General features: G+C 69.3%; 50 protein-coding genes (1 of these 50 only partly in view). 21 read left to right on the top strand and 29 right to left on the bottom strand.

What is annotated here, in order from left to right:
- Together ACFTQE_RS03365 and ACFTQE_RS03360 are read right to left on the bottom strand one after the other, a co-directional pair.
- Positions 1-707, bottom strand: the 5' portion of a protein-coding gene (locus tag ACFTQE_RS03365) for a 3-hydroxyacyl-CoA dehydrogenase (RefSeq protein ID WP_376923722.1). Its footprint begins 160 nt before the window's first position; the window shows 707 of its 867 coding nt (coding positions 1-707); its start codon is at positions 705-707; its stop codon lies beyond the left edge, outside the window.
- Positions 704-1,258, bottom strand: coding sequence for a MarR family winged helix-turn-helix transcriptional regulator (locus ACFTQE_RS03360; RefSeq protein WP_376923721.1), 555 nt, complete (start codon positions 1,256-1,258; stop codon positions 704-706). The genes ACFTQE_RS03365 and ACFTQE_RS03360 overlap by 4 nt, the downstream gene beginning before the upstream one ends.
- Positions 1,259-1,371: 113 nt before the next feature.
- On the opposite strand from ACFTQE_RS03360, the gene ACFTQE_RS03355 reads away from it, so the two are divergent.
- On the top strand, positions 1,372-1,818 hold the full coding sequence (locus ACFTQE_RS03355) for a pyridoxamine 5'-phosphate oxidase family protein (RefSeq protein ID WP_376923720.1): 447 nt from the start codon (positions 1,372-1,374) through the stop codon (positions 1,816-1,818).
- Between the two features lie 24 nt (positions 1,819-1,842).
- On the opposite strand, the gene ACFTQE_RS03350 is transcribed toward ACFTQE_RS03355, so the two are convergent.
- On the bottom strand, positions 1,843-2,217 hold the full coding sequence (locus ACFTQE_RS03350; protein WP_376923719.1) for a VOC family protein: 375 nt from the start codon (positions 2,215-2,217) through the stop codon (positions 1,843-1,845).
- A 62-nt stretch (positions 2,218-2,279) separates the two neighbouring features.
- Here ACFTQE_RS03350 and ACFTQE_RS03345 point away from each other — a divergent pair, with 62 nt between their 5' ends.
- Complete coding sequence (locus ACFTQE_RS03345) at positions 2,280-3,092, top strand: MOSC domain-containing protein (protein ID WP_376923718.1); 813 nt, start codon at positions 2,280-2,282, stop codon at positions 3,090-3,092.
- Between the two features lie 26 nt (positions 3,093-3,118).
- Here ACFTQE_RS03345 and ACFTQE_RS03340 read toward each other — a convergent pair whose 3' ends face one another.
- From ACFTQE_RS03340 to ACFTQE_RS03330, 3 genes are all read right to left on the bottom strand, one after another.
- Positions 3,119-3,568 (bottom strand): hypothetical protein, encoded by a 450-nt coding sequence (locus tag ACFTQE_RS03340; protein ID WP_376923717.1) that lies wholly within the window; start codon positions 3,566-3,568, stop codon positions 3,119-3,121.
- A 124-nt stretch (positions 3,569-3,692) separates the two neighbouring features.
- Positions 3,693-4,205, bottom strand: a complete 513-nt coding sequence (locus tag ACFTQE_RS03335) for a methylated-DNA--[protein]-cysteine S-methyltransferase (protein ID WP_376923716.1) — start codon at positions 4,203-4,205, stop codon at positions 3,693-3,695.
- A gap of 221 nt (positions 4,206-4,426) precedes the next feature.
- Entirely contained in the window at positions 4,427-5,050 is a 624-nt protein-coding gene (locus ACFTQE_RS03330) for a hemerythrin domain-containing protein (protein ID WP_376923715.1), read from the bottom strand.
- A 214-nt stretch (positions 5,051-5,264) separates the two neighbouring features.
- Here ACFTQE_RS03330 and ACFTQE_RS03325 point away from each other — a divergent pair, with 214 nt between their 5' ends.
- Entirely contained in the window at positions 5,265-6,359 is a 1,095-nt protein-coding gene (locus tag ACFTQE_RS03325) for a hypothetical protein (RefSeq protein WP_376923714.1), read from the top strand.
- Between the two features lie 60 nt (positions 6,360-6,419).
- On the opposite strand, the gene ACFTQE_RS03320 is transcribed toward ACFTQE_RS03325, so the two are convergent.
- The 3 genes from ACFTQE_RS03320 to ACFTQE_RS03310 all read right to left on the bottom strand — a co-directional run bounded on the left by ACFTQE_RS03320 (position 6,420) and on the right by ACFTQE_RS03310 (position 8,541).
- Positions 6,420-7,286, bottom strand: a complete 867-nt coding sequence (locus tag ACFTQE_RS03320; RefSeq protein ID WP_376923713.1) for a hypothetical protein — start codon at positions 7,284-7,286, stop codon at positions 6,420-6,422.
- Positions 7,283-7,951: a CatB-related O-acetyltransferase gene (locus tag ACFTQE_RS03315; protein ID WP_376923712.1), complete on the bottom strand. Its 669-nt coding sequence runs from the start codon at positions 7,949-7,951 to the stop codon at positions 7,283-7,285. The genes ACFTQE_RS03320 and ACFTQE_RS03315 overlap by 4 nt, the downstream gene beginning before the upstream one ends.
- A 377-nt stretch (positions 7,952-8,328) precedes the next feature.
- Positions 8,329-8,541 carry a hypothetical protein gene (locus ACFTQE_RS03310; RefSeq protein ID WP_376923711.1) on the bottom strand — a complete coding sequence of 71 codons (213 nt, stop codon included), beginning with the start codon at positions 8,539-8,541 and terminating at the stop codon, positions 8,329-8,331.
- Positions 8,542-8,757: 216 nt separating this feature from the next.
- On the opposite strand from ACFTQE_RS03310, the gene ACFTQE_RS03305 reads away from it, so the two are divergent.
- The gene (locus ACFTQE_RS03305) at positions 8,758-9,045 is read left to right on the top strand and encodes a DUF1905 domain-containing protein (RefSeq protein ID WP_376923710.1); all 288 of its coding nucleotides are present in this window, start codon (positions 8,758-8,760) and stop codon (positions 9,043-9,045) included.
- A gap of 66 nt (positions 9,046-9,111) precedes the next feature.
- On the opposite strand, the gene ACFTQE_RS03300 is transcribed toward ACFTQE_RS03305, so the two are convergent.
- Positions 9,112-9,735, bottom strand: coding sequence for an NAD(P)-dependent oxidoreductase (locus tag ACFTQE_RS03300; RefSeq protein ID WP_376923709.1), 624 nt, complete (start codon positions 9,733-9,735; stop codon positions 9,112-9,114).
- Between the two features lie 95 nt (positions 9,736-9,830).
- Between ACFTQE_RS03300 and ACFTQE_RS03295 the strand changes: the two genes are divergently transcribed.
- The gene (locus ACFTQE_RS03295) at positions 9,831-10,412 is read left to right on the top strand and encodes a TetR/AcrR family transcriptional regulator (protein WP_376923708.1); all 582 of its coding nucleotides are present in this window, start codon (positions 9,831-9,833) and stop codon (positions 10,410-10,412) included.
- Between the two features lie 31 nt (positions 10,413-10,443).
- Here ACFTQE_RS03295 and ACFTQE_RS03290 read toward each other — a convergent pair whose 3' ends face one another.
- On the bottom strand, positions 10,444-11,055 hold the full coding sequence (locus tag ACFTQE_RS03290) for a DNA-binding response regulator (RefSeq protein ID WP_376923707.1): 612 nt from the start codon (positions 11,053-11,055) through the stop codon (positions 10,444-10,446).
- Positions 11,052-12,263, bottom strand: a complete 1,212-nt coding sequence (locus ACFTQE_RS03285) for a sensor histidine kinase (RefSeq protein ID WP_376923706.1) — start codon at positions 12,261-12,263, stop codon at positions 11,052-11,054. The genes ACFTQE_RS03290 and ACFTQE_RS03285 overlap by 4 nt, the downstream gene beginning before the upstream one ends.
- A gap of 162 nt (positions 12,264-12,425) precedes the next feature.
- Between ACFTQE_RS03285 and ACFTQE_RS03280 the strand changes: the two genes are divergently transcribed.
- The gene (locus ACFTQE_RS03280; protein ID WP_376923705.1) at positions 12,426-12,956 is read left to right on the top strand and encodes a hypothetical protein; all 531 of its coding nucleotides are present in this window, start codon (positions 12,426-12,428) and stop codon (positions 12,954-12,956) included.
- A gap of 132 nt (positions 12,957-13,088) precedes the next feature.
- Here ACFTQE_RS03280 and ACFTQE_RS03275 read toward each other — a convergent pair whose 3' ends face one another.
- Positions 13,089-14,492: a DUF222 domain-containing protein gene (locus ACFTQE_RS03275; RefSeq protein WP_376923704.1), complete on the bottom strand. Its 1,404-nt coding sequence runs from the start codon at positions 14,490-14,492 to the stop codon at positions 13,089-13,091.
- A gap of 162 nt (positions 14,493-14,654) precedes the next feature.
- On the opposite strand from ACFTQE_RS03275, the gene glsA reads away from it, so the two are divergent.
- Positions 14,655-15,875 carry a glutaminase A gene (gene glsA / locus ACFTQE_RS03270; RefSeq protein ID WP_376923703.1) on the top strand — a complete coding sequence of 407 codons (1,221 nt, stop codon included), beginning with the start codon at positions 14,655-14,657 and terminating at the stop codon, positions 15,873-15,875.
- A gap of 209 nt (positions 15,876-16,084) precedes the next feature.
- On the opposite strand, the gene ACFTQE_RS03265 is transcribed toward glsA, so the two are convergent.
- Positions 16,085-17,551, bottom strand: coding sequence for a cellulase family glycosylhydrolase (locus ACFTQE_RS03265; protein ID WP_376923702.1), 1,467 nt, complete (start codon positions 17,549-17,551; stop codon positions 16,085-16,087).
- Between the two features lie 140 nt (positions 17,552-17,691).
- Complete coding sequence (locus tag ACFTQE_RS03260; RefSeq protein WP_376923701.1) at positions 17,692-18,057, bottom strand: hypothetical protein; 366 nt, start codon at positions 18,055-18,057, stop codon at positions 17,692-17,694.
- 135 nt (positions 18,058-18,192) lie between these two features.
- Here ACFTQE_RS03260 and ACFTQE_RS03255 point away from each other — a divergent pair, with 135 nt between their 5' ends.
- Entirely contained in the window at positions 18,193-19,581 is a 1,389-nt protein-coding gene (locus ACFTQE_RS03255) for an FAD-binding oxidoreductase (RefSeq protein WP_376923700.1), read from the top strand.
- A 167-nt stretch (positions 19,582-19,748) separates the two neighbouring features.
- On the opposite strand, the gene ACFTQE_RS03250 is transcribed toward ACFTQE_RS03255, so the two are convergent.
- The 4 genes from ACFTQE_RS03250 to ACFTQE_RS03235 form a co-directional block, all read right to left on the bottom strand.
- Positions 19,749-20,765 carry a LacI family DNA-binding transcriptional regulator gene (locus ACFTQE_RS03250; protein WP_376923699.1) on the bottom strand — a complete coding sequence of 339 codons (1,017 nt, stop codon included), beginning with the start codon at positions 20,763-20,765 and terminating at the stop codon, positions 19,749-19,751.
- A gap of 19 nt (positions 20,766-20,784) precedes the next feature.
- Positions 20,785-21,612, bottom strand: coding sequence for a carbohydrate ABC transporter permease (locus ACFTQE_RS03245; RefSeq protein ID WP_376923732.1), 828 nt, complete (start codon positions 21,610-21,612; stop codon positions 20,785-20,787).
- Between the two features lie 99 nt (positions 21,613-21,711).
- A complete protein-coding gene (locus ACFTQE_RS03240; protein WP_376923698.1) occupies positions 21,712-22,695 on the bottom strand; it encodes a carbohydrate ABC transporter permease in 984 nt (327 codons plus the stop codon).
- A 73-nt stretch (positions 22,696-22,768) separates the two neighbouring features.
- The gene (locus ACFTQE_RS03235) at positions 22,769-24,076 is read right to left on the bottom strand and encodes an ABC transporter substrate-binding protein (RefSeq protein ID WP_376923697.1); all 1,308 of its coding nucleotides are present in this window, start codon (positions 24,074-24,076) and stop codon (positions 22,769-22,771) included.
- 197 nt (positions 24,077-24,273) lie between these two features.
- Between ACFTQE_RS03235 and ACFTQE_RS03230 the strand changes: the two genes are divergently transcribed.
- A complete protein-coding gene (locus tag ACFTQE_RS03230) occupies positions 24,274-26,397 on the top strand; it encodes a beta-galactosidase (RefSeq protein ID WP_376923696.1) in 2,124 nt (707 codons plus the stop codon).
- A 159-nt stretch (positions 26,398-26,556) separates the two neighbouring features.
- Positions 26,557-28,734: a glycosyl hydrolase 53 family protein gene (locus ACFTQE_RS03225; protein WP_376923695.1), complete on the top strand. Its 2,178-nt coding sequence runs from the start codon at positions 26,557-26,559 to the stop codon at positions 28,732-28,734.
- A gap of 74 nt (positions 28,735-28,808) precedes the next feature.
- Here ACFTQE_RS03225 and ACFTQE_RS03220 read toward each other — a convergent pair whose 3' ends face one another.
- A complete protein-coding gene (locus ACFTQE_RS03220) occupies positions 28,809-29,078 on the bottom strand; it encodes a hypothetical protein (protein ID WP_376923694.1) in 270 nt (89 codons plus the stop codon).
- A 167-nt stretch (positions 29,079-29,245) separates the two neighbouring features.
- Here ACFTQE_RS03220 and ACFTQE_RS03215 point away from each other — a divergent pair, with 167 nt between their 5' ends.
- On the top strand, positions 29,246-32,140 hold the full coding sequence (locus tag ACFTQE_RS03215) for an ATP-binding protein (protein ID WP_376923693.1): 2,895 nt from the start codon (positions 29,246-29,248) through the stop codon (positions 32,138-32,140).
- A 72-nt stretch (positions 32,141-32,212) separates the two neighbouring features.
- Here the strand turns inward: ACFTQE_RS03215 and ACFTQE_RS03210 are convergent, their stop codons facing one another.
- The gene (locus ACFTQE_RS03210; protein ID WP_376923692.1) at positions 32,213-32,485 is read right to left on the bottom strand and encodes a DUF4242 domain-containing protein; all 273 of its coding nucleotides are present in this window, start codon (positions 32,483-32,485) and stop codon (positions 32,213-32,215) included.
- Between the two features lie 110 nt (positions 32,486-32,595).
- On the bottom strand, positions 32,596-33,897 hold the full coding sequence (locus ACFTQE_RS03205; protein ID WP_376923691.1) for a hypothetical protein: 1,302 nt from the start codon (positions 33,895-33,897) through the stop codon (positions 32,596-32,598).
- A gap of 182 nt (positions 33,898-34,079) precedes the next feature.
- On the opposite strand from ACFTQE_RS03205, the gene ACFTQE_RS03200 reads away from it, so the two are divergent.
- From ACFTQE_RS03200 to ACFTQE_RS03180, 5 genes are all read left to right on the top strand, one after another.
- On the top strand, positions 34,080-34,400 hold the full coding sequence (locus tag ACFTQE_RS03200; RefSeq protein WP_375835548.1) for a nucleotide pyrophosphohydrolase: 321 nt from the start codon (positions 34,080-34,082) through the stop codon (positions 34,398-34,400).
- A 76-nt stretch (positions 34,401-34,476) separates the two neighbouring features.
- Positions 34,477-36,114: a DNA/RNA helicase domain-containing protein gene (locus ACFTQE_RS03195; protein ID WP_376923690.1), complete on the top strand. Its 1,638-nt coding sequence runs from the start codon at positions 34,477-34,479 to the stop codon at positions 36,112-36,114.
- Between the two features lie 20 nt (positions 36,115-36,134).
- Positions 36,135-36,536: a (deoxy)nucleoside triphosphate pyrophosphohydrolase gene (locus tag ACFTQE_RS03190; RefSeq protein ID WP_376923689.1), complete on the top strand. Its 402-nt coding sequence runs from the start codon at positions 36,135-36,137 to the stop codon at positions 36,534-36,536.
- A gap of 92 nt (positions 36,537-36,628) precedes the next feature.
- On the top strand, positions 36,629-37,501 hold the full coding sequence (locus ACFTQE_RS03185) for a YDG/SRA domain-containing protein (RefSeq protein WP_376923688.1): 873 nt from the start codon (positions 36,629-36,631) through the stop codon (positions 37,499-37,501).
- A 104-nt stretch (positions 37,502-37,605) separates the two neighbouring features.
- Positions 37,606-38,526, top strand: coding sequence for a G5 domain-containing protein (locus ACFTQE_RS03180; RefSeq protein WP_376923687.1), 921 nt, complete (start codon positions 37,606-37,608; stop codon positions 38,524-38,526).
- Between the two features lie 120 nt (positions 38,527-38,646).
- Here ACFTQE_RS03180 and ACFTQE_RS03175 read toward each other — a convergent pair whose 3' ends face one another.
- A complete protein-coding gene (locus ACFTQE_RS03175; RefSeq protein ID WP_376923686.1) occupies positions 38,647-40,233 on the bottom strand; it encodes a hypothetical protein in 1,587 nt (528 codons plus the stop codon).
- 85 nt (positions 40,234-40,318) lie between these two features.
- Between ACFTQE_RS03175 and ACFTQE_RS03170 the strand changes: the two genes are divergently transcribed.
- Positions 40,319-41,938: a hypothetical protein gene (locus ACFTQE_RS03170; protein ID WP_376923685.1), complete on the top strand. Its 1,620-nt coding sequence runs from the start codon at positions 40,319-40,321 to the stop codon at positions 41,936-41,938.
- A gap of 49 nt (positions 41,939-41,987) precedes the next feature.
- On the opposite strand, the gene ACFTQE_RS03165 is transcribed toward ACFTQE_RS03170, so the two are convergent.
- Both ACFTQE_RS03165 and ACFTQE_RS03160 read right to left on the bottom strand, forming a co-directional pair.
- Positions 41,988-43,340 (bottom strand): hypothetical protein, encoded by a 1,353-nt coding sequence (locus ACFTQE_RS03165; protein ID WP_376923684.1) that lies wholly within the window; start codon positions 43,338-43,340, stop codon positions 41,988-41,990.
- A 46-nt stretch (positions 43,341-43,386) separates the two neighbouring features.
- Complete coding sequence (locus ACFTQE_RS03160; RefSeq protein WP_376923683.1) at positions 43,387-44,817, bottom strand: MFS transporter; 1,431 nt, start codon at positions 44,815-44,817, stop codon at positions 43,387-43,389.
- Between the two features lie 169 nt (positions 44,818-44,986).
- On the opposite strand from ACFTQE_RS03160, the gene ACFTQE_RS03155 reads away from it, so the two are divergent.
- Both ACFTQE_RS03155 and ACFTQE_RS03150 read left to right on the top strand, forming a co-directional pair.
- Positions 44,987-45,547, top strand: coding sequence for an RNA polymerase sigma factor (locus ACFTQE_RS03155; RefSeq protein ID WP_376923682.1), 561 nt, complete (start codon positions 44,987-44,989; stop codon positions 45,545-45,547).
- Positions 45,537-46,772, top strand: a complete 1,236-nt coding sequence (locus ACFTQE_RS03150) for a hypothetical protein (protein WP_376923681.1) — start codon at positions 45,537-45,539, stop codon at positions 46,770-46,772. Before ACFTQE_RS03155 ends, ACFTQE_RS03150 begins: the two co-directional genes overlap by 11 nt.
- A 250-nt stretch (positions 46,773-47,022) precedes the next feature.
- Here the strand turns inward: ACFTQE_RS03150 and ACFTQE_RS03145 are convergent, their stop codons facing one another.
- Positions 47,023-47,502, bottom strand: a complete 480-nt coding sequence (locus ACFTQE_RS03145; protein WP_376923680.1) for a pyridoxamine 5'-phosphate oxidase family protein — start codon at positions 47,500-47,502, stop codon at positions 47,023-47,025.
- 199 nt (positions 47,503-47,701) lie between these two features.
- Between ACFTQE_RS03145 and ACFTQE_RS03140 the strand changes: the two genes are divergently transcribed.
- Positions 47,702-49,795, top strand: coding sequence for an endonuclease/exonuclease/phosphatase family protein (locus ACFTQE_RS03140; RefSeq protein WP_376923679.1), 2,094 nt, complete (start codon positions 47,702-47,704; stop codon positions 49,793-49,795).
- A 31-nt stretch (positions 49,796-49,826) separates the two neighbouring features.
- Positions 49,827-51,626 carry an alpha/beta hydrolase gene (locus ACFTQE_RS03135; protein WP_376923678.1) on the top strand — a complete coding sequence of 600 codons (1,800 nt, stop codon included), beginning with the start codon at positions 49,827-49,829 and terminating at the stop codon, positions 51,624-51,626.
- Positions 51,627-51,688: 62 nt separating this feature from the next.
- On the opposite strand, the gene hpaD is transcribed toward ACFTQE_RS03135, so the two are convergent.
- The 3 genes from hpaD to ACFTQE_RS03120 all read right to left on the bottom strand — a co-directional run.
- Positions 51,689-52,684, bottom strand: coding sequence for a 3,4-dihydroxyphenylacetate 2,3-dioxygenase (gene hpaD / locus ACFTQE_RS03130; RefSeq protein ID WP_376923677.1), 996 nt, complete (start codon positions 52,682-52,684; stop codon positions 51,689-51,691).
- Between the two features lie 84 nt (positions 52,685-52,768).
- Entirely contained in the window at positions 52,769-54,130 is a 1,362-nt protein-coding gene (locus tag ACFTQE_RS03125; protein WP_376923676.1) for a DUF3500 domain-containing protein, read from the bottom strand.
- Positions 54,127-55,731 (bottom strand): sugar ABC transporter ATP-binding protein (locus ACFTQE_RS03120; protein ID WP_376923675.1); only part of this gene is annotated, 1,605 nt, incomplete at its 5' end. The genes ACFTQE_RS03125 and ACFTQE_RS03120, both read right to left, overlap by 4 nt.

Here is a 55,731-nt window from a genome sequence, read left to right as displayed (position 1 = left end):
ATCTGGAACGGCCCCATGGGCGCGCCGGTGCCGATGCGCCAGGTCTTGTCGATCGCGTCGGGCTCGGCGATGCCGTCGACGAGCAGCTCGCCGGCCGCCTGCAGGAACGGCACGAGCAGGGAGTTCAGCAGGTAACCCGCCTTCTCCTTCTTGATCTCGATCGGGACCATGCCGATCTCGCCGGCGAACTCGACCACGGCCTGGAAGATCTCGGGGCTCGTGGCCTCGGTGCCCATGACCTCTGCGGTGTTGTGCGCCCAGACCCGGTTCGCGAAGTGCAGCGCGAGGAAGCGGTCGGCACGGCCGGTGAACGACGCGAGGTCGCTCGGCAGCAGCGTCGAGGAGTTGGTGGCGAAGATCGTGTGCTCGGGGGCGAGCGTCGCGAGCTTCTCATAGGTGGCGCGCTTGATCTCGAGGTTCTCGGGGATCGCCTCGATCACGAGGTCGGCCTTCGCCACGGCCTCGCCGAGGTCGGATGAACGGGTGATGCGGCCGAGCGCTGCTTGGGCCTTGCCGTCGGCGGCACCCTCGACACCCTCCGCCACGTAGGTGTCGGCGAGTCCGGCGAAGCGCTGCTTCGCGGCCTCGAGCGCGGCATCGTCGATGTCGTACGCGACGACGTCGAAGCCGCTGTAGGCGGTCTGGTACGCGATCTGCGAGCCGAGCACTCCGGTGCCGAGCACGGTGATGTTGCGCAGTGCGGTCATTGCTGTTCCTTCTTTCCTTCCGTCCCTTGTGGGGCACGGTTCCTCTTGGCCCTGTCGAGAGACGCGGGAGGCGCCTCGAACGGATGCCGCGGGCGGGTCTCCCCCGCGGTGCCGGTGTTGAATCGCTGCAGGTCGTGCGCGAAGCGGGCGACCTCGGCGTCGGTCCAGTCGTCGAGGTTCTCGTCCACCACGCCCTGCAGGATGCCGATTGCCTCGTCGTAGGCCGCCCAGCCCGAATCGGTGAGCTGGAGCGGTCGGCCACGGCCGGAGGCATCCGTCTTCTCGCAGACGACGCCGAGCTTCATGAGGCCCGCGAGCTGGCGCGAGACGGTGGAGCGATTCAGGCGGAACGCCTGCGCGATGTCGATGGAACGGCAACCGGGGTGGTCGACGATGTAGCCGAGGATCGACTGGTCGGTCATGCTCAGGCTGATGTTCGCGATGCGCGCGTCGGCGACGCCACGGCGGCTGATGACGATGAGCGCACGGAGGACGTCGGCGGTCGCGCTGGCGCGCTCCGTCGGCGTTCCGGTGTTCGATTCGCTGGCCATGGTTCCTCCTGTTGCTTATTGCAACAATAGGCTTGCCTGTTGCATTCCGCAACACAAATCTGGGCGAACCGTCTCGCCCGGTAGCGTCGGAGAACGCCGAACGAAGGAAGACGATGACCGACGCCGCACCGCTCGTGCTCGACCCCGCCGACGATCTGCACGCGCGCGCCCTCGCCCGCCTCGCCGGCGAGCGCATCGCGTGGTTCACGAGCACGAGCCGCAGCGGCTATCCGCACGCCGTGCCCGTCTGGTACCTCTGGCACGACGGCGCCGTCATCGTGCTGAGCGAACCGGGCGCGGTGAAGGTGCGCAACGCGAAGCGCGATCCGAAGGTGCTCGTGCACCTCGAGTCGGGCGCCGACGAAGAGCAGCTGACGGTGCTGCAGGGCACCGTCGAGGTGTTCGACGGCGCTTCGCCCGAGTGGATGCCCCGCATCGGCGACGACTACTTCGCGAAGTACGCCGACGACCTGCCGCCGCTCGAGCTCACCCCCGCCTCGATGGCCGCGCGCTACAGCACCCTGCTTCGCGTCACCCCGGTCAGGCTCATCGCCTGGTGAGCCCGCCGGGGTACGCGTCGTAGGTTACCGGTCGGACCAGACGCCGAGTTCGTTGCCGCTCGGATCGGTGAAGTGGAAGCGGCGACCGCCGGGGAACTCGTACGGACCGTTGATCACCGTGCCGCCCGCGGCGGTGACCGCGGCCAGCGTGGCATCGAGGTCGTCGCTGTAGAGCAGCACGAGCGGCCCGCCCTTCGGGATCTCGGCGGCCAGGGTGAGCCCGCCGGCCTCTTCGCCCTCGGCCTCGGCCGACGTGCGGATGCCGACGTACTCGTCTCCGTACGGCGTGAACTGCCAGCCGAATGCTTCACCGTAGAACGCCTGGGCGGCGGCCAGGTCGGTTGCGGAGATCTCGACGTAGTCGATGGTGAGCGGGATGCGATGTTCATGGGTTGCCATGTCCGAAGGCTCCCACCGGCCACCGACAGGACCACCCCGGCGAGGTTCGCTAGCATGCTCGAATGCACGTCACCCGCCTCCGGATCCATCCCGTCAAGTCGTTCGCCGGGTTCGACGTCGATTCGGCAGAGGTGCTGCCGTGGGGTCTCGCGGGCGATCGTCGCTGGGGCGTCGTCGACGCATCCGGCGCCCAGGTGACGGCTCGCGAGAAGAACGGCATGCTCGCGCTGACGGCCGAGCTGCTCGCCGACGGCGGGCTCCTGCTCGGCGATCGCGGCGGCGCCGGCGACCCGCTCCGGGTCGATCTCCCGACGGATGCCGCACCGATCCCCGTCGGCCACTCGCGCCAGGGCAGCGCGCTGCCCGCCGGCGACGAGGCCGACGCCTGGCTGAGCTCTCGGCTCGGCATGGACGCACGACTCGTCTGGCAGCCCGATCCGCGCGAACGCACGGTGAACCCGAAGAACGGCGGCCTCCCCGACGATCGGCTGACCCTGGCCGACTCCGCGCCCGTGCTGCTCGCGAGCGAGGCGTCGCTCGCCCAGCTCAACGCCTGGACCGATGACGAGACGCCGTACCTCGACATGCTGCGCTTCCGGCCGAACATCGTGATCGACGGCGACGAGCCGTTCGCCGAAGACGACTGGCCGTTCGTCGACCTCGGCGAGGTGCGCTTCCGCATCACGAAGGTCTGCGACCGCTGCGTGATGACGACGATCGACCCCGAGACCATCACTCGCGGCAAGGAGCCGATCCGCACGCTCGCGAAGCACCGTCGATGGGGCGGCCAGACGTGGTTCGGCGTGCTCATGGTGCCGCAGTCGGCGGGAACGATCGCGGTCGGCGACGCGGTGCGACCCGTCACCGACGCGTAGGACCGCACCCGGCCGATGGCTTCGGCTCAGGCCCCCTTGCGGCGGGCGATCTCGTCGGAGAGCTGCAGCACCTGGGCGGGGTCCGCGTCGCGGGCGAGGGCGACGTAGTGGTCCATGACGGCCGGCCGGTAGCGCACGGGCAACGTCTGTCCTGGGGCGAGTCGGGTGAGCTCGGTGATCGTGACGGTTTCGTCTGCGATACCGCGGAACGTGATGCCGTCGGCGGTCTCCACGTCGAACATCATGACCAAGCGGGGGTTGCTGTTGAGCTCTCGCCAGTCGACGAGAACACCGAGCGCGAGCGCCCCCGTGCGCAGTTCCGCATGGCGCTTCCGTGCATCACCGCTCATGAGCGGGTTCGGGGCGACGCCCGGGAAGTCGGGCCCGACGCCGAGCGATTCCCGGCTCAGGTCGGGCCTGAGCTGCTCCATCAGCTCTTCGAGGCTGATCTTCTTCTTCTTCTTCGAACCGAACATCCTGGCCCCTTCGTCGCACCGGTGCCGGAATCTCGGCCTGGGGGCTTCGCCCTCACCGCGAGTGTACGTCGCGGCCATTCCCTTCCTGCCCGGCGTCCCGGCGGTGTCGGGAGCGGTATCGGGCTTAGAAGAGCCGCCCTTGCGCGACGACCGGTGCCCCCTCGAGCTCCAGCAGGTGGCGTTTGCGCTCGAGTCCGCCGGCGTAGCCCGTGAGGGATCCGTCGGCGCCGACCACCCGGTGGCACGGCACGATGATGCTGAGCGGGTTGCGCCCGACGGCGTTGCCGACGCGACGCGCGAGATTGCGGTCGCCGAGCCGCGCGGCGAGTTCGCCGTAACTCGTCGTCGTGCCGATCGGGATGTCGCGGAGCATCGCCCAGACGGCCTGCTGGAACTCGTCGCCGACCGGCGCCATCGGCAGGTCGAACGCCGCTCGATCGCCGGCCAGGTACTCGGCGAGCTCGACCCCGAGTCGCATGATGAGGGCGTCGCCGCGGGCCTCCACCTCGACACCGATCGAACCGGATGCCGGTGGGTGCCAGTGTCCCGGAAAGTAGATGCCGACCAGCGCCTCACCGTCGGCGACGACGAGCAGCTCGCCGAGCGCTGTCGGCAGCGTGGCGTGGCGTCGGGTCATGACTCCATCATCGTTGCTCTTCGACCGCCCGCACCCGGTTCAAGTCGCGGAAATCGGACGTGATGATCCGCGACTCGAGTCCTGATGTTCCGCGACTCGAATCCTGTTGCTCCGCGAATCGAATCCTGTTGTTCCGCAAATCGATATGCCAGTTCCCCCTCATCGATGAGGGGGAACTGGCACACGGAATCAGGGACGACGAGTCGAGCGCGACCGCCCGGTCACCGCCGCCTGAGCAACGCCGCGCGATTCGCCTCGTACTTCGGTTTGCCGACCAGGCGCCAGATGAGGCGCACCGGCGCCGGCAGGTGCGTGCGCTGCCACTCGGCACCGCCATCGGGCTGCGCCGCGAGGATCGCGCCGAGCTGCACGAAGGTCTTGCCCTTCGGAGTCGCCTTGCGGCCGTGATCCGCGAGCGCGTCGACCTCCTGGGGTGTCAGCGTCACCTCCATGACGGGCACGATGTTGGTCTCCTCATCGGGCAGGTGCGCGGCGAGGGCGGCGGTGATGCCGTCGAGCGCGGCGAGCACGCCCGCGGCATCCGTCGACCTGCCGCTCGCTCGCCAGGCCGGCAGCGCGGCGTCGAGCGAATTCAGGTGCACGAGCATCAGCGCGTGCTGCTCCTTCATGCGCGCGACGTGCACAGCGCACGCGGGCGCGCGCTGCTCGAGTGCGCCCCACAGCATCGTGTCCTCACCCTCATGGTGGGCGTGCAGCCCGACCGAGAGCATCGAGAGGTGGTCGCCGACGACGTCGGCATGCGAGACATCCGCTTCGCCGACGCCCTCGACGAGCGCGCGACCCTCGCCGAACCCGGCACGGAAGAAGCGGTGGATCTCGGCCATGCCGCTCGCATCGCACGTCTTCGGGGCGCTGTCGCGGCCTGGTTCATTGCCATTCGAGGGAAGCGCGGTGGCGGGCATGTCGACTCCGATCGTCGGTGAGTGGCGCCGTCGCACGCGACCCTACGACGAGCCGGATGCCGCGGCAAGACCCCGCCCGAGGGGTGGCCGGCACGCGCTCGCGTCATGCGCCGCGGCACCGATCTACGATTGCTGGATGCCTGAACTCCCCCGCGTCGCCGGTGCTCACCTCGTCGGATCGATCAACCAGCCCACCGCCGAGGCCACCTTCCGCGTCGTCGCGACGGAGCTCGGCAGCGAGCTCGCGCGCATCCCAGACGGCGAGGTCGGCGAGCGGTTCCACTGGATCCTGTTCCAGGGTGCCGCGTTCGACGCCGTCGACGGGCTCAGCCGCCTTCCGATCGACCCGATCATGGTCGCGGGCTTCGACCTGCGCCCGCTCGTGCTCGACGGCTCGGTCGAGGCATCCGACCTCGTGTTCGGCTCGCTCGGCTACGCGGATGCCGCGGCCGCGAGCTACGCGGACTTCTCACGACTGCGCGACGCGGGCGTTATCGCCGCGGGCACTCGCTTCCAGGTGTGCCTGCCGTCGCCGCTCGCACCCATCACGACCTATGTGGCGCCGGCCGATCGCGCCGCCGTGTACCCGGCGTACGCTGCCGCACTCGCTGCCGAGGTCGACCGCATCGCCGCGGTGGTTCCGGCCGACGACCTCGCCGTGCAGGTCGACATGGCGACCGAGTTCGCCTACCTCGAAGGCGTGAGCCTCGGCGGCGGTCCGCTCGAGGCGTTCTTCGCCGAGGGCGGCGCGGATGCCCCGGGGCTCGTCGACGCGATCGCCGGCCTGGCCGCCGAACTCGCCGCGCGCGTGCCCGCGGGAGCGCAGCTCGGATTCCACCTCTGCTACGGCGACGTCGCCGAGAAGCACTTCGTCGAGCCGACCGACGCGGGCGAGCTCGTCGCCGTCGCGAACGCCCTCGGGGCCCGGCTCGACCGGCCGATCGACTGGGTGCACCTGCCCGTGCCGATCGAGCGCACTGATGCCGCGTACTTCGCGCCCCTCGCCGGGTGGGCGCTGCCCGCCGGGACGACGCCGTTCCTCGGCCTCGTGCACCACGAAGACGGCGTCGACGGTGCGCTCGCCCGCGTCGCTCCCGCCCGCGAGGCCCTCGCGGCCGCCGGCGTCGGCTCGTTCGGCATCGGCACCGAGTGCGGGTTCGGCCGCGGCCCAGCCGACCGCACGGCGAGCCTGCTCGCCCTGCACCGCGAGGTCATCGCGGCCGCCGGCTGACCGACGCAGAACTCCGGCCTGTGGAGTTGTTCGTTTTCTGGCGGTGTTCTGTACCGCCGTCTACGGCCTGATGCCGGCAACGACCCCGCTTTCGAAGGCGATCCATACGACGCCGTCACCATCGAGAGCCAGGCCGTGCGGTTCCTCTCCGATGCCTGAGAGATCGAACTCGGCGAGGTCGCCCTCCGCCGTGATTCTGCCCAGCCTGTTCGCTCCCCATTCTGTGAACCAGCACCCTGTGTCGTCGGCGATCACCGCGTGCGGCCGGCTGTCAGGCGCGAGGGCGAAGTCGCTGACGTGCAGATCGCCGTCAACCCGAAGAATGCTTCCTCGAGCGATGTCGGCGGACCAGACATGCTCCCCTGCTGCCGCGATGCCGACTGGGGCTGCGCCGTCGGGCAGCGTGATGAGTGCGGTATCGCCTGCGGCATCCCATCGCGCGAGCGCCCCGCGCTGGTTGAGCGAAACCCAGACGGAACCGTCCCGATGGGGGGTGGCCATTGCCGGGTATGCGCCATCCAGTGGGACGGCGGCCTCGCTTCGAATTCCGTCCCGACCGACCACGGCGAGCTTATTGTCCTGCATGAGCGTCACCCACGCATCGGGGCCGACAGCCGCGATGCCGTACGGCCCACCCGGAACGTCGATGAAGTTCAGCCGATCATCGCTCGTGATGATGGCGATCCGATCCGCGCCGGTCACCGCGCACCACGTCGCTTCGGAGGTCACGGTGAGCTGCCCTGGCCGCTCACCGATAGTGAACCGGCGCTCGCACCCGTCCGGGGACCGCCGCACGAGCTCCCCGGTGTTCACGAGAGTGACCCACAGGTCCCCGCCCGGCCCGAAGGCAACAGCGTATGGACCGGCCATGCCATAGTCGAGCACCGCAACGCTGTGTGCAGCGACGGGCTCAGTCGTATCAGTCACGTGTTCATCCGCCTTTCATCGTCAATGGCCGTGAGCTCAGCGGGAGTCCCGGCCATGATCGTCGCCGCGCGCTCTGTGATGAGTTCGATGGGCCAGTCCCACCATCGACTGGACATCAGCCGCTGAACATCCTCAGGGGCGAACCGAACCCGGATCCGCCGTGCGGGATTGCCCGCGACGACTGCGTATGGTTCGACATTCCGGGTCACAACGCTGTGCGCGCCGATGATCGCGCCGTCACCGATAGAGATGCCCGGCATGATCGTGGCTTCACGGCCGATCCATACGTCGTTGCCGACGACCGTGTCCCCAGGTTGTTCGATCGCCATGAAGGTTTCGAGAGTGTTGTCCGCCCAAGTCCCGCCGAACATCGTGAACGGATACGTCGACGGTCCGACCATCGGATGGTTTCCTCCCGGCATGAGGAACGTCACGCCTGGTCCGAGCGCGGTGAACCTGCCGATGAGCAGTCGTTGCGGACCATAGAGGTACTTCACGTTCACGTCTTCGAACCGGCCCCCCGCACCCTCATCGTCGTAGTAGGTATAGTCACCGACCTCGATGAGAGGCGAATTGACATCACTCTTGAGGAAACGCACGTTCGTCAAGTCCGGCCTGGTCGAGGGAGTCACAACATCAGGCTGCGGAATCTCGAGCATGCTCATCCTCCAACGGTCATCTGAACCCGGCGAGTCGGGCCGCTATCCACTGGAGACCATAGCGAATGAGCCTGATCTGAAAACCCCAGACGCTGTGCGGACGTCGCGTGCGAAAGACCCGGAAGAACAACAGATTTCTGAGACATGCCCGGAATCGACCAACGATTTCGCCACCACCCGCAGCTCTACAGCCGACTCGGCTTCTCCCACCACTACGGAACCCTCGGTCGCGAAGAGCGCCTCTTCGTCCTCGCCCGCAACTGGAAACGATCACCCGAGAGCAGAAGACGCCGCCGTCAAGCGCCCAAGTCCACAGCTCCGGCCCGCGCCGATGAGGCGGGGCCGGAGCACGAGCAGAGGAGGCGATCGACGCGCGGCGGCGATCAGTGCGCGACCGGGAGGCCGTCGATGCGCTGCCGCGAGCGGCCCTGGCGCCACTCGGCGAACCGGCCTGCGAGGCCGTGACCGCCGTCGGCGCGCTCGCCCGCCAGCGCCCGGCGGTCGGCGGCGTTCCGACGCCGCTCGTTGAGGCGACCCGCGTCGAGCTCGTCGTGCATCTGCAGCGTCTGTGCGACGTAGCCGTATGCGAGGTTCATGATTCCGATCCCTTCGAGACCTGCTGGGCCGGGTTCCGGCCACTGAGACCAGATTCCTCGCTGAGGTAGGGGGTGCGTATCGGGCGAGTGCCTCATCTTCGGCGGGATTCGGCACCTCAGATGGGCGCCGCCCACCTCAGATGAACCGCCCTACCTTAGACGCGGCCCAGTCGACGTCGCGGCCCCGGTCTCACCGGCCACGAGTACGATCGCGACATGCGCATCCGCTTCACCGCCGAGATCTACGAATGGACCGCGCGACGCAACTGGTTCTTCGTCGACGTGCCGCCCGAGCCGAGCGCCGACATCTCCGACCAACCGCGGATGCCGCGCGGCTTCGACTCCGTGCGCGTGGTCGCGACGGTCGGCGGCACGACGTGGGCCACCTCGATCTTCCCGGGCGGCGACACCTACGCGCTGCCGCTCAAGAAGGCCGTGTTGAAGGCCGAGGGCATCGGCGAAGGCGACGAGATCGAGATCGACCTCGACGTGCTCGACGGCTGACCGACGCCGAGCACCGGAACGACCGCGCAGCCGCACCGTCACGACCGCGCCGCACCGTCACCTCGCCTACGCCGCGACGGTGATCGTCGCCCCGACGGTCGCCTCGTCGTCGAGCACATCGAGCACCGCGGCCGCGAGGTCGGCCCTGCGGATCGAGATGCCGAACGGCACTCCCCCGCCGTTCGCGCGACGGTAGCGGCCGCGCGCCTCGCCGTCCTTGAGCTGCGGCGGTCGCACGATCGTCCAGTCGAGCGCGCTCGATCGCACGACGGGCTCGGTCGCGACGAAATCGGCGAAGGGCTCGCGCAGGATGCGCTGCACGATCGGCTTCGCGACGAACTTCAGGAACGGATCGTCGCCGTCGCTGAACGGCCCGCTCGCACTGACGACGATGAGACGTCGCACATCGGCGGCGCGCATGGCGGTCACGAGTGCCGGCATGCTCTCGCGCATCACGGTGTGGTCGGTGCTGGCCGAGGTCGGCCCGATCGCGAACACCGCGGCGTCGACGCCCTCGAGGGCAGCGGTGAGCGCGTCGACATCACGCCCCTCGGCGATGCGCTCGGTGGCTCCGCTCGGCGCTGATGCCGGGCGCCGCACGACCGCGACCACCTCGTGGCCCCGCGCTCGCGCCGCGTCGACGATGAGGCCGCCCGTGCGGCCCGAAGCTCCCAGTACTGCGATTCTCATGGCTGTCCTTCGGTCGAAGTCTGGTGAGTAAGCATTTACTCACCTGCCTCGATGATACGGTGAGCAAACACTCACCTGTCAAGTGGAAGGCCAGGATGCCTCAGCTCCCCACCACCCGCGACCGCATCCTCGACGCCGCCGCGATCGTGCTCGTCGATCGTGGCGTGGTCGGCGCGACGACCCGCGAGCTCGCCCGTGCCGCCGGGTGCTCCGAAGCGCTCATCTACAAGCACTTCGCCGACAAGCAGGAGCTCTTCCTCGCCGTGCTCACCGAGCGGATGCCGCGCATCGAACTGCCCGAGGCATCCGACCGGGCGTTGCCCGAGACGCTCGCGGGCATCGTGACCGCGCTGCTCTCGTTCTTCACGCGCACCTTTCCGATGTCGGCGTCGATCTTCGGCGCACCCGAACTGCTCGCCGAGCACCGCGAGGGCGTGCGTGCGCGCGGCTACGGCCCCGAGGGGGTCGTGCCGCTCGTTGCACGCCTGCTCCGCGAGGAGCAGGCGACCGGGCGCATCCGCGCGGATGCGGATCTCGAGTCGGCCGCACGGCTGATCGTGGGCGTCGCGTTCCACCGCGCATTCCTCGCCGCGTACGAGGGCGAGCGAGAGGTGACGGATGCCGCGGCCTTCGCCGAGCGCAGCGTCGAGATGCTCGTGCCGGGGCTCGCGCCCTGACCAGCAGCGCCGCACCGCGCGTGCGCAGCGCTCAGATCCAGCCCTGCTGCCACGCCTTCTCGGCGGCCTCGTGCCGCGACGAGGCGTCGAGCTTCGTCATCGCCGAGGACAGGTAGTTGCGCACGGTGCCCTGCGCGAGGTGCAGGCGTTCGGCGATCTGCTGCACGCTCGTCGTCGAGCGGCTGTAGCGCAGCGCGTCGAGCTCGCGATCGGTGAGCGGGCAGCGTTCCGCCGTGAGCGCGGTCGCCGCGATCTCGGGGTCGATGTAGCGGCGCCCCGCTGCGACGTCGCGGATGACGTGCGCGAGGTCTTCGGCGGGCGTCGACTTCGGCACGAAGCCCGAGACCTTCGATGCCAGCGCACGCCGCAGCACACCTGGGCGGGCGTGCCGGGTCACGATCACGACGCGGGTCGGCACCTCGGCGAGGATTCGCGCCGCGGCCTCGAGCCCGTCGGCGTGCGGCATCTCGAGGTCGAGCAGGCACACGTCGGGCGCGGTCGCGATCGCCAGTTCGACGGCGGTCACGCCGTTGTCGGCGCTCGCGACGACCTCGATGTCGGGCTCGAGGTTCAGGAGCGCGACGAGGGCGCCGCGGATGAGGTGCTCGTCGTCGGCGATGAGCAGGCGGATGCCGCCGCTCATGCCGTCACCCGCGCACCCACGGGCACCGTGGCCCGGAGCTCGAAGCGGGCGCGCGAGGCATCCGTCGACGTCTCGAGCGTGCCGCCCACGGCGGCGAGCCGCTCGCGCAGGCCGGCGAGCCCCGAGCCCGGCGCGCGCAGGGCGGCAGGGCCGGGCGCCGAGGCATCCGCCACCGGCACGCCGTCGTTCGCGATCGCGAGCTCCGTGCGCTCGGCCGTCGTCGTCAATTCGATCGTCACCGTCGTGGCCTCGCTGTGTCGCAGGATGTTGGTCGTCGCCTCGCGCACGACCGACGCGAGCGCGCTCTGCGCGAGGGCGTCGGCGGGCAGCGGCCCGAGTCGCAGGGTGCATTCGGCGCCCGACGCGGTGAGCACCTCGCGGGCGTTCTCGAGCTCGTCGTCGAAGGCGACGTGCCGGTAGCCGGCGACGAGCGAGCGCGTCTCTTCGAGGGCCTGCTTCGCGATGAGGCGGGTCTCGTGCACGAGTTCGCGAGCGGCGGCCGGGTCGATCTCGAGCATGCGCTCGGCGAGCTCGGACTTCAGGGAGATGACCTGCAGGTGGTGCCCCTGGATGTCGTGCAGGTCGGAGGCGAAGCGCAGCCGTTCCTGCGTCACGGCGAGCTCGGCGGCCGTGCGGCGATGCCGATCGAGCTGCACCACGACCTCCCACCACCACATGCTCGTGAGGAGCATGACCGGCAGCATCGCGGCGAAGATGACGATCATCCACGTGTCGGAGTTGCGCCCGAACGAGAACGGCACGCCCGTCACGACCGTGGCGAGCATCGGGTGTGCGATGACCGTGACGAGGCCGGCGAGCAGCACGAGGCGGCGCTGCGGCTTCGGCAGCAGGCAGGCGACGAGGGAGGCAGCCGCCCACAGCGGCACCGCGGCCGCGAGCTCGTTGCCCGATGAGAAGAGGCCGACCACCCAGACGGCCAGCGCGGGCGCCACGAGTGACGCCGTCCACCAGGGGTTCGGCAGGCCGCCGCCGCGGCCGACGCGGAGGAACCAGCAGTACCGCAGCTGCATCGCCGACGCGATGAGCAGCAGCACCACGAGCACGGCCGTGACGACATCGTCGGTGCGCACGTACGTCTCGAGCATCGACAGCACGACCACGAGGTCGAGGAATCCGAAGAAGAAGACGATCGACCCGAGCGTGTACAGCCAGGTGGTCTGCACACTGCGTGCGGGTTCGGCGGGCATGGATCCGAGCCTAGGGCAGTGACATTTGTCACGGTCCGAGGTGCGAATTCCCACGCGATCGCCTGACACCGCGGCACTGCCGCGACCGAGCCCCGCCGCGAAGGATTGAACCACGCCATCCGGCACCGACCGAACTTCGCTCTCCCTACGAAAGGACTCGTCGTGATCGACGCCCTGCAGGACTTCACCACCTCCCTCCCCTCCTTCCTCCAGTGGTTCGGGGTGATGCTCGTGGCGGCGATCCCGTTCATCGACTCGTACTTCGGAGCGGTGATCGGCGTGCTGATCGGGCTGCCGACCGCCCTCGCGATCGGGGTGGCCGTCGTCGGCAACGTCATCTCGATGCTGATCTTCGTGATGACGGCGCACGGCGTGCGCGGCAAGGTCGTCGCCGGCAAGGCCGCGGCGGCACGCGGCGCCGCCGTCGCCGGGTCGGACTCCGGATCGGACGCCGGCGAGGCACCCGTCGAGTCGCCGCGGCGCGAGAAGATCCGTCGGGCGTTCGACAAGTACGGCGTCGCGGGCGTGAGCCTCGTCGGCCCGGCCATCCTGCCGAGCCAGTTCACCTCCGCCGCGATGGTGTCGTTCGGCGCGAACCGCAATGCCGTGATCTTCTGGCAGATCATCTCGATCGTGCTGTGGGGCACGGTGTTCGGCGTGCTCGCCACGCTCGGGGTCTCGCTGTCGCGCTGACCGCTTCGGCCCGGGGCGGCACGCCTCGCCCCGCTTCGCCTCGCCCCGCTTCGCCTCGCCCCGCTTCGCCTCGCCCCGCTTCGCCTCGCCCCGCCCGCCTCGCCTCGACTCGGTCAGGCGAGGCGGGCAGACTCATGCCACGGCAGCAGGTCTTCGCTCGACTCGGTCGGCCATGCTCGTCGGCGACTTCGTGGCCCGCCGCCACCTGCCGCCAGGGTCGAGCCACGCGGGCGGCCGGACCCGAGGAGCTCCGCTCACCATGCGGATGCCCCACCCCGAGGTCTCGATCGTGCGGTGATGGAACCAGCAGAGCAGCACTCCGTTGTCGGTGTGAGTCGGGCCGCCATCGACGTCGGGAACGACGTGGTGGATCTCGCACCACGCGGCCGGCACGCTGCACCCAGGGATGAGACACCCGCCATCGCGGAGCGTGATCGCCCGGCGTTGGTGCGGTGTGAAGCAGCGCTCGGGCGAGCCCAGCCCGATGATGCGGCCGCGGCCGTCGAAGGTGACCTGCTGAGTGCCGCCGGTGCACATCAGCTGCCGTGCCGCACGAATCGACACCGGAATCTCGACACCGTCGGCGTGCGCAACACCGCGCCCGGTCTCGAGGTCGGCGGCGCGGACGCTCACGAGCACCGTGGGTGCCGCCCCGCCGATCGTCGGGTGCTCGCCCGATCGGGCGGCTGTCGCGATGATCGCCGCCACGACATCATGGCGCTGCTGATCGGCCGTGCGCTGTTCGCCGTTGCGGTCGATGTCGGCTCGTTCTTCGGCAGTCATGAAGCCTCCCCCGGACCGCGGCGCAAGGTGCGCGTCGAAGAGCCGGCGCAACCCCGCAGCGACCTCGGGCAGGAGCTCGCCGCCGACCGGGATGAGCCCGTCACGAGCCCGGCCGAGCCGGAATCCTCGCCGCCGCATCGCTCGTTCGTCGTCGGGCTCGGGCCCGTCTTGGTCGAGGAACGCGGCCCAGGCCTGCGCCTGCACCCGCAGCTCGTCGGCGGAGCAGCGCACCGGCGCGGCCTCGCCTGCTGCGAGCGCCGCCGCCACGAGTTCGTGCTCGGCGGAGCGGAGGGCGACGGGGTCGGCGGCCCGCCGGGTGCCGTCGAGCTCGCGCACGATCGTGCACGCTGCATCGGCCCCGAGTTCTCCGTCGGCGAGCGCCCCTGCTACCTCGGGAAACCGTGCCTCCAACGGATGGCCGGACAGTCCGCGGCGGGAGCGCGTGGCCGAGCCGAGCGCGATGCGCCGCCGGGCCTCGGCGCCCGACACCTGCGTGACGCGCTCGAGGAGCTCGGCGACGGAGCGGCATCCGCGTCGGGTCGACAGCCGCTCACCGCCCAGCTCGACCCGGGAACGCTCGCCGACCTCGCCGGCGCAGGCGACACGTCGCGCGTCGATCACCCGGCCGACCGCCTCGATCGCGGTGGTCGCAGCGAGCAACTCGTGATCGGACCACATGGCGGGATCGTCGAACCCGACGACGTCGAGCAGCGATGATCGCACCTGCTCGAGCGCCTCGACGATTCCGTCCATGACCCCATCCTGCCGCGACCCACTGACATTCGAACTGGCATCAAAACCGCAGATCAGCAGGTGAATAACTCGACATTTGCCCACCTGTGGAGGAGGAGTCGATTCGCAGTTTCCACCGATCGCGGTCTCGCTCACGCGGCGACCCGGTCGTATGCTGACCCCATGCCAGCCGATCTGCGAGATCCGGTCCGACACGCGCTCGACTCCGTGCTCGAGGCGGTGCGAGAACGCACCGACGGCGAGGTCGCGAGCTACATCCCAGAACTCGCGACCGTCGAGCCGGAGCAACTCGGCGCGGCGCTCGCCAGCACCCACGGGGTCGTGCACGAGGCCGGCGACGCCGATGCCGAGTTCACGATCCAGTCGGTGTCGAAGCCCTTCGTGTTCGCCCTCGCGGTCGACGCGCTCGGCCTCCACCAGGTCACGAAGCACGTCGGCCTCGAGCCGAGCGGCGAGCCGTTCAACGCGATCAGCCTCGAGGCCGCCACCGGCCGTCCGCTGAACCCACTCATCAACGCGGGCGCGATCGTGACGACCTCGCTCATGCGCGGCGACACCGCTGCCGAGAAGTTCGATGTCGTGCGAGCCGGCATCGAGCGGTTCGCCGGCCGCGAGCTGCAGGTCGACGAGGAGGTCTTCTCCTCCGAGACATCCACCGGCGATCGCAACCTCGCACTCGCCCACCTGACCCGCTCGGCCGGCACGCTCGGTTCGACGGCGGATGTCGCGACGACCGCGTACTTCAGACAGTGCTCGCTCACCGTGAACGCCCGCGACCTCGCGATCATGGCGGCGACGCTCGCCACCGGCGGCGTGAACCCGGTCACCGACGAACGCGTCGTCAGCGAGAACGCGGCCCGCTGGACCACGGCCGTCATGACGAGCTGCGGCATGTACGACGCCTCGGGCGACTGGCTCGTACGGGTCGGACTGCCCGCGAAGAGCGGGGTCGGCGGCGGCATCGTGGCGGTGCAGCCGGGGCAGTTCGGCATCGGCACGTTCAGTCCGCGCCTCGACGCCCGCGGCAACAGCGTGCGCGGCGTCGCGACCCTCGAACTGCTGTCGGAGCGGCACGGCCTGCACATGCTGCAGCACCACGGGGTGCCGCTCTCGCCGATCGCCTCGCTCGAGCGCGAGGGCGTCGACACGGTCGCGGTGCTGCGCGGCGAGATCATGTTCTCGGGCGCCGAGGAGGTGCTCACGCGCCTGGCCCCCTTCGTGAGCGACGACGCGTGCCTCGTGCTCGACTTCACGGGCGTGACCCGGGTCGGCGACGGCTCGAAGCGCGTGTTCGCGGCGGCGCCCGAGCTCGTCGGCCGCGCGCCCGATGGCAGCGCCCGAGTCGCGGTGCGCGACCCCGAAGGCGTGCTCTCGCTCGACTGAGGCGTCGATCGAGCGGCCGTCGCGACCGTCGCGACCGTCGCGGTCGCCGCGGTCGCCGCGGTCACCGCGGTCGCCACGGTCGCCACGGTCGCCGCGGTCGCCGCGGTCGCCACGGTCGCCGCTCGTCGCTCGTCGCGAAATGCTGCGGCGCCGGCGATCCGAAGATCGAGCCGGCGCCGCGGTCATTGGGTCAACGCGTCAGCAGGCGCTCATTTCTTCTCGAGCGTCAAGGTGACCGCCGACCCCGGCTTCGCCGTGATGCGCAGGGTCTGCTTCTTCGCGTTGTAGTGCGCCTTGCCGCCCGTGATCGACACCTCGGGCGCCCGCTCGTAGGCCGTCTTCGGCACCCAGATCTCGGTCTGGCCGGCACCGGCCGTGTAGCTCACCGTGTAGTCGCCGCTCGCCGCGTCGAGGTGCTCGGCACCGGGCACGCCGGAGATCGCTCGTGCATACGGGCCGAACGCGGGTTCGTTGCCGGGAGCGGCCCCGCCCGCGGCATCCATCGCGCAATAACCGCCGCCGTCGCTGCGGCAGTAGTACCAGATCGACCAGCCGCTCGCGAAGCGCTCCATTGCCGCGACCTGCGCGGCGACGAGCGCGGCGTTGCCCGGCGTGCGGGAGTTCGGAACACCCCACTCGCCGACGATCAGCGGCATGCCGTTCGCTGAGGGGTAGGCCGAGATCGCGGCCTCGTAGTTCACGACGAAGTCGTCGCCGGTCCAGTCGCCGCCCTCTTCGACGCCCGTGTTGTAGAAGTGCGGCGCGTAGCCGAGCTTCGGGTCGTCGAAGGTGCGCAGCTGCGTGGGCACGCCGTAGCCGACGAGCACGGTCGGCTCGAGGAAGATCCACGACTCGTCGTCGACCGAGCGCACCGCGTCGATCAACCGGTCGTACATGTCGCTGATCTTGGTCGACTCGATGCGCGCCGACGCGGTGACCCAGTCCTCGCCCTCTTCGAACTCGCCGAACGGCTCGTTGAACAGGTCGTAGCCGAGCAGGCTGTCGTGACCGCCGAAGCGGTCGGCGACCTCGACCCAGAGTTGCTGCTGCGCGGCGCGCAGGTCGGCATCGTCGTAGAGGTGCGTGAAGGAGCGCTGCACCGCGGGCTGGAAGTAGTTGTTGAACCAGTTCGCCGGGTCGTCGACGAAGGGCAGCCCGTCGGTGCGGGTCGCCCACTCGGGCGCCCCCGACGCCCCGAACACCGGACCGTAGACGTCTTGGTGCATGTCGAGCATGACGTGCACGCCCTCGCGGTCGGCCGCGTCGAGCACCGACTCGACGTAGTCGAAGTACGCCTCGTCGTAGTCGCCCTGCTCGGGCTCGAAGTACTGCCACTGCACGACGAGCCGCAGGAAGTTGAAGCCCTGGTCGGCCATCGACTCGATGTCGCCCGGCGTCAGCCGGTCGTGCACGTACTTGGCCGCGTTGTAGCCGCGAAGCTGCAGCGCCCGGCCCTGCTCGTCGGTGATGAAGACGCGCCCGTCGGGGGTGGTGACCGTCGACTTCTTCCCATGACCGGATGCCCCGTGGCCCGGCTTGCCCGCACTGCGGGAGGTGCTCGTGTCGCTGCCCGCCGGCGCGGTCGCTGCCGCTGCCGCGGCCGTCGGAACGAGGGCGAGCGCGGCTGCAGTGGCGAGGGCGAGCCCTGCTGCGGCGCGGTGCAAGAGGGTGGGCATTGGCGCTCCTTTGCGCATCGAACGACCGTGGTGCGATCGAGCGTAGGGCCAAGTGGGTCAAATGACCTAGTAATCCGGAGAACTCGCCCCGTTTTCGATCGGCGCCGGCCGCGGCGCCGCTCCGCGCGCCCCTCCGCGCCCTACCGCTCGCCGAGAAGCAGCCCGCGCTGCATCGTCTCGGCGCGCATCGCGTTGATGAACTCGCCGTACGCGTTCTTGCTCTTCGCGTAGCCGATGGCGCCGCCCTTGACCGCGCCGAGCGCGCCGTCCTGATCGAAGCGCAGCCACGTGTTGCCGTGCTGGTCGACGCCGATGTCGAACGTGAACGAGATGTGGAAGTTCTTGCCCGCCATCGCCCCGAGCAGCAGCGTCTTGGTGAGGTTGCCGCGCTCGAGCTTGATGCTCGACTGCGACGGCTGCGTCGCCTCGTAGCCGAGGCCCTGCGCGATCGAGATCACGACGGGCACGGTCTGCTGGTCGGTACCGGCGAGGATGAGTTCGGGCATGGGCTTCGGGCTCCTTCTGTCGTGCGGACAGATGACGATACCGCGACGATCGAGCGGATGTCGCGGCAGCTCGTGACGCCGCGCCCGGCTCGATTCCCGCTGGCGGGCACGAGACCCGAGGAGTAGCTTGACGGGATGGCCGTGGCGGTCGATGCAGCCGCGTTCAGCGAGTTGGAATCGGGGTTCGCTGGCGAGATCGTGCGGCCCGACGACGGCAGCTACGACGAGTACCGCAGGGTCTGGAACGGCTCGATCGACCGTCGTCCCGCCGTGATCGCCCGATGCGTCGGCGCCGACGACGTCGGTGCGGCGCTCACGTTCGCCCGCCGAACCGGCCTGCCCGTCGCGGTCCGTGGCGGCGGGCACAGCTTTCCCGGCCTCTCGGTCTGCGATGACGGCATCGTCATCGACCTCGCGCCGATGAGGTCGGTCACCGTCGACCCCGAGGCGCGCACGGCGCATGTGCAGGGCGGCGCACTGCTCGGCGACGTCGACCGTGCGACGCAGCCGTCGGGGCTTGCGGTGCCGAGCGGCATCGTCACGCACACCGGCGTCGCCGGCCTGACGCTCGGCGGCGGCATCGGGTGGGTCATGCGCAAGTACGGCCTGAGCATCGACCAGCTGTCGTCGGTCGAGCTCACCACCGCCGCGGGCGAGCGCGTGATCGCGAGCGAGGCCGAGAACGCCGACCTGTTCTGGGGCGTGCGCGGCGGCGGCGGCAACTTCGGCATCGTCACCGCGTTCGACTTCAACCTGTGCGAGGTCGGACCGACCGTCATCGCCGGCCCCATCTTCTGGCCGATCGAGCAGTCGCCGCAGGTGCTGCGCTTCTACCGCGACTGGATCGCCGACGCGCCCGACGAGCTGATGACGATCGTGATGCATCGCAAGGCACCGCCGCTCCCCTTCGTTCCACCGGAGCTGCACGGCAAGCTCATCGTCGGCGTGGTCTGCTGCTACACGGGGCCGATCGACGAGGGCGAGCGGGTCGTGCGCCCGATGAAGCAGTTCGGTTCGCCGGTGCTCGACCAGTGCGAGCCGAAGCCCTTCATCGAGCACCAGGCGATGTTCGACCCGTCCTTCCCGCCCGGTCGCTGGTACTACTTCCGCTCGTGCGACGTCGCCGAACTGAGCGACGAGGTGATCGACATCACGGTCGAGCACACGCGGCGCATCCAGTCGCCGCTGACGAGCTTCCCGATCTGGCAGGTCGGCGGTGCCGTCGCGCGGGTCGGCGAGAACGAGATGGCGTTCAGCGGACGCGGCGTCGGGCACACCTTCAACATCAACGCCGCCACGGCGTCGGCCGAGGGCTTCGATGCCGAACGCGAGTGGGTCCGCGACTTCTGGTCGGCGCTCGAGCCCTTCCACACGAGCGTCTACATGAACTTCCTCATGGAGGAGGGCGAGGAGCGCATCCGCCAGGCGTACGGCGCGGAGAAGTACGACCGGTTGAAGGCGCTCAAGCGCAAATACGACCCCGGCAACCTCTTCCGGCTGAACCAGAACATCCCGCCGGGCTGAGGGTCCGCGAACCGACACGCGCATGATGACGGTGACGAACAACCTGTCGCTCGAGCGCTACGCGCCGCGTGACACTGGGAGCACCGCGGCCCGTGCAGAGGCTGACGCCGCCGAGGCGTGCTGAGCGGAGACCGGCGCCAGCGCGGCTTCAGCCCTCCGACCCGCGATCAGGCCGACTCGCGCCGCACGAGCTCGGTCGGCAGCGTCATGCGCCCGGCCGGTCGGCCGTCGATCACGTCGAGCAGCATGCGCACCATCTCGTGCGCGATGCGCTCGAAGGGCTGGCGCATCGTCGTGAGTGCCGGCTCGACGCGCGTCGCGATCGGCGCGTCGTCGAACCCGGCGACGGCGACGTCGTCGGGCACACGGCGCCCGCGCGACTGCAGCACCTCGACGGCGCCCGCGGCCATCACGTCGTTGGCGACGAAGACGGCGTCGAGGTCGGGCACGCTGTCGAGCAGCTCGGCCATGGCCTGCGCCCCGCTCGCGCGGGAGTAGTCGCCGACGGCGACGAGACGCTCGTCGAAGGCGTCGCCGAGTTCGAGGCGATAGCCCTCGAGTCGGCCGATGCCGCCCGAGGTGTCGACCGGCCCGCTGATGGTGGCGATGCGTCGCCGGCCCGAGTCGCGGAGGTAGGCCACCATGTCGCGGGCGCCCTCGAGGTCGTCGGCGGCGACGTAGCCGATGCGGCGCTCGTAGCCGAGCGGCACCCCGCACGCGACGACGGGCACCTCGGCATCGACGAGCGACTTCAGGAACCCCTCCCGGCCGAGGTGCGACGAGACGAGCAGGGCGCCGTCGACGTGACCGGCCGTGATGAACTCGGTCGCCCGCCGCTGCTCGTCGTCGGAGCCCGCCATGAGCAGCACGAGCGGCAGGTCGCGTTCGGCGAGCGCATCGGCCGCTCCGCGCATGAGCACCGCGAAGTTCGGGTCCTCGAAGAGCCGGTCGTGCGACTCGGTGAGCAGGAACGCGATCGAGTTCGCCCGGGCGGTCGCGAGGTTCCGCGCGTGCGGGTTGATGCGGTACCCGGTCTTCTTGATGGCGCGTTCGACGGCCTCGCGGGCCGTGGGGCTCACCCAGTGACCGCCGTTCAGCACTCGGGAGACCGTGCCGCGGGATACCCCGGACTCGCGGGCGACGTCCTCGATGGTGGGACGCCTGCGGGGCGCGTTCTCAGTCACGTGGCCAGTGTATGAGGGGTCATGCCTTCACGGCACCGGCGGCGAGGTCGACGCGCCAGTACCGCTGCAGCACGAGGAAGAGCGCGATGAGCGGAACGATCGACAGCAGTGCTCCCGTGATCACGAGCGTGTACATCGCCGGCAGCGACGCCCCCTGGTTCAGGAGCCCCGAGAGCCCGACCGTGATCGGGAACAGCTCGTCGTTGCCGAGCATGATGTACGGCAGCATGAAGTTGTTCCACACGGCGACGAACTGGAACAGGAAGATCGTCACGAGCCCCGGCCCCATCATCGGCAGGGCGATGCGGTGGAAGATGGAGAGCTCGCGCGCCCCCTCGGTGCGGGCCGACTCGATGATGTCGGTCGGCACGGCGGCCGCCGCGTAGATGCGGGCGAGGTAGATGCCGTACGGGCTGATGAGCTGCGGCAGCAGCACCGACCAGTAGGTGTTCGTGAGCCCGACCTGCGCGAGCAGCAGGTACTGCGGAATCGCGACGATGACGCCCGGCACGAGCACGCCCATGAGCAGCACCCGGAACACGACGTTCTTGCCGGGGAACACGTACTTCGCGAGCGCGTAGCCCGACAGCGCCGAGACGTAGGTCGAGACGATCGCGCCGAAGCCGGCGTAGAGGGCCGTGTTCGACATCCACCGCCAGTAGAGGCCGTCGCGGTAGTTCGTCAGCTCGACGATGTTGTCCCACAGGTGCGTGCTCGGCGCGAAGGTGAACGTCGAGAACAGCTCCGAGGCATCCTTCGTCGAGGCGATGACGACCCATGCGACGGGCAGCAGGCAGTAGAGGGCGCCGAGCAGCAGCACGGCGGTGGTGCCGACGGCCAGGGGCATCCGCTGGTCGCCCTTCGCACCCCTTCGGCTGCGGCGACCGGATGCCTCGTCGAGGTCGGGCACGATCATGGCGCGGGTCTGGTTGGTGATGGTCACGGCTCAGTCCTCCTGGCCGAAGGCGCGTCGCTGCACGACGCGGAGGAACAGGAAGGAGATGGCGAACGTCGCCACGGCGATGATCACCGAGGTGGCGGCGGCCGAGTAGATGTCGTCGCGCGTGAACGCGTCGCGGTAGACGTACATGAGCGGCGACCAGGTGGTCGAGAGGCTGTTGGTGAGCGGCCGCAGGGTCGTCGGCTCGGCGAACACCTGCAGCGTCGCGATCATCGAGAACAGCGCGGTCATGATGAGCGCGGGCATGATGATCGGCACCTTGATGCGCAGTGCGATCTGGCGCTCGCTCGCGCCGTCGATGCGCGCGGCCTCGTAGATCTCGGTCGGCACCGCCTTCAGCGAGGTGTAGATGACGATCATGTTGAAGCCGACGCCGCCCCACAGGCCGATGTTCGCGATGGCGAACACGACGAGGCCGGGTGAGAGGAGCGACGGCACGTCGTCCCAGCCGAGCTGTTCGAAGATCCAGTAGAAGGGGCTGACGGCGGGCAGGTAGAGGAAGCCCCAGAGCAGCGACGAGATGACCGCCGGCACCGCGTACGGCAGGAAGATCGAGACCCGCGAGAAGCCCTTCGCACCCGTGCGCCGCGCGTCGAGCAGCAGCGCGAAGAGCAGCGCGAGGCCGAGCATCATCGGCACGAGGATGAGTCCGTAGACGAGCACCCGGCCGACGCTCGCGAGGAACTCGGGGTCGGTGAACGTCGCGATGTAGTTCTCGAGGCCTGCGAAGGCGCGGGTGCGCGAGCCCGAGCCGAGGCCGAGTCCCGACACGAGCTCCTTCTGGAAGGAGAGCGCGAAGGTGTAGAGGATCGGCGCGGCCATGAACAGCGTGAAGAGCACGATGCCGGGCGCGAGCATCATCCACGGGGTGACGTGACGGCGGGCGGAACTGCGCCGTTTCGCCGGACGCTGCGGCGCGGGCCGTACCGGCCGGGTTTCGCCGCTCGGGGCGTCGACCGTTGCGGTCATGTGTCGGTCCTTCCAGGGGCGGGTGGAACTGGGGCGAGGGGGCGCCGCGGCGCAGCGCCCCCTCGAACTCGAGCTAGTCGGCGACGGTGAAGCCGCTGGACTCCAGGTCGTCGACCGTGATCTGCTGCATCGCCGCGACCGCGTCGAGGAACGCTTGACGGGTCTTCGACTCGGCGGCCTTCGCGAACTCGTCGTTGTAGGCGCTGAACGCGACGTTCACGTTCGGGCCGTACTGGAAGGGCGCGACCGACTGCGCGGCGTCGGCTGCGACGTCGTAGAAGTCGGGCTGGTTGCTGAAGAACTCGGGCGCCTCCGAGAGGGTGGATGCCGCGGCATCCGTCGAGGCCGGGTAGATGCCGGTCTCGGTGACGAGGGCCTGCACGGCGTCGGGGTCGGTGTTCAGCCAGGTGGCGAACTTCACCGCGGCGTCGACGTGCTTCGACTGCGAGGTGACCGCCGTCGACGAGCCGCCCCAGTTGCCGTTGGAGGCGTCGGAACCCCAGTTCGGCAGGGTCGCGGCCTTCCACAGCCCCGCAGTGTCGGCGGCGTTGCCGCTCAGCACGCCCGGGCCCCAGACGGCGCCGAGCCAGCCGGCCTGCGTGCCGTCGTTCAGGGCCGCGTTCCACTCGGGGGTGTACATCGGCTTGTTGTCGATGACGCCCTCCTCGACGAGTCCGCCCCAGTAGTCGGCGACCTTCTGCGTGGGCTCCTCGTCGATGCCGACGCCCCAGGCGTCGCCGTCGATCGACCACCACTCGGCCTCGGCCTGCTGCGCGAGCCCGGCGAACCATCCGGCATCGTTCGACGAGAAGGTGCCGAGATACTTGGCGGGGTCGGCCGCGTGCAGTGCGCGGGCCGTCTCGGCATACTCGTCCCACGTCGTGGGCACGGTGAGGCCGAGCTGGGTGAAGATGTCGTCGCGGTAGTAGAACATCATGGGTCCCGTGTCCTGCGGGATCGCGTAGAGCGCGTCGCCGCCGAGGGTGACCGAGTCCCACACGCCCGACGGGAACTCGCCCGAGAGGTCGGCGGCGCTCGTGCCGGCGAGGTCGGCGAGTGCGTCGCTCGAGACGAGCGTCGGGATCTTCTGGTACTCGGCCTGGATCAGGTCGGGTGCGCCGCTGCCGGCCTTGATCGCCGTGAGCAGCTTGGTGATCGCGGGGTCGCCGCCGTCCTGCTTGTTGACGGTGACCTGGATGTCGGGGTTCTCGTCGTTCCAGAGGTCGACGACCTTGTCGAGGTTCGGCGCCCAGGCCCAGTAGGTGAGTTCCACCGGGTCGTCGGCACTGCCCTCTGAGCCTGCATCTGCCGAGCAACCGGTCATGATCAGCGCTGCTGCGGCAACGGCTGCAACGGCGCCGGTGCGGAATGCTGCACGCATTCGTCCTCCTTGTCGAAAGCTGTGATTGCGGATGCCCCGTGGCCGCACGCGATCGAGAGAGGACCACGTTGTGCCTGTGAGCGATCCCAGTAACGCACAGCCGCGCTTTCGTGTCAACTCCGGGATCAACAGATGGCGTAACGATCTCATCCTGTGTTAGAACTGTGACCGCACACAGTTTCAAGGGAGAACACTCCATGCCTTCGCAGCCTGCGCCGACCTCACGCCCAGCCCCCGTCATGGGCGCCGAGGCGACCACCGCCACGGCAAGCGCACCCGCTTCCGCCTCCGCTTCTGCTTCGTCGACGTCGACGTCGGCGCGCAGCGGCTGGATGCCCGGCACCTCGGCGATCCGCTTCGGCGGCGACTACAACCCCGAGCAGTGGACCCGCGAGACCTGGCTCGAGGACATCGAGCTCATGCGCGAGGCCGGCGTCAACCTCGTGAGCGTCGGCATCTTCTCGTGGGCGCTGCTCGAGCCGCGCGAGGGCGAGTACGACTTCGCCTTCCTCGACGAGGTGCTCGACCTGCTCGCCGGCGCCGGCATCGACGTCGACCTCGGCACGCCCACGACCGTGCCGCCGGCCTGGTTCTGGAAGGCGTACCCGCAGGCGCGGCCCGTGACCCGCGACGGCGTCGCCCTCGGCTTCGGCTCGCGCGGCATCGTCTCGCCGTCGAGCCCCGAGTACCGCCGAGCGGCGTCAGCCATCGCCGAGCGGCTCGCCGAGCGCTACGCGCAGCACCCCGCAGTCGTCATGTGGCACGTGCACAACGAGTACGGCGCCCCCGTCTCCGAGAGCTTCGACGAGGCATCCGTCGTCAATTTCCGGCACTGGCTCGCGAATCGCTACGGCTCGCTCGACGGGCTGAACCGCGCGTGGGGCACGACGTTCTGGGGGCAGGTGTACGGCGAGTGGGATGAGGTCGACGCGCCCCGCCAGTCGGCGAGCGTCTCGAATCCCGCCCACCAGCTCGACTTCAAGCGGTTCAGCTCCGACGCGCTGCTCGAGTGCTTCGTGCTCGAGCGCGACGCGATCCGGCGGCATGCCGCGCAGCCGATCACGACGAACTTCATGGCCACGAGCTGCCCCTCGGTCGACTACTGGAAGTGGGCGCCCGAGGTCGACATCGTCTCGAACGACCACTACCTCACGGCCTCGCGCATCGACGCCCACGTCATGCTCGCGATGGACGCCGACTTCACCCGCTCGCTCGCGGCCGGCCGCCCGTGGGTGCTCATGGAGCACTCGACCTCGGCCGTCAACTGGCAGCCGCGCAACGTCGCGAAGCGCCCCGGCGAGCTCGCGCGCAACAGCATGGCCCACCTCGCCCGCGGCGCCGACGCGATCATGTTCTTCCAGTTCCGGGCGAGCCGCTTCGGCGCCGAGAAGTTCCACTCGGCGATGCTCCCCCACGCCGGCCGCTCGTCGCGCGTGTGGAAGGAGGTCGTGGGGCTCGGCGAGCTCGTCGGCGACCTGTCGGAGCTGCGCGGCAGCCGCGTCGAGGCATCCGTCGCCGTGATCTGGAGCACCGAGTCGTTCTGGGCGCAGGAGCTCGAGTGGCGGCCCTCGGTCGACCTCTCGCATCGCGAGCGCCTCGAGGCGTTCTACTCCGAGCTGTGGAAGCTCGGCGTGACCGTCGACTTCGTGCACCCGGGCGCCGACCTGTCGGGCTACTCGGCCGTGTTCGCGCCGTCGCTGTACCTGCTCGACGAGGCCTCGACCGCGAACCTGCAGGGCTACGTGTCGGGCGGCGGCGTGCTCGCCGTGTCGTACTTCTCGGGCATCGTCGACGAGTTCGACGCCGTGCCGTCGGGCCCGTTCCCCGGCCGCCTGCGCGAGGTGCTCGGCCTGGCGATCGAGGAGTTCCAGCCGCTCCGCGAGGGCGGCGTCGTCGCCCTCACCGACGGGTCGAGCGGCGCCGTGTGGACCGACGAGATCCACCTCGAGGGCGCGGCCGCCGTCGAGCGTTTCGTCGACGGACCTGCTGCGGGCCTGCCCGCCGTCACCCGCAACGCGCTCGGCGACGGCGCCGCCTGGTACCTCTCCACGAGGCTCGACGGCGGCGAGCTCGCCGCGTTCATCGGCGGCGTGCTCGCCGACGCCGGCCTCGAGGTCGCCCCGCCGCCGCTCGGGCTCGAACGCGTCATCCGCGTCGCTGGCGATGGCACCCGCTACCTCGTCGCGATCAACCACGCCGAGACCGACGCCGCGATCGCGGCCGCGGGCACTGACGTCGCGACCGGTGCGGCGACGGATGCCGCGACGCTCGTGCCGGCCGGCGGCACGCGCGTCATCCGGCTCGCGCCCAGCGGGGACTAGCCGCACCGACGGGCGGCTGCCGCATCGGAGCCGCCGCCCACCCGACCAGCACCACCAGAACGAACACCGCAACGTCGCGGATCCGTTCGCCCGACTCGGGCGGCGACCCGCGAGGCTGCCAGATCGAGAGGGAAACGGATCGTGCAGAGACATCCAAGAATGGCCGGGGCCGCCGCCCTGGCGGCGACGCTCGCCACCCTGATCGCGATACCCGCGGGCGCCTCGGCGGCCGCGGCATCCGAACCGGCTGACGCCCCGGGCGCCGGCCCCGTCGAGGCGGGCATCTCCGTCGAGAAGGTCGACGGGCTCTCCCCCGACTTCGTGAACGGCGTCGACGTGTCGACGGTGCTCTCGCTCGAGGAGAGCGGCGTCGTCTTCCGCGACGAGTCGGGGGCGCCCGCCGACCTGTTCGACGTGCTCGCCGCCGACGGCGTGAACACCGTGCGCGTGCGGGTCTGGAACGACCCGTTCGACGCCGCCGGACGCGGCTACGGCGGGGGTGATGTCGACGTCGCGCGCGCCGTCGAGATCGGGCAGCGGGCGACCGCGGCGGGCCTCGAGGTGCTCGTCGACTTCCACTACTCCGACTTCTGGGCCGACCCCGGCCGCCAGCTCGCGCCGAAGGCCTGGGCCGGACTCTCCGACGCCGAGACCGTGACCGCGCTGCACGACTTCACCGTGTCGTCGCTGCAGGCGTTCGAGGCGGCGGGCGTCGACGTCTCGATGGTGCAGATCGGCAACGAGACGAACAACGCCATCGCGGGCCACACCCGTCCGGGCCGCGAGATCGACGCCCAGTTCGCGGCGCTCGTCGCCGCGGGCAGCGCCGCCACCCGCGAGACCCTGCCCGACGCACTCGTCGCGGTGCACTTCACGAACCCCGAGACGCCCGGCCGCTACGCGACCTACGCCGCCGGCCTCGCGCAGTTCGGCGTCGACTACGACGTCTTCGCGAGCTCGTACTACCCGTTCTGGCACGGCACGACCGAGAACCTCACCTCGGTGCTGAGCGACATCGCGACGACCTATGGCAAGCAGGTCATGGTCGCCGAGACGTCATGGGCGCGCACCCTCGACGATGGCGACGGGTACGGCAACGTCATCGGCGCGGCCGGCACCACCGGTCAGTACCCCGTGAGCGTGCAGGGCCAGGCGACGCAACTGCGCGACGTGATCGCCGCGGTCACCGCCGTCGGCGACGCCGGCCTCGGCGTGTTCTACTGGGAGCCGGCCTGGCTGCCCGTCGGCCCCGCCGCCGAGGTCGAGGCGAACCGCGTGCTCTGGGAGCGCGACGGCTCGGGCTGGGCGACGAGCGCCGCGAGCGACTACGACCCCGTGCACGTCGGCGAGTTCTACGGCGGCTCGGCGTGGGACAACCAGTCGCTCTTCGCGTGGGACGGCACGCCGCTCGAGTCGCTCCGCACCTTCGAGTACGTCGTCACCGGCGCGGTCGCCCCGCGCGCGATCACGACGATCGAGCCGGTCGCCCTGATGGTGACGGATGGCTCGCCGGTGACCCTGCCCGAGACGATCGCCGTGAACTTCAACGACGGCAGCACGGAGCATCCGTCGGTCGAGTGGAGCCGAGCGGTCGACTGGATCCGCGGACCGGGCTCCTACTCGATTCCCGGCACGACCGAGTCGGGCCTGCGCGTGGTGGCCGCCGTCGACGTGGTCGCGCCGAACTTCGTGCAGAACCCCGGCTTCGAGGCGAGCGACATGAGCGCGTGGCGGCTCACCGAGCCGGCCGCGCGCGCCGAGACCGCCGACGCCTCCGCCGGCGACTTCGGCGTGACGTTCTGGAACGGCTGGGCCTACGAGACGTCGGCGAAGCAGACCCTCACGGGCGTGCCCGCCGGCACCTACGTGCTCGAGGCGACGACGCAGGGCACGAACAGCCCGTCGACCGACACCCGAGTGCTCTCCGCGACGACCTCGGCCGGCTCGTGGAGCGCACCGATGGAGTTCACGGCGTGGAACGAGTTCCACACCGCGACCGTGCCCCAGGTGGTCGTCGGCGCCGACGGCATCGTCGAGATCGCGGCCGAGTTCTCACTCTCGGCGGGCGCCTGGGGCGTGCTCGACGAGGTGCGGCTGGTCGCCCCCGAGTCGTCGGCCGCCCCGGTCGGCACCGTGACGCTCGAGGCGGCGCTCGCGAGTGCCGCGGCCGTCGAACGATCGAAGTACACGGATGCCTCGCTCGCGAACCTCGACGACGCCGTCGCGACCGGCGAGGTCGTGCTCGCGGGTTCCCGCGCGACGGCGCGCGACGTGAAGGACGTGACGAAGCTCGTCGAGAAGGCGGTGAAGCAGCTCAAGCGGGTCAAGCAGAAGTAGGCCGCGCGACGAGGTGGGCGGGTGCCGAGGCATCCGCCCACCTTCGTCGTCTCGGCCGTTGTCTCGGTCGCCGCTCACTTGCCGCTCAGCGGCGACAGGTCGTCGTTGACGACGGCTCCCTCGACATCTTCAGTTGCGGGGGCATCCCCGGCCCCGTCGCAGAGCCCCTCGGGGGCCCGCTCGCGAATGTACGCGGCCATGTGACAGACCTCGGTCGACCCCATCTTGACGCGGGTCGAACCGTCGCCCGCTCCCCCGCCGGTGCCGCCGTCGGTCTGGCCGCAACCGGCCAGCACGCCCAAGGTCAGCACGGCCGGGATGATGAGGAACGCACGTGCGTTCATGATCCCTTTCCTTCCGTGATGCGGGCTCCTGGAGGAGCACCGCTGGGACTCACGGTAGGAAGGGCGCGGCCGCGCCACATGACGCGAGCCGACCATCTTCGAGCACACGCTCGCGTAGTCAATTCGCGTCATCGCCGCACGCGCGACCGCGGACTATCGTGAGGGGCATGCGGGATTGGTCCGCCCCGGCGCTGCCGGCGGTTTGGACGACCTCCGGCCAGCCCCCGTTCATCGCGCGGCACGACGAAGTCGCGGCGCTCGATGCCGCATGGGCCGACGCGCTCGCGGGTGCCGGGCGGGCGGTGTTCATCAGCGGCGACGCGGGGTCGGGCAAGTCCCGGCTCGTGAGCGAGGTCTGCACCCGGCTCAGCGCGAGCGGTGCGGCCGTGCTCACCGGCTCCTGCATCCAGGAGATCGGCGCCCCGTTCGAGCCCTTCGACGAACCGCTGCGAGCAGTGCTCCCGGCCTACCGAGCGGATGCCGCCGCGGCATCCGCCCTCGAATCGGTCGAGCTGCTCGAACGGGTGCTCGAGCAGGCCGATCAGGATGCCGCCGACCGCTCGACCGGGCAGGAGCGCGTGTACACCGCGGTCGTCGAGGTGCTGCGTGCGGCGGCGACGACCCGGCCGGTGGTGCTCGCGCTCGACGACCTGCACTGGGCGGGGCCGGCGGCCATGCGACTGCTCAGCCGCGTCGTCGAGGGCACGACCGACCGCCGGGTGCTGCTCCTCGGCGCGTTCCGCAACTCGCCGCCCGACCGTTCGGAGCCGCTCGCCGACTCGCTCACCCCGCTCGCCCGGCTGCACGGCGTGCAGCGCATCGCGCTCGTGCCCTTCACCGTCGATGAGATCACCGACTACGTCGTGGCCCGCGCCGGCCTCTCCCGCGAGCGCGCGCTCGACTCGGCCGACGTGCTGCACGAGCTCACGGGCGGCAACCCGTTCCTGCTGCGGGCGATGTGGCGCCCGGTCGTCGAGGCCGAGCAGCACGGCAGCGAGCGCGTCATCGAGCTGCCCGACACGGTCAGCGACATGGCCCGCACGCGCATCGCCGTGCTCGACGAGACCCAGCGGTCGGTGCTCGTGCTCGCCGCCGTGCTCGGCCAGGAGGTCGATCTCACCGAGGTGCTCGGCATCAGCGAGGCATCCGTCGAGGTGACCTTGGGGGCGATGGATGCCGCGGTGCGCGGCGGCCTCATCGAGCCGCCGCGGCGCGCGGGCGACCACTACCGGTTCGCGCACGCGATCGCGCGGCAGGCGATCATCGACGTGATTCCTCCAAGTGACGTGCTCCGCACCCACGCGCGCATCGCGCAGACGCTCGAGGCCGACTTCCCGGCCGCGCCGCGGCTCGTGCAGCGACTCGCGCACCATTACACCGCGGCGCGCGCGCTCGGCTTCGGCGATCGCGCGGTCATGTACCTCGCACGTGCGGCCGAGCTCGCGAAGGGTCGCATCGCGCCCGACGACGCGGGCGCGCTCTTCATCCGGGCGGCCGAGATCACGCCCGACGCCGACGACCGTGCCGAGCTGCTGCTGCGCGCGGCGGAGTGCTGGGATCTCGCCGCCGACACCGCTCGCGCCCGTGCACTCTTCGGGCAGGCGAGCGAGGTGGGAAATGCGCGGCAGCGCCTGCGCGCGGCGATCGGCTACGAGGATGCCTCGTGGCGCCCCGGCCTGCCCGGACTCCATGCCCGCGAGATGCTCGCCGAGGCCCTCGACGCCGTGCCCGCCGATGACGACGATCCGCTCTACATCGAGGCGCTCGGCGCGTTCGCCAGGGCGACGGCGTTCACGGGCGCCATCGACGCGGCCGAGCCGATCGCGGCCCGGGCGGTCGCCCTCGCCCGCGCGCACGGCGACCAGCACCTGCTCGCGGCGACGCTGCGCACCTCGGTGACGCTGACGCTCCGACCACGGGGTGTCGCCGAGCGTCTCGAGCGCGCCGCCGAACTCATCACCTTGACCCACCTCGCCGACAACGACTGGCACGGTGCGGCGACCATGCACCACGCAGCCTTCTCGTACCTCGTCGGCGATCGGGCCGGCCTCGACGACTCGGAACGCCAACTCGATGTGATGAGCCGAAGCTGGGAACGCCACTGGCGGTACTGGATCGAGTGCGTGCGGTTCACGCGCGCCCTCGTGGCGGGCCGTCTCGATGCCGCTGAGACGGCCGCCCGGCGAGCCCGGCACCGCGAGAGCGTGTTCCGCGGCGATGCCACGTCGGCGGCGAGCGCGCTCCAGGACTTCATGCTTCGCCGCGAGGCCGGACGGCTCGACGCCGTGCGACCGCTCATCAGCGGCGACGAGTCGCCGACCGAGCGATGGGCGCCTGGGCTGCTCGCCCTCTACACCGAGCTCGAGCTCGAGCGGCCCGCGCGCCGCACGCTCGCGTGGATGCTCGAGCACACCGAGGCCGAGCCGAGCAACTCGAGCGACTGGCCCGCACGTCTCGTATTCATGACCGAGGCGGCGCTCTGGCTCGGCGACACCGACACCGCGTCGGTGCTGCACCCGTGGCTCGAGGAGTACGCGGGGCTGAACCTCATGTCGGGCCTGTTCATCGCCCCGTTCGGCGCCGCCGACTGCTACCTCGGCGAGGTCGAGTCGCTCTGCGGGTTCGGTTCGCCCGGCGAACGCTTCGACGCCGCACTCGCCCTCGCCGACCGCAGCGACGCCTCACTGCATGCCGCCCGGGCCCTTGCTGCCCACGCGGCGCACCTGCGCCGGGCAGACCCCCGATCGCCCGCGGCGAGCGCACTCGCCACCCGGGCCCGCGCGATCGCCGAGCCCGCCGGTCTCGTGAAGGTGCTGCGGGCGCTCGACGCGGGCGCCGGGGCATCCGCTCGGGAGGTGAACGGGCTGACCGCGCGCGAATGCGAGGTCATCGGGCTCATCGCCGAGGGGCGCAGCAATCGCGACATCGCCTCGGCGCTCGTGATCAGCGAGCACACGGCGGCGAACCACGTGCGCAACATCCTGACGAAGATCGGGGCGGTCAACCGCACGCAGGCCGCGATGTTCGCGCGCGAGCACGGGCTCGCGGGCGACGGCGCCTAGGCGTGCGGCTGCCGACTGCCGTCGTGTGCCGTCTGCCGTCGTGTGCCGTCTGCCGTCGTGTGCTGGCTGCCGTCAGCTGACGGCAGCGAGCAACCCGGTCGGCATCATGCGGCCGTCGACCTCGGTGATGACGTCGGCGGGCATGCCGGCGCGTACGGCCGCCGCGCGAATCGCCTCCATCGACGCCGCCTCGTAGAGGCAATAGCTCTTGCGACGGTCGACGGACAGGAACGAGTAGAGCCAGCGCACGTCCTCTTCATCGTTGATGAGGTTGATGTCGGCGGCGTTCTCGAGCGGCACCGGAACGTCTTCGGCGTAGTTGCGCTCGATGATGAAGTACGGCATCGGTGATCCCCCTTTGCGCGTGTGGGGCACAGGCTACTCCTGATGCGGCGCGGCGGCCTCCGTGTGTTGGATCGGGATGCCGCGGCGTTGGATCGGATGCCGCTGGGCGTTCAGTTGCCGCCGCCCCCGCCGCCGTCGCCGCCACCGAAGCCGCCGTCGAACCCGCCGCCCACGTCGAAGCCGCCGGGCGCGTCGCCGTACCCGCCTCCGCCGCTGCCGTCGCCGAACACGCCGCCGTCGCCGCCGCCCGCGAGGTACCCGCCGCCCCAGCCCTTGGTGTCGGCGATCATCGGCACGCCGAATCGGGAATCGTCAGTGCGCTGCAGCAGGCCGCCGCCCACGCCGATGGGCTGCACGAGTTCGGCCGCGATGATCGCGAGGCACGACGCGAGGCGGTCGACCGAGAGCGGCGCCGTCGAGCGGTACCAGGTCGGCGCGGTGCCCGACGTCGCCGCGACCTCCGCGAAGCTGCGCAGCACGGATGCCTCGCCGAACAGCACCGCCCACGGCAACAGCTTCTCGCCCGCGGCGACGGACGGGACATCCGCCCCCTCGATCGCCGCACGCAACTCGTTCGCCCGCGCGCGCAACTGCATGCCGGCCGCGTTCAGCGGAATCGCGCGCGGCAGGAACACGCGCACCGCGACCGCCGCCGCCCCGATCACGATCGCGCTCCAGGCGACCGACCTCGAGGGGTCGTCGGGCAGGGTGAGACTCGCGAACCCGAGCACCACCCCGGTGAGGCCCGCGTAGGTCGCCACCCGGAACCGCATGCCGGGGCGCTTCTCGCGGTACCAGACGGCCGCGTCGCGGAACCCGTCGCGCGTGACCGCGAGCAGCGGCGCGTTGTTCTTCACGACCCGGTCGACGTCGACAATCGCCCCGCGCTTGAGCGTGCGCGATCCGCCGGCGAGCCCGGGCGCGAGCATCGCGAGCACCGTGCCGTCAGCTCCGTCGGTCTCGACGTCGGCACGGGGCGCCAACGGATACTCGCCGTCGAACACGAGGTGGATGTCCTTCGCCCTCCCCCGCTCCCCCTCGGGCAGATCGAGGGCTTCACGGATGTCGCGGCGATCCTCGATCGCGATGACCCCGTTGACGGCGAGCAGCACGACCGTCGCGGGCAGCCACCGCGTCGCCGCCTCCCCCGACACGAACCCGACCGGCAGGATGCCCGCTTCCTCGGCATCGACGATGGCCAGCGCATCGCCCGGCGGGGGCGGCCGCAGCCACGCGACGACGAGGGTGCCGACGCAGATCGCGGCGGTCAGCGATGCGACGAGCGCGATGATCGGCAGAATGGCCGTGCTGAGGCTGCTGCCCGGCGTTGCCGCGAGCAGCTCTGTGTCGGAGCCGGCCCCGGCCAGGTCGACGATGACCTGGTGCAGTGCCGGGACGAAGAATCGCCCCATGGGGGTGAGGATACTCCTGGTGACTCGCGCACGGATCAGTTTCTTCGCAGCGGTCCGTTCATCATATGGGATGGTCCCGGGCGTAGCGGCTGGCAACGAGACTGCAACGCTGCAGCTGTAGATGTGGAAACAAGCCGAGTGCCGGTCGATGCCCGCAATTGCTCCGCTGTTACGGTGACAACGTGACTGACGAGGCCGTGATCAACGCACTGAGGTCCTTCGTCGCGGAACGCGACTGGGGCCAGTTCCACTCTCAGGAGAACCTTGCGAAGAGCATCGCGATTGAGGCTGGGGAACTACTCGAGTGCTTCCAATGGGGAGCTGAGCCGGAACCCACACGCGTCCACGCCGAACTCGCCGATGTGCTTACGTACTGTCTTCTGCTCACGGACGCACTCGGGGTAGACCCTAACGAAATCGTCCTCGCAAAGCTGGCGTCGACCAAGCTCAAGTATCCCGTCGAGAAGGCGCGTGGTCGGGCTGTGAAGTATGACGAACTCTAGGGTCAAACGCATTCCATTCGTTTCCGAATCCGTCAGGTCGCTCTCTCACCTCGATGCCCGCTATTCGAACTGGCCTGTGGTCTACACCCTCAATGGCTCCCGTGATGTGTACGTCGGCGAGTCAGTCAATCTTGCTGCCCGGATGCGGCAGCATCTTGCCGCTCCAGAGAAGCAGCATCTCGACGACGTCCGGGTCATCCTCGACGAGACCTTCAACAAATCTGTCTGCCTCGACCTTGAGTCTCAGTTGATTCGATTGCTCGCCGGCGACGGCAAGTACCGGGTGCTGAATCGAAACGACGGCATTACGGATTCCGACTACTTCGACCGAGCCAATTACCGCGACAAATTCGACGAGATCTTCGAAGAGCTCCGTGCGGCGAACGTCTTCGAAAGACCAGTGGCGGAGATCATGAACAGCGATCTGTTCAAGCTCTCGCCGTTCAAGGCCCTCACCCCAGATCAGGCGATTGCAATGGAGGACATCCTCGAAGGGCTCTTCCTCGATCTTGAGACGGATCAACCGAGCACGATCCTTGTCCAGGGCGACCCAGGCACTGGGAAGACGATCGTCGCGATCTACCTGACCAAGCTTCTTCGAGACATCGCGACTATCCCCGCCCCCGAGGACCTCAGTGGCGACTCCATGTTCGCGGAGTTCTTTGCCGAGGGCCACCGTGAGCTTCTCGAGGACTTACGAATCGCGCTCGTCGTTCCGCAACAGTCGCTGCGCGCTTCAATCAGGCAGGTGTTCGCCCGAACACCAGGTCTGAGCGCCGACATGGTGCTGTCGCCGTTCCAAGTCGGCGAAAGCACTGACCCCTTCGATATCCTCATCGTCGACGAAACACACCGCCTGAACCAGCGCGCCAATCAGGCATCAGGCGTGCTTAACGCCAAATTCACTGAGATCAATCTTCAGCTCTTCGGATCGGACGATACGTCCTGGACTCAGCTCGACTGGATCATCGCCCAGAGCCGACACCAACTCTTCTTGCTTGATAGCGCCCAGCGCGTTCGGCCAGCCGATCTTCCGACCGAGACGTTGAACGGCCTCGTGAGGTCAACGAAGGCAAAGGGCAGGGTCTATCCGCTCTGGTCTCAAATGCGCGTTCGAGGGGGCGCCGACTATGTCGATTACGTCCGCCGTATCCTTTCACCCGAGCCGGCAGTGGACATTTCATACCAGGAGTTCCCTGGTTACGAATTCCGCCTCTACGACAACCTGCTCGACATGTGCCAGCAGCTTCGAGAGAAGGACGCCGCAGATGGCCTCGCCCGGCTCGTAGCAGGATTCGCGTGGCCGTGGCGGAGCAAGAAGAACTCGAAGGAGTACGACATCGAGTTGGACGGGTGCCATCTGCAATGGAACCGCACCGCGGTCGATTGGATCAACTCAAGAGGCGCTATCGACGAGGTCGGCTCGATTCATACCGTGCAGGGATACGACCTCAACTACGCCGGCGTAATCATCGGGCCTGATCTCCGCTACGACCCACTCCAGCGAAAGCTCATCTTTGATCGTGCCAACTACCACGACACGAAAGGGAAGGAGAACAACCCTCGGCTCGGCATCAAATACGACGACGACGATCTGCTCCGACTCGTCAGCAACATCTATGGTGTCCTGCTCACGCGCGGCGCCCGTGGCACCTTTGTGTACGTGTGCGATCCGGATCTCCGAAATCACCTCCGTCAGTTCATCCCGGTCTGACCACGCGATAGGTTCGTGCCATGACGGTCGAGCTTGAGGTTGTCGCCGGTGCGATCTTCGACAAAGGGCAGCTGTTCGCGTGCCGTCGAGCGCCGGGCAAAGCAGCGGCCGGCAGATGGGAGTTCCCCGGCGGAAAAATCGAGGTCGGCGAAGACCCAAGAGCCGCTCTCGCGCGAGAACTGTATGAGGAGCTTGAGGTCGATGTGGCAGTCGGTGATCTGGTGGACCGATCTCAAACGAGAGTTGGTGACATCATCATCGATTTAGCCACGTACGAAGTGACCCTCCTCGACAGTCGACCAGTTCAAAGTACCGACCACGATCGGCTTGGTTGGTTCGACCTGAATGAGCTCGTAAGTCTCGACTGGGCGGCGCCAGACCTTCCAGCAGTTGCCGCACTTGTCGCCCGCTCGAGTCACTAGACGCGGGGCCTCGTACCGAAGGCACTCTGGTCTCGCCAACGCCTCGGGCGTGTTGAGCGCGTCGTTACAACAGCAGCGAATACGGTTCACGCATGGCTCGATTCTTCGGCACTCCCGACGGCGTTCATGCCGGGCAGTTCTTCATCGATCGTCGCGAGTTGCACGATGCGTTCGTCCATCGCCCACTTCAGGCGGGCATCAGTGGCACTGCCGCGGAAGGCGCAGACTCGATCGTCGTCTCCGGCGGCTATGTCGACGATCAAGATCATGGCGCATACCTCATTTACACGGGTCATGGAGGAAACGACCCGAACACGCGACGCCAGATCGCGGATCAAACACCTGATGCTTCTGGGAACGCCGGCCTCATCACAAGTCGGGTTCGAGGGCTTCCCGTCCGGGTGATCCGCGGCCGTCACACGGGCTCACCATTCGCGCCGCCGAACGGGTACATCTATTCAGGCCTCTACAGCGTCACATCCTGGTGGACGAAGAAGGGTATAGACGGCTTTCAGGTTGTCCAGTTCCGCTTGGATGCGATCGAAGAACAGACGGCGGTCGAACCTGCGCCGCGTGTTGAGCTCGATCCTTCATTTCGAAACGTGACCGTCTCACGACGCATTCGCGACACCGCAATGTCCCGTGCGATCAAAGAGCTCTATGGATACTCCTGCCAGGTTTGTGGCACCCAGGTCGGCGCTTTCGAAGGACGCGTGTACGCAGAGGGTGCGCATGTTCGCCCACTTGGCCGACCCCACCTCGGTCGCGACGATCGCAACAACCTGTTGTGCCTTTGCCCGAACCACCACACACAGCTCGACATCGGTGGCATGTACATCTCAAATGACATGGTGGCAATTGACGCAAACACGAATGACCCGATCGAGCAATTGCGATGGCGTCGTGACCACCGTGTCGATTCAGCAAACGTGGAATATCACCGGTCTCTCTGGCGGGTGAGGTAACGCCCGACATCGGGAAGGAGCTCAACATGCCCCCAGTACTGGGGCGCGCTCTTTGACGTTTGACGGGCTAGCGTCGCGGGAGACCCGTCCGAAGGAGTACGTCCATGCCCGCAGCTGCGAAAGGCTGGTTCGACGATGGGTCGGGCCAGCAGCGCTACTGGGATGGCCAGCAGTGGACTGACTTCTATCTTGATTCGACCACCGGGGCAGTGATCGATCGCGGACCAGCACCGGCGGGGCCCGTTGCCGCGGTGACCGTGACACAGAGAGGCAATCTAAAGGCCGCGATCATCACCTTTTCCGTCATTGTTGTAGTTATCCTTGCCTTCTGGGGCCCGGCCGCGCTGCTGCTCATCGCTGGCCTCGCGGCGGGCGCGATCGGCCTTTTCGCTGTCGTGAAGGGGTCAATCGGTCGGCTCCGCATTCGCACACGCCCGGTCGCTGTGTCGCTTCTCATCGGAGGCATACTCGCGTCAAGCATTGGCGGGGCCGCTCTGGCAGCGAGCCAGCCGCCGGCATCGCACGTCGCGACCTTCGTCGATGCGCCTTCGAGCTCGCCGCGTGCGGTAACGCCAACACCGACCCCAACTCCCGTGCGGGAGGAAGCGATCATCGAGGAGCCGGCTCCCATCGCGTTCACGTCGTCGACCATCGACGACCCGAAGCTTGACGTCGGGACCAGCGCGGTTGCGACCCCTGGCGCAAACGGCCAGAAGGTTACTCGGATACGAGTGATTACGGTCGATGGCGTTGAGGTCTCGCGAGAAGTGGTCGAAGAAGTCATCGCCGTGCAGCCGGTGAACGAGGTCATTGCGGTCGGTTCCCGACAGCCACCTCCCCCGCCACCTGCCAACAACGGATGCGACCCGAACTACGAAGGTGCCTGCGTACCAATCTCGTCTGACGTCGACTGTGCTGGAGGAAGTGGCAACGGGCCCGACTATGTCCAGGGGCCAGTGTGGATTGTCGGATCCGACGTCTACGACCTCGACCGAGATGGCGACGGCATCGCCTGCGACGCGTAGTCCCGTCCCTCGTTAGTTGGGGGACTGTTCGCGTTTTCGTTCGTTGAATTTGGGGTGATTATCATCGCCCATCTCGCGTCGCCCGAGGTGAGCGAAGATCAACGCAATCCCTCGAGCCGATCAGCCGACGAGGCGTCGGTCATCGGTGAGCGATGCGGCCCGGCCGCGCGACCCGAGCGGTCGAGCATGACGCCGCGCCGCTTCGATGTCGTGCCGAGCCCGCTGCAGGCACTCGCTCGCGAGTGACGCGACCCGCCGGGCCATGGCGATCACCTGCTCTCGACGCTCCTGGTCCGTTGCGGCGTTGACCGCCCCCGAGCCGCCGAGGAAGTGGCCGAGATCGATCCGGGCGTGCTCGGATTCGGCCAACCTCGTGAGCGCCTCGGGGCTGATCCAGCCCGGGTGGGCGGCGATGGCATCACGAGCGATGTCGAGCTGTCGGTCTGCGTCCTTGATCGCATGGGGCAGGTCGTCGACCAGTGGAATCAGATCTGAGGCGCGCTCGCGAGCCGACATGATGGCGGCATCCAACACCGCGCGAGCCTCGCGCAGTCGGCTCAGGTGGGCGAACGGGTCGGTGTTGACGCCCGCCGGCGGGAGGGCCGCGAGTGCTGCCTGCAGCTCGCCGATCGCGTCTGCGACGCGGCGGGAGCGGGGCTCTTCGAGCGCCGCGGCGACATCCCGACGGGACTCCTCGACGATCGCAGCCAGCGCGGACTCCGCTCGCAACGCCTCCACCTCGAAGGTCTCCACCGCATCGAGGAGGGTCGCAGCTCGGCGCACCGATTCGACGGATGCCTCGAGCGCGACGCTCGCCTGCTCGCGCTGCCCGGCCGATCGCCGTCGCTCGGCCACACGCACGCTGTGCGCGGCGAACCCGAGCAGCTGATCGGCCTCCGCGGGGTTCGCCTCGATCTGGCTCAGTGCCTCGGGGGCATAGCGCGCAGCAAGTCGTTCGACGGTGTCGTCGGCGACAGGGATGAGTGGACACAGGCTCTCGATGTCCGCTCGCACACCGGCGATGATCTCGGGAGCACGCCGCGCCCGCCGCGTCCGGTCGGCGAGCCCGGAGGTGTGCTCTTCGAGCGCGTCGTCGACCCATCCGCACAGCTCCACGATGCGCAGGTATCGAGCACGCACCTCGTCAGCGGTGCCGGGGATCGCATCGTGATTGAGCCGGTTCAGACGGAACGCGTCACTCAAGCGTCTGCGAACCTCGACGAGCACCCCGATCAGAGGAGTGGTGGCGTCGGCGCCCAGCTCGGCCTCGGCGAAGGCGAGCTCTTCGGCGGCGATTCGAATGCGATCATCTGTGACGACGAGGACCTGCCCAGCCTGCTTCGCCAAGTCAGCGTCGTGGACCTCGAGAAGTTGCGCAGGGCGTCTGCGCCCGATCCGGAACCCGGCCATGTTCCATCGTATGTTCGCCGCTCGAAGCACGCTACGGCGAAAGTGAATCACGCACGCCACGACCTTGCGTCGTGCCATCAGCATCGCCTCCATCGACCGGGGACACCGCCGACGCGGCATCCGTGTCAGTCGCGACACGTCGACTATCCCGCTGCCATCGGCGCGCCGAGACGTCCACTCGGGCGATTGGCATCCAGTATGCAGAGAAGGCGCCAGTGCTCGGGGCACACAGGACGAACGCCTTTGGGGGGAACGTGAAGAAGCTTGTCCGCTGTGCTCATTCTCGCAAGCCGGCACTTCTCGTGACCTGCCTCGCAATGCCGATCACCGCAGCCTTTCCTGGCAGTCGGCCGATCGGCCAAGCAGCACAGAAGGCTGCACGATGAAGGGTTCCGACACGACCCGAGGTGAGGCGGGAGCGCTCAGCCGACGGTCCCTGCTCGGTGGATTGGCGGGTATCGCGGGAGTCGGCGCCATCGGAGGAAGCCTCCTCCCGGCCGCACCCGCCTGGGCGGGTGGCGGCGCGCTTTACAACCCGTTCTCCGCATGGAACGTGTCGTTCACGTGGCTCGACCACCTCAGCTACTCGCTGGGCGGAACCGACTATCCGCTTGGGTATGGAACACCGTTGCGCGCACCTGCAGCGGGCACTCTTCGTACGAGCGGCGGATCCGGTGAGTGGGCGGCGGGCTGGGTCGGTACTGCCGGGCGTCGCGCAATCCTGACGCTTGATATGCCGGTCACGCGCCAGCTGGCCGGCCAAACCGGAGAGGGAACGGGAGACCTCGCCGCGGTCGTCTTCCAGCATCTCTCGGCGTTCTCGGCTGATGGGCACTACAACGCCGGCCAGATCATCGGCAGGTCGGGCGCATCAGCAAGCGGGGTCGACTACGGCGGCGACATCCACCTTCACATTCACGGCCTCACGGCGCGTGGTACTCGAGTCGACTTCACGAAGTTCGTCAATGGGGGGCAGCTTGCGCCTGTCGCGATGATGCTCGCGAACGGTGTCATCGCGCTCTACCAAGTCCGCGACGGGGTGCTGTACGGCACCAACCAGGCAGCACCGGGCGGGGTGTTCCCCGCCTGGTCGCAGATTGGTTACGGCGCCGCCACGCTCGCAGGAACACCTGCAGTGATCCAGATACCGGGCGGGCAGCTCGGCGCCTACGCCCTGCAGGGCGGCACAGTGGTGGGCGCCGGCCAGTCGGCCGCCGGCGGCGCATTCAGCAGTTGGGCGCCGATGGGAGTTGGTGGTGCCGGCATCGTCGGCGGGCCGGCCGTCGTGGTCTCGGCGAGCGGGCGCATTTGCATCTTCGCCGCGGTGGACAACGGCAATGTCGGCATCACCGCCCAGGTAGCTCCGCTCTCCGCGTTCGGCGCCTGGACGGCTGTGGGCACCGGCACCCCCAAGGCGGTGGGAAAGCCGGCAATCGTGAAGCATCCCAGCGGCCTGTTGCAGGTCTTCACGCGAACCGTCGATGGCGTGATCAAGACGACGATGCAGACTTCTGTCGACGGCCCCTTCGGAGCATGGTCGGTCGTTGGCATCAACGGCGCCGGAGTGGAGAGCGACCCCTCCGTCGTCGTCTCGTCCACTGGCATCGCAACGGTGATCTCCGCGGCGGCCGACAACAACATCGCGTTCACAACCCAGACGGCGGTGGGGGGCGCATTCGGCGGGTGGGCTCCCGTGGGCGAGAAGCGCGGTGACCTCATCGGATCGCCCGCCGTTCTGATCACTCCAGACAACCTCGTGGTGGTCTACAGCCGCACGCTGGGATCAGTCACCGTCGGTACCAACCAGACGGTCCCGGGAGGTGGCTTCGCATCATGGCAGGCCATCGGATTCGGTGGAGCCGGGGCCCTCTCGGACCCGGCTGCGGTGAGAACCCCCTCGGGATATCTCTGCGTGTACACGGCCATCACAAGCAATGCGGTCATCGGCGCAGCGCAGACCACACCCGGTGGCTCCTTCGGTGCATGGGGCCGCATGGGCTGACAGTCCGTCGATGGATCGACGTTCTCCGGGCGCCAGTGGCGCTCTGTACTCAGTCGAACATCCCGTCGAGGATGCTCCCGATGACGAGCCCACCGAGGATCCCGCCCATCACGTCAGACGACCCGCCACCACGTCGACCGCCGCCGCCCCAGTTGTCGCCGCCCCACTGACCGCGGTCCTGCGGTCGTGATGAGTCGATGTCACGTTGCGCGAGCTGCAGCGCCTCGGCCGCGAGGTGCGCGACGCGCCTCGCCATCAGCATCGCTTGCTCGCGGTGGTCCTCGTCGATGACAGAAACGGTGGCCGCGGGTGTGCCGAGGAAGCGGTCGAGGTCGACGCGCACGCGCTCGGACTCCGCGAGGCGGGTACGGGCGTCGGCGCCGATCCAGCCGCGGTGGCCGGCGATGACGTCGCGAGCGACCGCGAGCTGCCGATCGGCGTCGTCGATGGCGTGGTGCACGTGCTCGAGCGGCGGGATCGGGCGCGCAGCGCGCTCGCGGGCCGCGGCGATCGCGGCATCCAGCCCGGAATTCGCATCGCGCAGGCGACTCAGCAGGGAGAACGGGTCGGTGTTGACCCCGGCCGCTGGAAGGGAGGCGAGGGCACCCTGCAGCGCGGTGATCGCGGTGGCGACCCCGGCCGACTGCGGCTCCTTGAGCGCGGCGACCACGTCGCCGCGCGAATCCTCGACGATCGCGGCCAACGTCGACTCGGCGCGCAGCGCCTCGACCTCGAAGGTCTCCACCGCATCGAGCAGGGTCGCGGCACGGCGCACGGATTCCGTCGAGGCCTCGAGCGCGAGGTTCGCCTGCTCGCGCTGCCCGGCCTCGCGGCGACGCTCGGCGACACCGGCACTGTGCTCGGCGAATCCGAGCAGCTGCTCGGCCTGCGCGGGGTTGGCCTCGACCTGGGCGAGCGCCTCGGGGGCGTAGCGGGCGGCGAGTCGGTCGATGGTGTCGCGGGCCTGCGGGATGCGGAGACGGAGGCGCGCGGCATCCGCTCGCACTCCGGCGATGATCTCGGGAGCCCGGCGCGCCCGCGCGATCTTGTCGGCGAGGGTCGACATGTGCTCGTCGAGCACGTCTTCGGCCCAATCGCAGAGCTGCACGATGCGGGCGTTGCGCGTGCGCAGCTCTTCGGCGGTGTCGGGAATCTCGTCGTGGTTCAGCTGGTTCAGGCGGAACGCCTCGCCCAGGTGCTCCTTCACCGCGGCGAGCGCGGTGCGCAGCTCGGCTGTCGCGTCGTGGCCGAGCTCGGCATCGGCGAAGGCGAGCTCGTCGGCGGTGACGCGCACGCGCTCATCGGCGGCGACCAGGGCGCTGCCGGCCCGCTGCGCCAAGACGGCATCTTGAGCGTTGAGTTCCTGCTCGTCACGCTTGCGCTTGCCCCAGAATCCGGCCATGCCATTGATCCTATGGGCGCGGCTGGGAGGCTGCAGAAGCGCGCGGTCACGCCCCGACCGGCACGAGGCCCTCGGCGGTGGCAACCGCACCCTCGGCAGGCGCATCACCCGCGTCAGCGACAGCATCGGCCACGGCATCGGTCGCCGTGTCAGCCACCGCGTCATCGCCCGCATCGAGCGGATTCGCGATCTCGTCGCGCGTCATCCTCGCCGCCACGATCGCCACCACGCCGATCACGACCGGCGCGACCCCCGCGATCAGGAACACCACGGGCAGCCCGACCGTCTCCCCCGCCGGCCCGGCGATGGCCATCGACACGGGCATGAACGCGAGCGAGACGAAGAAGTCAAGGCTCGAGACCCGCCCGAGCATGGCCGGCGGCACCCGGCGCTGCAGCAACGTGCCCCAGATCACCACGCCGCCGTTGAACGCCGCGCCGACGGTGAACGCCGCGATCGCCATGAGCCAGATCTGGTCGGTCATTCCGAAGACCGCGAGCGGGAGGCATCCGAATGCCCACAGCAGGTTCATCACCGTCAGGTAGCGACGCGGCAGCCGGAGCGAGGCGACGACCATCGAACCGACCGCGCCGCCGATGCCGAACGCCGCGAGGATCAGCGCGTGCTCCTGCGGGCCGCCGCCGGCGGCATCCTTGATCACGAACGGCACGAGCACCTCGAACGGCCCCATGATCAGCAGAATGAGGAGCGACGCGAACCCGAGCGTGCCGAGCAGCCAGGGCGTGCGGGCCATGTAGACGAAGCCCTCGCGCACGTCGACGAGCAATGCGACCGCCGGATGCCGCGAGCCGCCGCTGTTCGCCTCGGACAGTTCGCCGTGGTCGCCGTGCTCGCCGGCGGGTTCGCCCAGCCGTCCGCCCCGCAGCGGCAGGTCGGGCACCTTCACGAGGAATCCGACCGCCGCGGCCCCCGTCAGCGCGGCCACGGCGAGTGCCGCACCGGGCGACGAGACCGCGATGAGCGCGCTCGCGAGCGCCGGACCCGCGGCCTGCATGAGCACGGGCCGGGCCATGCCCTCGAACCCGTTGGCGGCGAGCAGCTGGTCTTCGGGCACGACGCTCGGCAGCAGCGCCGAGTAGGCCGGGTAGTACAGCCCGGCCATCACACCGCCGACGAGGGCCACCGCGGCGAGCTGCCAGACCGCGAGGGTGCCCGTGAGCGACAGGAGCGCGACGATGCCGACGCTCGCGGTGCGCACGACCTCGACGACGACGAGGATCCTCCGCTGCGGGATGCGGTCGGCGAGCGCACCGCCGAGCAGCGTCGTCAGCAGCATGCCGATCGCCGACGCACCCGCGACGAGCGAGAGCTCGGCCGCGCCGCCGCCGATCGCCACGATCTGCCAGACGAGCGCGACGAGCCAGATGCCGGACCCGACGAGTGAGGATACGAGCGCCGCCGCGAGCCAGCGGTAGGCGGGGTTGCGCAGCGGCCGAAGGGCCCGGGGAGTCGACACGATCTTCTCCTACGTCATGAGAGCGAGCTTTCAGAAGCGGATGCCTCTACTCATGCGTCGAACCGCAGCAGGCGAGATCGACATCCCGCGAGGTCGAAATCTCGGCGCAATTCGAAGGCATGTGTGACCTTTCGCCGTACTGCGACATCTCTAATGTGAGGAGGTGCACATGGACGAGAGCGAAGGCACCGACGCTGATCTCCTGAGGAGGTTGGCGGGCGGCGACGACACGGCGTTGCCGATCGTGTTCGATCGGCACGCGGCGGCTGTGACCCGGTACGCGTGGGCGATCGCCCAGAGCCGGCTCGACGTCGAGGAGATCGTGCAGGACACCTTCGTCACGGTGTGGCGCAAGGCGGCCGAGATCACGATCGCCGAGACGTCACTGCTTCCGTGGCTCCTCGTCACATGCCGGTACCTCGGCATGAACTTCATCCGCAAGGCGGCACGCAACCGAACCGACGAGTTCGACGAGAACTCCTCGAGCCACGCGGGCGTAATGCGCGACCGGCACGACGCCGACGCCGCACGCGACGAGCTGCGCTGGGTGCTCGACGAGATCGCGCGACTCGAGCCGATCGACCGGCAGGTGTGCGAGCTGTGCCTCGTCGAAGGCCTGCCCTACGCGGATGCCGCGGAACGACTCGGCCTCAGCGTCGGCGCCGTGAAGCAACGCGTGTCCCGAAGCCGGGCCCGATTGAAGAAGGCGGTGACCCTCGATGAGGTCTGATCCCCCAACCGGAGACGAGCTGACTCGCCTGCTCGTCTCGATGAAGCACAACGTGCTCGAGCAGGTCGCGAACGAACCCGCGCCGGCACCCGCCAAGCGCACCCCACGAGCTGACCGCATCATCGGCCTGACCCTCGGCGTGCTCCTGCTCCTCGGAGTCGGCACTGGAGCTGCATTCGCCTTCGGGGTCGTGCCATTCGGCGGAGAACCGGGCGCCGCGCCTGTGGCGACGTCGACACCCACCCCATCAGCCACGCCGACCCCGACTCCGACACCGACACCGTCCGAATTCGACGTCGAGCCCGGGCAGCCCGCATCGCGCTACGGCCTCGACTGCGCGACGCTGATCGACGACTCCGTGGCGTCGGGGCTCTTCACGACCGAGGTCGGCATCGTCGACCCGATCGTCACTGCCTCCGGGGCTGGCATCAACATCCTGCGGCCCACGTCGATCCTCTCCGAGGGCGGCACCGTGTGCGAATGGTCGAACGGAGTGGCCTACAACAGTCAGTACGGCTGGAACCCCGCCTACGTCGGTGTCACGGTCTCGATCTTGCCGCGACCGGCGGAAGGGTGGAGCGTCAACGCGACGAACTACGGGTTCCCGCGCGACGATCGTGGCTGTGGCGAGGCGGTCTGCTTCGCGATCGCGGCCGTCGGCGATGCGTGGGTGGAGATCGAAGCGCTCGCCGGAGAACCGAATGCGGTCGATTCGTCGGGCTGGGATCCCTTCGTCGACGGGGTCATCGCGGCGGTGAGCGCGGCGGGTCCGGCTGCGGGTCCCAGCGCACCCGCGGGCGTCCAACTCGAGTGCGACACCATCATCCCGATCGAGGCTGTGCGGGCCGCCACCGCAGAATCCGAAGCTGTGCCTCATGGCCGGGGCGGTGGCGGGTGGAGCCAGTGGGCGGAGGCGCGCTGGCATGCCGGCGACGTGGGATGCTCATGGGGACTACCCGACCTCGACGCCACGTTCGCGCACGTGAACGTCGCGCACGGAGGGCGCTGGGCGTTCGAGCGGATGCTCCTGGCCGGCAGCTCTACCCCAGTGTCACTGGGAGGACTCCACTCCGACGACGAAGCCGTAGTTCGATGCGATGACGAATACGGCACGCAGTGCGCGGTGGATCTCAGAATCGGTCAGGACTGGTTCAACGTGAGCGGAGCTGACCGTGCGGCGGCGATCGCGCTCTCCGAAGCGCTGCTCGTGCAACTCGCTCGCTGAGGCATGAGACAAGGGGCGGGTCGGCTGTTCACCTCACCGGAACGCTGACCCGCCCTTCCGTCTCGTCGAGCACGAACACGTCGATCGCGCGCGCCACGTCCAGGCGGTGGAGCCCGCCGCTGGCGTTGCAGAGACGAGTCACCGAGCGGGTATGCCAGTTCCGCCTCAGCGCTGAGGGTGAACTGGCATACGCAGTCGGGACGAAGCGAAACCCCGAAGACACCCAGCCGGCGAGAGACCGGTCGGCCGTTCACCTCACCGGAACGCTGACCCGCCCTTCGGTCTCGTCGAGCACGAACACGTCGATCGCGCGCGCCACGTAGAGGCGGTGCGGCGCATCACCGGTCACCGCCGAGGCATCCCAAGCCGGCAGCCCTCGCTCGATCGAGCGCCCGCTGTAGACCGCGAGCGCGGCCGCGAGGTCGACGTCGTCGACCTGGCCGGCGACCGCATCGACGTACACGGCCTCGGCATGACCGACGGGCGCCGTCGAGTCGAAGACCACGAGCGCCACCTCGGGGCGCGCCTCGATGTTGCGCGAGTGCCGTCGGCCGGTTCGCGACACCCAGTAGAACTCCGCGAGGCCGCGCGGCGCGAACCAGACGGGGCTCGCCCATGGGCGCCCGGCGCCGTCGCTCGTGGCGAGGGTGACGTAGGTGTTCTGCTCGATCAGACGCCGCGCCACCTCGGCTGGCGTTCCGGGCGAGTTCGCTGCCGCATCGCTCTGCATGGGCGCCACGGTAGCCGAGTACGGCGCCGGCCGACAGCCCGGCGAACGGGCAGGGACAACCCTGAGGACGACGCCCGTGCGCGGCAGTACGGTGACACCGCCATGAGGGGAAGGCGGACGCCATGCGACTGCGAACAGCTCACCGGAACCGAACCGTCGATGCCGACGCGTCGGCCGAGCGACCGAAGGCGGTGCGCTGATGCGACCGCTCCGTCTCATGACGTTCAACGTGCAGCTGCTGCCCGTGATCGCCGGGGTCAGCGAGGGCACGGTGAGCGTGCCCGCCGGCATCGCCGGCCTGCTGCCCGGTGGCGCCGCCGATTCGATCGCACGCGCCGAGGCCGTCGCCGCCGACCTGCTCAAGATCAAGCCGAAGGAGCGGCCCGACGTGCTCGCCCTCAACGAGGTGTTCAGCGAAGACGCCCGCGCCGTGCTGATCGCCGAGCTGAAGGCGAAATGGCCCCACGTGATCGAATCGGTGCACGAGGGCGACCTCGAGGAGGACGCGGGGCTCATGGTGTTCTCGCAGCTCCCGTTCCTCACGCTGCCGGGCGGCGGCGACCGACGTGAGCGCTTCTACGCGGATGACGCGGGCGCCGACAGTTGGGCATCGAAGGCCGCCGTGCTCGTGCAGGTGGGCCGGCCCGCCGAGATCACGACGCTGGTGTTCACCCACCTGCAGGCCGCCTACGACACCGAGGAGCAGTACCGCGACGTGCGCAAGAACCAGCTCGCCGAGATCCGCGACCTCGTCGCCGAGGTGCTCGGCTCGTCGCCGAACAACTGGCAGAACGTGATCGTGGCCGGCGACCTCAACATCCGCGGCGACCTCGACGCAACGAGCAACGAGTGGTTCGACATCTTCGACACCCCGGGCGACCCGTTCGGCGAGCTCTTCGCCGACAGCTGGATCGAGATGCGCCCGCCGGGGATGTCGCAGGACCTCGACCCCGGCCTCACCAATCGCAACCGCGAGACGCAGGCCGAGCAGCGGCTCGACTACATCTGCCGGTTCAAGACGATCGACGGCGTCGACCTCGTCGCCCACCACATGCGGGTCGGGCACCGCGACACCTCCGACCACTACGCGCTCGAAGCGCTGATCCAGGTGCGCGACGACCACTGCCAGCCGACCTCGGCGGTCGATATCGACGCCGTCGGACCGAGCGCGGGCACCTCGGGTCCCGGGCAGCCGCAGACCTCCCTGGCCACGTTCGTGCAGCCCGACATCGCCGTCGAAGGCGGGCGGTCCTGGGCCTGGCTTCGCCGGCCGGGCACGTACACGTTCCACCACAGCCCGTCGCTCGTCGTCGAGGTGCACGCCGCCGACGACATCTCACGGCCCCTGACCCGGCTCGACTCGCTGTCGGTCTCCGACGTGCCGCCGGCCGTCGAGAACATCTACCGCGAGCTCGAGCGACAGGTCGGCGACGAGGGCTCGACCTACGTCAACCGCTCGCCGCTGCTCGTCTCGATGCGTACGAAGAGCGGCAACCCGGGCGGCGGCGTGCTCATCGTGCTCGAGCACCTCGGCGACAGCAAGGCCACCGCGATCGCGTTGCCGCCCCACCTCGACGTGCCCGTGCCGTTCCCCGAGAACCAGCGGCTGGGCGACGACGACACCGCGTGGTTCCGGTTGAAGACGATCGAGACGCTCATCGGCAAATCGCGGCAGGAGTCCGTGACCGTCGAGCAGCCGAGAGGGTCGGGAACCATCGAGGCGCTGGATGCCGCGAGCAGCCCGCTCGGCGACGACTCGGGTTCGGGCGTGCTCACGCACGACTTCACCGCGAGCTCCGACGACGAGCTGTTCATCACCGTTCGCCGCGACAGCGACGCCGACACCGGGCAGGTCATCCGCTGGTCGACCCCGGTGAGCTACCTGCGGCTCGACAAGGGATTCACCGTGCACGTCGCCGACGAGTCGGGGCCGGACTGGCCGGGTGAGGACGAGCCGGTGTTCGAGATGTGGATCGACGGCGAGAAGCTGCTCACGACCGACTGGGACGACGCCGACACCGGCGAGGACTGGCCCGGCATGATGGAGAAGATCTGGTTCGAGGTGACGCAGCGCGGAGGCACGAGCAAGTCGGTCGGCTTCACCGAGACCCTCGACCTCGTCATCGAGGACCCCGATGACCTCGGGGCCGCGCACGGCGTGACCTCGTGGACGATCGCGGGGCTCAGCCCCAACGAGCCGCCCGAGCGCAAGCGCACGGTGGCGGTCACCGTCTTCGACACCATCTCCGACGGCACCTACACGGTGAGCTGCACGCTGTCGCGGGATCCCTGAGCCGACGGCGTCGAGTGGAAGAAGGTCAGCCATGAACGGCGATTCGTACGACCGTGAGCTCGATCGAGTCCAAGCGGACGTTGCGATGCTGCTCCCGAGGATCGCCGAGTTCGCCGGCGAGCGCATGCCGGCGCTCGAGGCCGACCTGACTGCGCTCCTCAGGCTCCTCGACGATGAGACCGAGACGACGGACGACGAGGCTCGCGAGATCGCGGCACTGCTGCTGAGCTGGAGCGCGCTGCATCCGTCGGGCTGGCCGTGGCGGCCCGAGGTCGTCGCCCTCGTCGCGGACACGGAGTCGTTCGCGAGCATCGCCGAGTTCGACGTCGACGCGGCCGAGCCCCCGTGGTTCCTCCGATCCGCGGCCGCGAACGCGACATGGTCGCGCACGTTCCTCCGCCCCTCTCGACTGCGCGAGCTGGGTGCGACCGACGACTTCAGCGACCGCGACGTCGTCTGGGTCGGTGGCAGGCCGATGCGCGAGGTCGAGGCCGAAGCGCCACCTCAGCAGCAACAGGAGCAGCAGCAGCAACAACAGCAACAGCAGGAGCAGCAGCAGCAACAAGAACAGCAGCAGCAGCAACAACAACAACAACAACAACAACAACAACAACACGAACAGCAGCAGCAGCAGCAGCAGCAAGAACAGCAACAGCAACAGCAACAGCAACAGCAACAGCAACAAGAGGAGGTCCCGCCCGTTCGCCTCGAACCCTACGACCCGTTCGCAAGGTCGGCCGGAGCCTCACGTGCCTCCAACGCGCGCCACGTTCGCGTGCCGGTCTGGTTCGCGACCGATCGCGAGCACGTTCGCGATGCGCCCGCAGCCGAACGGTTCGGAACCGGACGCAACGCCGGTGCCGACGGCCTCGGCGCGCTCAGCTACGGCCAGGTCACGGTGAGCATCCCCGACAGCCACCGCAAGGGCCACCTCGAGAAGCCGAAGCTGTTCAAGCTCGAGTTCCGGGCCAATCCCGACAAGCACCTCATCGTGCAGGAGGTGCGCGAACTCGACGAGACGGAGTGGCTCGCCAGCATCCGTGCCGAGGTCTCGGGCCCTGAATCGGATGACCCGGCCGACACGAGTGACGACATCCTGCTCTTCGTGCACGGCTACAACACCTCATGGGAACAGGCCGCCCTGCGGGCCGCCCAGTTCACCTACGATCTCGAGTTCCGCGGGCTCCCGGTGCTCTTCTCGTGGCCGTCGCGCGGCAAGACGCTCGCGTACACGGCCGACGAGGCATCCGTCGCCTGGTCGGTGCCGCACCTCGCGCATGTGCTCGAGCGGTTGATGACCGAGACGGGTGCCCGCCGCATCCACGTCGTCGCGCACAGCATGGGCAATCGCGCGACCACCGGCGCCCTCGAACGCCTGGTGCGCGGCGCCAACGACTATGCGACGCCGCTGCGCGAACTGGTGTTCGCGGCGCCCGACATCGATGCGGGAACCTTCCGGCAGTTCATCACGGACTTCAACACGGCGCTCGCGGCAGCGGCCGGTGCGGGCACGGATGTCGCGCCGCCACGCCTCACGCTGTACGCGTGCGGCGTCGACACCGCCCTCGATTTCTCCGACCGCATCCACCGGGCGGGCCGAGCAGGCCAGATCACCGACGGCGTCATCCTGATCGCACCGATGGAGACCGTGGTCGTGACCGACATCGTCGTCGACGACCAGCGCGACGATCGCCTCGGCCACGCGTACTTCTGCACCAACCGCAGCGTGATCGGCGACCTGTTCGGCGTCGTGCTGCACGGCGCGAAGCCCTCGGAGCGGTTCGGCTTGAAGCCGGCCCGCGACCCGGTCGGCGAGTACTGGCTGTTGTAGCGCGCAGCGATGAGTGCGCCGCCGACGTGCCGCTGCACACGCGAGGCGCGGCGGAACGACCGTCAGTGCAGGCTGAGCACGTCTTCGAGCGTCGCGGGCGTCGCCTGCAGCAGCGGGTCGTGCACTTCGGCCCCCGGGAACTCGCTCGCCTCGAAGAACCAGCGGCGCGAGGCCGGCATGCCCCAGAGCTGCGCGCGACGGGGGTTGCTCACGTCCCAGCGGATCGGCTGGTCTTCGAGGTCGATGAACTGGTAGTGCGTCGTGAAGAGCTCGACGCGGTGCTGGTCGGGGTCGCGCAGGTAGAGGAACAGCGCGTTCGAGATGCCGTGACGGCCGGGGCCGCGATCGATCTCGTCGCCGAAGCCCAGTGAGCCCGCGACATCCGCTGCATGCAGCAGGGCGGTCGCGTCGGGCACCGTGTAGGCGAAGTGGTGCAACCGCGGGCCGCGGCCGTTGGTGAAGACGAGGTCGTGGGTGTTGCCCTTGACCTCCATCCACGTGCCCCACAGCTCGTCGGTGCCATCGGTCGCGGTGTACTCCGACATGCGCATGCCGAGGCCTGTCCAGAAGTCGGTCGCCGCCTGCACGTCGTAGGTGACGACCTGGTAGTGGTCGAGGCGCTGCGGCGCGCCCGCGACGAACTCGTGGAACTCCTGCATCTTGCGCGGCACCTGCGCCATCGACGAGGTGAGCTCCATGCGCGTGCCGACCGCGTCGGTGAATTGCAGCGTTGGCCCCTGGTGCGGGCGCTCGACACGTTCATGCTCGACACCGTTCGACCGGCACCAGGCTTCGGCGGCGAGGATGTCGCGGCCCTCCCGCACCCGCAGGCCGACGCGCAGCGCCTTCGCCTCGTCGGCGCGTTCGAGCACGAGCGAGTGGTGCGCCGCCTCCTCGAGCCCGCGGAGGTACACGACGTCGCCGGCCTCCTCGGTCACGACGAGCCCGATGACGTCGCGGTAGAAGTCACGGCTCGCCTCGAGGTCGGTGACCGCGAGCGAGACGTGGCTCGCGCGGGTGATCGCGAAGGGCGGGTCGAAGTTCGTGGTGGGCAGCATGTCTGGCTCCTCGTGGTGCGGTGGTGCGGTGGTGCAGGGTGCGGTGGTGCAGGGCGCGTGATGCGGGTGCGGTGAACGAGCCAGTCAGGCCTGCGTGTCGCCCTGTCGCGCGCGCCACTGCTCGACGTAGGCGCGGCCGTAGTCGTTGCCGTTCGGCAGCCGCAGGGTCGAGTGCACGTGGAAGCGCTGCGGCACCCGGTTGTTCAGCCACACGCCGGCGTGGTGGTCGAGCTCGGCGACGATCACCGGGCTCTGGATGCGGAAGTAGAACGGCTGTGTGCCGTCGGTGCCGCCGTACCAGGCGAACCAGGTCTCGTCGCGGTGCTCCTCGACGTCGGCGCGAGTGAGCCTGCGCTGGTCGGGGCGCAGCAGCAGCAGGTAGTCCTCGACGAGGTCGAGCAGCAGCGCCCACTGCTCGTCGTCGAGGTCGTACGCCGAGATGCCCTCGTACGGGATGAGCCGGTTGTCGTGGAACGCGCCGGCGACGTGCCGCTCGTCGGCCGGGTGCAGGCGCCCCGCGGGCATCTTCGGGTCGAGCACCGAGGCGTAGACGACCGCGGCCGCCCGCTGCTCGTCGGTGAGCGAGGCCGCGAGTTCGAGCGCGGTCTCTTCGCGCGCCTCGAAGATCGGCGGCCGTTCGCCGTCGGAGAGCGCGGGCTCGGCGCCGAGGAAGACGGGCGCGACGACGTGACGGCCCGCGACGGTGACGAAGTGCACGGCGACGTGGTGGCCGAACAGCTGCCAGCCCCACGCGCCGCCCGCGACCGGATCGCCGTAGAGCGCTACCCAGTAACTGCGGTCGTTCAGGATGGTCGGCAGGTCGACGAGCTCGCCGAGGAATCCGTTCAGCTGCATCGCCTCGCGCACGCGCTCGTACCCCTCGGCGCTCAGCGACGCCTCGACGAGCCCGAGCATCGCGGCGACCTGCTCCTCGGAGAGGTCTTCGAGTCGCAGGCCCACGCGGTGGAAGACGAACTCGGGGTTGCTCCACGCCCGCCACTCCTTCGAGTCGAGCGGATGCCGGAATGCCTCGCGCTGTTCGTCGGTCAACGTCGCGAGCGCACCCTCGGCCGCCGCGACGAGCTCGGCGTCGTCGCCGCGCTCGGCCAGATCATAGAGCCCGGGGCGTACGACTCCGTCGGAGGTGACGCCGGCGAAGGGCTCGTCGAGCTCCGCGTTCCACTCGTCGAGCAGCGCCTGCAGGAACCGGTCGTCGCGGCGCGCGTCGGAGAACTCCTGGTAGCCCATGCCCCGCCACGGCGCGAGCGTCTCGTCGTCGTGGTCGTAGAGGAACCGGCGGAAGTCGGTGCCGGCGAGCTCGATCGCCTCGTCGCGCGCGGTCACCCGCGCGGCGGAGAAGAAGCCGTCGAGCTGCTCGTCGGCTGCGCCGGTGCCGGTGTCTGCACTGGTGTCTGCGCCTGCGTCTGCTCCTGCATCTGCGGTCACGGTCGTTCCTCCTCTGGGGCGGGTGCATCGAGTCTGCCCGTGAGCGAGCGGTCGCGCAGCTTCGCGCGAGCGCTGCCCGAGTAGATCGCCTCGACGATGCGGTCGGGCGACAGCTCGCCCGTGAGCTCCTGGTCGATGCGGCCGTCGACGAGCACGAGCACTCGGTCGCAGAGGAGCGCGAGCTCGTTCTCATCCGACCCGGCGACGATGACGAAGCGATCCTCCGCGGCGGAGCGCACGGCCTCGACGATCGTCTGCCGGGCGCCGACGTCGACCGCCTGGGTCGGCTCGTGCAGCAGCAGCATCCGCGGATCGGTCGCGAGCCATTTCGAGATGAAGACCTTCTGGGCGTTGCCGCCGCTGAAGGTGCCGACGATCGCGTCCGCCCGCGGCGGGCGCACGTCGAGTCGCTCGATCCAGTCGTCGACGAGCGCTCGCTCCGATGCGAGCTGCAGTCGCGAGAGCGGGCGACGGCGGGCCGATTGCGGGAACGCCGCGTTCTCGAGCACGGTCTCGCTCATCGCGAGGCCCGCGTGCTCGCGGCCCTGCGGCACGATCGCGATGCCGTGCTCGATGGCGCGAGCGGGGTCGAGCCCCGTGAGCTCGATCGTCTCGTCGGGCAGCTCGATCGTGCCGGCCTCGGCCGGGGTGACTCCGGCGAGGAGGTAGGGCACGTCGTCGTACGCCGATCCGCCGATGCCGGTGATGCCGAGCACCTCGCCCTGGTGCAGCGAGAACGAGAGCTCGCGCAGGCGCAGGCCGGTGAGGCCCGTGACGCGCAGCTCGGGGGTGTCGTCATGGCGCTCGTGCACGATGCGCTCGCCGAGGTCGATGATCGTGCGGCCGAGGATGAGCGTGGTCAGCTCGGCCTCGGTGAGCCCCTCGACCGGCCGAGCGGATTCGACGACGCGGCCGTCGCGCAGCACCGTGACGCTGTCGGCGCCGTCGACGATCTCTTCGAGGCGGTGCGTGATGAGCAGCACCGAGGTGCCGGTGGCGACGATGTCGTCGAGGTCCTGGTAGAAGTTCTCGAGCGCGCGGCGACCGAGCGCGCGGGTCGACTCGTCGAAGATGATGAGGCCGGCGCCCGGCGTGGCATCCTGCAGCACTCGTGCGATCGCGACCGCGGTGCGGTCCTCTTCACTGAGCGACGAGACCCGGGAGTCGAGCGGCACGAGCCGGCCGATGCGCTCGAAGGCGAGCATCGCCTCGGCGCGCTCCTTCGCCCAGTCGATGCGGCGGAAGAGGCCGTGGCCCTCGAGGCGGCCCATGCGCATGTTCTCGAGCACGGTCATCTCGGGCACGAGCCCGAGGTTCTGGTGCACGACCGACATGCCGTAGTCGCGAGCCTGGTGCGGGCGGATCGGCAGCGGCAACGGCGAGCCGTCGATGGCGACCACGGCGCCCTCATCGGGGAGGTTCAGTCCCGTGAGCACCTTCGCGAACGTCGACTTGCCCGAGCCGTTCTGGCCGACGAGGCCGTGGATCTCGCCCGGAGCGACGACGACGTCGACGTCGTGCAGCACCCGGGTGGCGCCGAACGTCACGTTCAGCGACTGCACCGAGAGCCGGGGTGCCGGTGGCACGGGCATCGCCGCCCC

The organism is Agromyces sp. NPDC056965, assembly GCF_042673425.1.
In the GTDB taxonomy this organism is placed as follows: domain Bacteria; phylum Actinomycetota; class Actinomycetes; order Actinomycetales; family Microbacteriaceae; genus Agromyces.
This window is presented reverse-complemented; position numbering and strand designations above follow the sequence as displayed.

What these genes read in the sequence shown, in the direction of transcription:
- ACFTQE_RS03360 (WP_376923721.1), bottom strand. Translation starts at nt 1,258, where the DNA reads ATGGCCAGCGAATCGAACACCGGAACGCCGACGGAGCGCGCCAGCGCG.
- ACFTQE_RS03355 (WP_376923720.1), top strand. Translation starts at nt 1,372, where the DNA reads ATGACCGACGCCGCACCGCTCGTGCTCGACCCCGCCGACGATCTGCAC.
- ACFTQE_RS03350 (WP_376923719.1), bottom strand. Translation starts at nt 2,217, where the DNA reads ATGGCAACCCATGAACATCGCATCCCGCTCACCATCGACTACGTCGAG.
- ACFTQE_RS03345 (WP_376923718.1), top strand. Translation starts at nt 2,280, where the DNA reads ATGCACGTCACCCGCCTCCGGATCCATCCCGTCAAGTCGTTCGCCGGG.
- ACFTQE_RS03340 (WP_376923717.1), bottom strand. Translation starts at nt 3,568, where the DNA reads ATGTTCGGTTCGAAGAAGAAGAAGAAGATCAGCCTCGAAGAGCTGATG.
- ACFTQE_RS03335 (WP_376923716.1), bottom strand. Translation starts at nt 4,205, where the DNA reads ATGACCCGACGCCACGCCACGCTGCCGACAGCGCTCGGCGAGCTGCTC.
- ACFTQE_RS03330 (WP_376923715.1), bottom strand. Translation starts at nt 5,050, where the DNA reads ATGGCCGAGATCCACCGCTTCTTCCGTGCCGGGTTCGGCGAGGGTCGC.
- ACFTQE_RS03325 (WP_376923714.1), top strand. Translation starts at nt 5,265, where the DNA reads ATGCCTGAACTCCCCCGCGTCGCCGGTGCTCACCTCGTCGGATCGATC.
- ACFTQE_RS03315 (WP_376923712.1), bottom strand. Translation starts at nt 7,951, where the DNA reads ATGAGCATGCTCGAGATTCCGCAGCCTGATGTTGTGACTCCCTCGACC.
- ACFTQE_RS03310 (WP_376923711.1), bottom strand. Translation starts at nt 8,541, where the DNA reads ATGAACCTCGCATACGGCTACGTCGCACAGACGCTGCAGATGCACGAC.
- ACFTQE_RS03305 (WP_376923710.1), top strand. Translation starts at nt 8,758, where the DNA reads ATGCGCATCCGCTTCACCGCCGAGATCTACGAATGGACCGCGCGACGC.
- ACFTQE_RS03300 (WP_376923709.1), bottom strand. Translation starts at nt 9,735, where the DNA reads ATGAGAATCGCAGTACTGGGAGCTTCGGGCCGCACGGGCGGCCTCATC.
- ACFTQE_RS03295 (WP_376923708.1), top strand. Translation starts at nt 9,831, where the DNA reads ATGCCTCAGCTCCCCACCACCCGCGACCGCATCCTCGACGCCGCCGCG.
- ACFTQE_RS03290 (WP_376923707.1), bottom strand. Translation starts at nt 11,055, where the DNA reads ATGAGCGGCGGCATCCGCCTGCTCATCGCCGACGACGAGCACCTCATC.
- ACFTQE_RS03285 (WP_376923706.1), bottom strand. Translation starts at nt 12,263, where the DNA reads ATGCCCGCCGAACCCGCACGCAGTGTGCAGACCACCTGGCTGTACACG.
- ACFTQE_RS03275 (WP_376923704.1), bottom strand. Translation starts at nt 14,492, where the DNA reads ATGGACGGAATCGTCGAGGCGCTCGAGCAGGTGCGATCATCGCTGCTC.
- glsA (WP_376923703.1), top strand. Translation starts at nt 14,655, where the DNA reads ATGCCAGCCGATCTGCGAGATCCGGTCCGACACGCGCTCGACTCCGTG.
- ACFTQE_RS03265 (WP_376923702.1), bottom strand. Translation starts at nt 17,551, where the DNA reads ATGCCCACCCTCTTGCACCGCGCCGCAGCAGGGCTCGCCCTCGCCACT.
- ACFTQE_RS03260 (WP_376923701.1), bottom strand. Translation starts at nt 18,057, where the DNA reads ATGCCCGAACTCATCCTCGCCGGTACCGACCAGCAGACCGTGCCCGTC.
- ACFTQE_RS03255 (WP_376923700.1), top strand. Translation starts at nt 18,193, where the DNA reads ATGGCCGTGGCGGTCGATGCAGCCGCGTTCAGCGAGTTGGAATCGGGG.
- ACFTQE_RS03245 (WP_376923732.1), bottom strand. Translation starts at nt 21,612, where the DNA reads ATGCCCCTGGCCGTCGGCACCACCGCCGTGCTGCTGCTCGGCGCCCTC.
- ACFTQE_RS03240 (WP_376923698.1), bottom strand. Translation starts at nt 22,695, where the DNA reads ATGACCGCAACGGTCGACGCCCCGAGCGGCGAAACCCGGCCGGTACGG.
- ACFTQE_RS03235 (WP_376923697.1), bottom strand. Translation starts at nt 24,076, where the DNA reads ATGCGTGCAGCATTCCGCACCGGCGCCGTTGCAGCCGTTGCCGCAGCA.
- ACFTQE_RS03230 (WP_376923696.1), top strand. Translation starts at nt 24,274, where the DNA reads ATGCCTTCGCAGCCTGCGCCGACCTCACGCCCAGCCCCCGTCATGGGC.
- ACFTQE_RS03225 (WP_376923695.1), top strand. Translation starts at nt 26,557, where the DNA reads ATGGCCGGGGCCGCCGCCCTGGCGGCGACGCTCGCCACCCTGATCGCG.
- ACFTQE_RS03220 (WP_376923694.1), bottom strand. Translation starts at nt 29,078, where the DNA reads ATGAACGCACGTGCGTTCCTCATCATCCCGGCCGTGCTGACCTTGGGC.
- ACFTQE_RS03215 (WP_376923693.1), top strand. Translation starts at nt 29,246, where the DNA reads ATGCGGGATTGGTCCGCCCCGGCGCTGCCGGCGGTTTGGACGACCTCC.
- ACFTQE_RS03210 (WP_376923692.1), bottom strand. Translation starts at nt 32,485, where the DNA reads ATGCCGTACTTCATCATCGAGCGCAACTACGCCGAAGACGTTCCGGTG.
- ACFTQE_RS03205 (WP_376923691.1), bottom strand. Translation starts at nt 33,897, where the DNA reads ATGGGGCGATTCTTCGTCCCGGCACTGCACCAGGTCATCGTCGACCTG.
- ACFTQE_RS03190 (WP_376923689.1), top strand. Translation starts at nt 36,135, where the DNA reads ATGACGGTCGAGCTTGAGGTTGTCGCCGGTGCGATCTTCGACAAAGGG.
- ACFTQE_RS03185 (WP_376923688.1), top strand. Translation starts at nt 36,629, where the DNA reads ATGGCTCGATTCTTCGGCACTCCCGACGGCGTTCATGCCGGGCAGTTC.
- ACFTQE_RS03180 (WP_376923687.1), top strand. Translation starts at nt 37,606, where the DNA reads ATGCCCGCAGCTGCGAAAGGCTGGTTCGACGATGGGTCGGGCCAGCAG.
- ACFTQE_RS03170 (WP_376923685.1), top strand. Translation starts at nt 40,319, where the DNA reads ATGAAGGGTTCCGACACGACCCGAGGTGAGGCGGGAGCGCTCAGCCGA.
- ACFTQE_RS03165 (WP_376923684.1), bottom strand. Translation starts at nt 43,340, where the DNA reads ATGGCCGGATTCTGGGGCAAGCGCAAGCGTGACGAGCAGGAACTCAAC.
- ACFTQE_RS03155 (WP_376923682.1), top strand. Translation starts at nt 44,987, where the DNA reads ATGGACGAGAGCGAAGGCACCGACGCTGATCTCCTGAGGAGGTTGGCG.
- ACFTQE_RS03150 (WP_376923681.1), top strand. Translation starts at nt 45,537, where the DNA reads ATGAGGTCTGATCCCCCAACCGGAGACGAGCTGACTCGCCTGCTCGTC.
- ACFTQE_RS03145 (WP_376923680.1), bottom strand. Translation starts at nt 47,502, where the DNA reads ATGCAGAGCGATGCGGCAGCGAACTCGCCCGGAACGCCAGCCGAGGTG.
- ACFTQE_RS03140 (WP_376923679.1), top strand. Translation starts at nt 47,702, where the DNA reads ATGCGACCGCTCCGTCTCATGACGTTCAACGTGCAGCTGCTGCCCGTG.
- ACFTQE_RS03135 (WP_376923678.1), top strand. Translation starts at nt 49,827, where the DNA reads ATGAACGGCGATTCGTACGACCGTGAGCTCGATCGAGTCCAAGCGGAC.
- hpaD (WP_376923677.1), bottom strand. Translation starts at nt 52,684, where the DNA reads ATGCTGCCCACCACGAACTTCGACCCGCCCTTCGCGATCACCCGCGCG.